A 57,671-nucleotide genomic window follows, 5' to 3' on the forward strand; every position below is an offset into this window, starting at 1 on the left:
GCCGGGCGGCGCCGACGATGGGCTGGAGCGGTGTGCTCAGGAAGTGGTCGGGGGCGGGATCGCCGAGGGCGGTGAACGCCTCCTCGGGCGTGGACCACGTCGGCAGCCCCAGCCCGTGCCAGGCCCGGGCGTCCCCGGCGGCGCAGACCACGAGGGGTGCGCCCGGCCACTCGGCACCCGCCCGGGCGACGTCGCGCAGCACGGTGACCGCCTCGGGCTCGTCCAGGGAGAGTTCACGCACGTCGACGACCAGGGCTTCCGGCTGCCCGCCCAGGATGTCGAGCAGGGCCGACCGTACGGCGGGGGCGGAGCCCGTGTCGAGCACCCCGGTCAGGCGGACGACCGGGTAGGTCAGCCCGCCGTCGACCCGGTGTCGGACCTCGCTCGGCATGATCACTCCATTGTGCATAACGCGTAGGAAGCTCGCATTGTTGCAGGACTAGACTTTGGCGCGGTATGCACTATTTGATGCATAAGCGAAGCATGGTCATGGGGAGGTCTGTACCCCGCCGGCCGCCGCTCATGCACATCTCATCGAGCGGCCGGGCGCAGGGGTGCCCCCTCCGCCCGTCGCCCGCTCGCGGCCCTGGTCGTCGCGTGGTGGTGCTGCGGCTCGGCGTAGCGGGTCATCGCGATGACCGAACCGAGCGTGACCACGAAGCCGACCGCCGCGAGCCACTCACGCCCCGGATGGATCCGGTCGCCGAGCAGCAGCAGCCCCACGATCGCCGCGGGCACCGCCCCGGCGGCGTCCATCGCGGCGACCGCGGACGTGGTCGAGCCGCGCTGCATGGCCAGGCCCAGCTGGAGCTGACCGACCACCGAATGCGCGATCAGGAGGTAGAGCAGCGGGTTCGTCAGGAAGCCGGAGGCGGAGTGCTCGTTCGCCAGCGGGCGCGCGGCGATGGCCGCCGCCGAGAAGGCGATGCCGGCCAGCGAACCCAGCACGACCGAGCCGGTGGCGCCGTGCAGGCGCACCGCGAAGAAACCGAGCAGGCCGATCACCGCGAGCGCGACCGTCAGCCCGACCACGCCGGTCATGCCCAGCGGCCGTGACGGCGCCGGCTGCGCCGACACCACCAGCGCGGTGATGCCGACCAGCAGCAGCGTGAGCAGCGCCAGCTCGGCGACGGGCAGCGCCCACTTCAGCACGATGACGCCCAGCAGGGCGGTGACGCCGAGCCCCGCCGCTACGCTGGCCTGCACCAGGAACAACGGCAGATCCTTGCGGGCGAGGAACGCCAGCACGAAGCCCAGGACCTGACAGACGACCCCGAACAGATACGTACGGTGACAGGCCAGGCGCACCAGCAGCTGCGGATCGAAGGTGTGGTGCACGCTCGTCCGCGCCGCCGCCACCGACTGCAGCAGGTTCGCCACCCCGTACGCGCCGATCATGGCTGCCAGGTAGACCCAGCCCGCGGACATCACTCGGCGAGGATAGACCAGCCGCGGAGTACCCCGGAGGACGAACGGTGCGTCAGGCCCGCCCGCGCGCCAGCCGACCGAGGATCTCCTCGTGGAGGTGACCGTTGGTAGCGATGGCGCTGCCGTCGCCCGGCGCGCGCTGCCCCGCCAGGTCGGTGAAGGAGCCCCCCGCCTCGAGCACGATCGGGATCAGCGCCGCCACGTCCCAGAGCGAGAGGTTGGGGTAGACCATCGCGTCCACCGCGCCCTCGGCGAGCAGCATGTAGCCGTAGAAGTCGCCGTAGCCCCGGGACCGCCAGGTGTCACGCATCAGATCCAGCATCGGCTCGAGGTAGCCGGCCTTCTCCCAGTCGGGCAGGCTCGCGTACGCCAGGCTCGCGTCGGACAGCCGCCGGACCCCGGACACGGAGATCTTGGTGGCGGCCCGCTGGTGCTTGCCCGCGTACGCGCCGTGCCCCAGCGCACCCCACCAGCGGCGGCCCAGCGCGGGCGCGGACACCAGCCCGGCGACCGGCCGCTCGCCCTCCATGAGCGCGATCAGCGTGCCCCAGATCGGCACGCCGCGGATGAAGTTCTTCGTGCCGTCGATCGGGTCGATCACCCAGTGCCGGTTACCCTGCCCGGCCGGCGCGGTCGAACTGCCGAACTCCTCGCCGATCACGCCGTCGCGGGGCCGGGCCCGCGCCAGCGTCGAGCGGATCGCCTGCTCGACGGCGGTGTCGGCGTCGGAGACCGGGGTCAGGTCGGGCTTGGACTGCACGTGCAGGTCCAGCGCCCGGAACCGCGCCATGGAGATCGAGTCGGCGGTGTCGGCCAGCAGGTGGGCGAGCGCGAGGTCGTCGGCGTACGAAGCCATGCGGGCACGCTAGCCGATCGCTCGCAACGGGGTCGGGCGCACCGCCCGCCCCGCGCGGGGTCACTCGATGTGGTCGCGCGGGTCCAGGTCGCCGGCGCGGCTGCTCAGGAGCCGGCGGTACGAGGCCAGCCGGCGCTGATCCGCCTTGCCGGACGCCACCCACGCGTCCAGGGCGCAGTTCACGTCGGCGGCCGTGTGACCGCAGTTGGGCGGGCAGTCCACCGTGCCCTCGACCAGGTCGGGGAAGCCGTGCAGCAGGCTCTCCGCGCTCACATGGGCGAGCCCGAAGCTGCGGATGCCCGGCGTGTCGACGATCCAGCCCGGATCGCCCTTCCTGCGGACCCGGGGCAGCCGCAGCGCCACCGCGCTGGTCGAGGTGTGCCGCCCCTTGCCCACGGCGCTGACCACGCCGACCGCCCGCAGCGCGTCCGGCACGAGCCGGTTGACCAGCGTGGATTTGCCGACGCCGGAGTGCCCGACCAGCACCGAGATGCGCCCTGCGAGGTGCTCGCGCAGCTCGGCGAGGTCGCTCTCCGGCTGCACCAGCACGTACGGCAGGTCCAGCTCGGCGTAGTAGTCGAGCACCTGCTCGGGGCCGGCCAGGTCGGCCTTGGTGAGGCAGAGCAGCGGCTCGACGTCGGCGTCGTACGCGGCCACCAGGCACCGGTCGATGAAGCCCGTGCGCGGCGGCGGGTCGGCCAGCGCGCTGACGATCACGAGCTGGTCGGCGTTGGCCACGACGACCCGCTCGAGGCGCCCCTCCGGCGTGGTGTCGTCGTCGTCGGCCGTACGGCGCAGCACCGACGTGCGCTCGGAGATGCGCACGATGCGGGCGAGCGCGCCCGCGTCCCCGGAGACGTCGCCGACCAGCGCCACCCGGTCGCCCACGACGACGGACTTGCGGCCGAGCTCACGGGCGCGCATCGCGGTGATGATCTCGTCCTCGCTGTCCGCGTCCTCCCGGACACAGCCGTAGCGGCCGCGGTCAACGGTGATCACGAGCGCGTCGACGGCGTCCTCGTGCTTGGGGCGGGTGCGGGTACGCGGGCGCGACGACCGGCCCGGACGGATCCGGACGTCGTCCTCGTCGTACTCCCGTTTGCGCGGCGGCAGCTTCAGCTCCCTGTCACGAGGCCGGCCCAGAGCTCGGGGAACTCGGGCAGCGTCTTCGACGTACACGCTACGTCGGTCAGCTCCGTACCCCGGGAGGCCAGGCCGATCACCGCCGCGGCGTGGGCCATCCGATGGTCCGCATAGGTCTCGAAGGTGGCCGGCCGCAGCGGGCCGGGGGTGATGTCCAGCCCGTCGGGGTGCTCGACGATGCCGGCGCCGGCCTTGCCGAGCTCGTGGGCGAGCGCGGCGATGCGGTCGGTCTCGTGCCCCCGGATGTGCGCGACGCCGCGCAGCGACGACGGCGAGCCGGCCAGCGCGGCGAGCGCGGCGACGACCGGGGTGAGCTCGCTGACCTCGGACAGGTCGGCGTCGATGCCGCACAGCTCGCCGGTGCCCCGCACGGTCAGCCCTTCCTCGCCCTGGCTCACCTGCGCGCCCAGCGCGGTGAGCAGCTCGGTCAGGGTGCCGACCGGCTGCCAACTGTCGCGCGGCCACCCGGCGAGCGTGACGGCGCCGCCGGTGACCATGGCGGCCGCGAAGAACGGCGCGGCGCCGGACAGGTCCGGCTCGATCTCCCAGGTGTGCCCGCGCAGCGGGCCGGGCTCGACGGCCCACACGTCCGGCACGCTCTCGTCCACCACCGCTCCGGCGGCGCGCAGCATGTGAGTGGTCATCCGCAGGTGCGGCGCGGACGGCACGGGCGGGCCCTCGTGCCGCAGCACCAGCCCTTTGCCGAAGCGCGGCGCGGACAGCAGCAGACCCGAGACGAACTGGCTCGAGCCGGAGGCGTCGATGACTGCCTCGCCGCCCTCCACCATGCCGGTGCCGTGCACGACAAGGGGCAGCCCGCCGGAGGGCGAGGAGTCGACGACGACCCCGAGGGCGCGCAGCGCGTCGACGATCGGCCGCAGCGGGCGGTTGCGCGCGTGCGGGTCGCCGTCGAACGTCACCGTGCCGTCGGCCAGCGCCGCGACCGGGGGCGCGAACCGCATGATCGTGCCGGCCAGGCCGACGTCCACCGTGGCCGGCCCGCGCAACGGACCCGGCTCGACCGTCCACGTGTCGTCGGACGACGTGTCGATCGCGACCCCCAGCGCCCGCAGCCCGGCCGCCATCAGCGTGGTGTCGCGGGCGCGCAGCGGGAGGCGGATCTCGGACGGCCCGTCGGCGAGTGCGCTGAGCACCAGGGCGCGCGCGGTCATCGACTTCGACCCGGGCAGCCGCACGGTGGCGGTCACGGGACCCGAGGCGACCGGCGCTGTCCAGGGGCGGGCTTCTGCTGTCACGGCGCCCATTCTGCCGTCCGGGTACGACAACGCTCGAAGGGCGTGCCGCATCCGCCGCGGGTCAGCGGGCGGACGGCGCGCGGCGTAGGGTCTGGCGCATGTGCGGGCGCTACGCGACGACGAAGAGCGAGGCCGATCTCGGCGAGCTCTTCGACGCTGTCGCGATCGCCGAGGCGCCGGCCGCGAGCTGGAATGTCGCACCGACCGATCCGGTGCCGCTGATCCGCATGTCCGAGCGCCACGACGCGCGGGTCGTCGACACCGCCCGCTGGGGCCTGGTGCCGCCGTGGGCCAAGGACCTGCGCGCCGGGTCCCGCATGATCAACGCCCGGGCCGAGACCGTCGCGCAGTCGCCGGCGTTCGCGCCCTCCTTCCAGCGCCGCCGCTGCCTGGTCCCGGCGGACGGCTGGTACGAGTGGGTCCGCACGGGCAAGCAGCGACAGGCGTATTACATGACCCCGCTCGACTCCTCCGTGCTCGCGTTCGCGGGCATCTGGACGATGTGGCGGGGCGAGGCGCTGACCTGCAGCGTGCTGACCACCGCCGCGCTGGGCGGCCTGCGGGCCGTGCACGACCGGATGCCGCTGATCCTGCCGGCCGAGCGCTGGCCGGCCTGGCTCGCGGGCGGGGGCGACGCCGACGAGCTGCTGCGCCCGTTGCCCGAGCGCGAGCTGGCCGCGATCGAGGTGCGCCCGGTGGGGCCCGGGGTGGGCAACGTGCGCAACGACGGACCGGAGCTGGTCACGCCCGCCGCGGCCCCCGCAGAGCTGGAGGGAACGCTGTTCTGACCGGTTCCGGATCCCGCAATGCGGCCGGAAGCGGTGTCCGAATTGCCGTGTCACCGGATATTGGCGTGCCGCTTTGCCCGCATAGGTTCGGCTTTTCCACTGCCAACTTTGTTGCGAGATAGATAAGACCCTTGTTCTGATCTTCCTCCGTGCGATAGAAACCAGCGCCGGTGTGGTGACGGTACGCACGGTGCGGACTGCGTCGCCACGGCTCTACCGGTACCCACGGGGGAGGTGGGCTGATGACACGCGCTCGTATGCCGCGTCCACACGAAGTTGCCATTGCACGGCGTGACCCGAGGCTCCTGGAAGCCATCGCGGAACGCCGGTCCGACGAAGCCTGGCGCACCCGCGGCGCCTGCCGCACGGTCGATCCGGAAACCTTTTTCCCGGCTCCGAACGAGCCCTCCGAGAGCGCTGTCGCGCTCTGCGGAGCCTGCGACGTCCAGGGGCCGTGCCTGGCCTGGGCGCTGCAGGTCGGCGACTGCCACGGGGTCTGGGGCGGCACCACGCCCCGCGAGCGCCGCGCGATGCTGATCGCCTGGCGCGAGCGGGTCCAGCCCAACGGCGATCCGGTCGACGACGGGCCTGACGAGGAGGACCGCCGCCTGTTGACCCTCGAGCCGGCCAGCCGGTAGGCCGCAGCACCCGAGCCGGTCGGCGCACCCGCGCCGGCCGGCTCATCCGTGCCCGGAAGACCCGCGGGCCGGTCATCATGGGTCCGTGCCCAGCCACGAGATCGACACGCCGCGCGGCCCCGCCCGCATGCAGGTCACCGAGCCCTCCACCGCCCCCGCAGCCCTGCTCGTGCTGGGCCACGGCGCCGGCGGGGACGTCGACGCGCCCGACCTGACCGCCGTGCACGACGCCGCCGTCGCCGCGGGCGTACGGGTGGCGCTGGTCACCCAGCCCTACCGGGTGGCGGGCCGCCGCGCCCCCGCACCCGCCGGACACCTCGACGAGGCGTGGACCACCGTGGTCGCCGGGATCCGTGAAGAAGGGCTCCCGCTGATCGTGGGCGGGCGCTCCAGCGGGGCCCGCGTCGCCTGCCGGACGGCGCACGCGCTCGGCGCCGCGGGGGTGCTCGCGCTGGCGTTCCCGCTGCACCCGCCGGGCAAGCCCGACCGCAGCCGCGCCGACGAGCTGCCCGCGGACCTGCCGGTGCTGGTCGTCAACGGCGACCGCGACCCGTTCGGGGTGCCCGAGGCGCGCGGAAGCGTCGAGGTTGCCGTACGCCCCGGAGCCGTCCACGACCTACGTCGCGACCTGCCGGGGACCGCGGAGATCGCCGTCGGCTGGTTGCGCCGCCACGGCTGGACCCGGTAAGTCGGAATGCGGACATGTGCCAATCCGTTACACCACCTGCGAAGGCTGTACATCGGAAGGGGCACTTGAGGTGCAAGCCGGAATCGGATTCGTCGAACGCGACGGCACGCAGGCCAGGAAGATGCAGGAGCTCCTGCACTCCCCGGAATGGCCCGCGGTGTCGCCGGCGGCCCTCACACCATCGGTGAGTGTCAGCACACCCGCGGTTTTTGAATCTGCGGACGGGGCACTACCCGTATCCTCGGCGGGGCGGTCGAGGGGAGACGTGCGGGTGACGCCAACAGAGCGGCCAACGGAACGACTGGAACGAACCGGACGCAGCGAGCGGACCGACGAGCGCCGTGCGCGCTTCGAGCGGGACGCGCTGCCGTTCGTCGATCAGCTGTACGCGGCGGGACTGCGGATGACGCGGAACCCGGCCGACGCCGAGGACCTGGTGCAGGAGACGTTCCTCAAGGCGTTCTCCGCGTTCCACCAGTTCGAGGAGGGCACCAACCTCAAGGCCTGGCTGTACCGCATCCTGACGAACACGTACATCAACTCGTACCGGCGTAAGCAGCGGCAGCCCGTGCAGGCGCCGACCGAGGAGATCTCGGACTGGCAGCTCGCGGCGAGCGAGTCGCACACGTCCGCCGGCCTGCGCTCGGCCGAGACCGAGGCGCTGGACCGGCTGCCCGACAGCGACGTCAAGGACGCGCTGCAGCAGCTCCCGGAGGAATTCCGGCTGGCCGTCTACCTCGCCGATGTCGAGGGTTTCTCGTACAAGGAGATCGCCGACATCATGGGTACGCCGATCGGCACCGTCATGTCCCGCCTGCACCGCGGCCGGCGCAACCTGCGCAAGCTGCTCGAGCAGTACGCGGTGGACCGGGGCATCACGCGCACGTCCGGCGCTCCGGCCGCACAGGAGGCGTGAGCGACGTGAGCGACGATGACCACAAGACCGACTGCTCCGTCGTGATCAGCGAGGTGTACCTGTACCTCGACCTGGAGTGCAGCGACGAGCGGCGCACGCTGATCAAGCAGCACCTCGACGACTGCTCGCACTGCCTGCGCGAGTACGGCATCGAGCACGAGGTGAAGGCGCTCGTGGCCCGCTGCTGCGGCGACGAGACCGCCCCCCAGGAGCTGCGCGAGCGGCTCCGGACCAAGCTCAGCGAGTACGCCGTCGACGCCGAGAGCCGGGAGTACCTGGCTTAGGTCGTCCGGCACGACGAAGAAAGGCCCGCAGCTCACGCTGCGGGCCTTTCGTCTGCCACGGCTCAGGAGTTGGGGCGCTTGCCGTGGTTCGCGCTGCTCTTCTTCCGGGCCTTCTTCTTGCGGGCCTTCTTGGCCATGTCGTTCTCCTCGTCCTCCGGCCGCGCGGGGCGGGCGGTGCGGTCTCCCGGCGGCGACGGCCGCGGGTACGTCCAACCCGCCGATCGTAGACGGCCCGGCGGCACGTCCCGTATGCCCCCGTGGGCGACCCGTGATTGGATACCGTCACCTGAGAACCTCGATGAGGAGGAGCACCATGGCCGACGAGATCCGTGCCGAGATGGTGGCCAACGTGTGGAAGGTCGTGGCCGCAGCCGGCGCCGACGTCACCGAGGGCGACACGCTGGTGATCCTCGAGTCGATGAAGATGGAGATCCCGGTGCTGGCCGAGACCGACGGGGTCCTCGCTCAGCTCGCGGTCAACGAGGGCGACGTCGTCCAGGAGGGCGACCTGATCGCCGTCATCGAGTAGGTCAGCGTCCCGGCAGCCACCGGCGCAGGCGCCCGCCGCGGCGGCGTACCCGCTGGTGGGGGACGAGCGGGACGTCGTACGTCTCCTCGGCCCGGACGATCGCGGCGGCGCGGTCGCGCACCTCGGGGGCGAGCTCCGGCGTCGACAGGGCCAGGTGCGCCACGGACCACGCCACCGCCGTGCTCGCCGCCTCGTCCAGGCGGCGGGTCACCAGCTCCGCCACGTCCCGGCGCGCCGCCGGATCCACCCACGCGTACGTGACCAGCGCGAACAGCGCCGCCTCGGTGATGCGATCCAGGCCGCCGGTGGCCAGCTCGGTCAGCAGCCGGCGGCGGTCCGACCCGGCCCAGGGCTCGTCGGTGCGATGGTGCAGCAGGCCGAGGCAGGCCCACACCGTCGCGCAGCGGTGCCACAGCGCCGGGTCGTGGGCGGCCAGGGCGCGGCCCGTTTCGTCGTCCGGCGCCGACGGCGGGGTGGCGATCAGCGCCAGCAGGTCCTCCACCTCGACCAGGACGAGCCCGAGCGCGGCGTCGTACGCGGCCGGCGGATGCGGCCAGAGCGGGTGCGCCACCCGGTGCAGCCGTTCGACCGCGGCGGGCGTGGGGCGGCCGGCGACGAACGGCTCCCGGGCGGGGTCCGGTGGCGTGCCGGGCGCCGGCGGGACCCGGCTGAGCCACGGCTGGTCGGCGCAGCACTCGGCGAGGTCGCCGTGCTCGTGCGAGTCGTCCGGGTGGTCGCGCTGGAAGTCGGCGAGGCGGACGAGGTGCGCCAGGTCGCCGTCCGCCCGGTAGCGCAGGCGGTGCGCCGTGTGCACCGCGCAGTCATACTCGGGGTTCTTCAGCAGGGCGCGGTCGATCCAGGCGAGGGCGTCGTCCAGGCGGCCGTGGTCGGCGAGGGTGCCGGCGATGTCGGCGTACACCGACAGGTCGTCGGGGTCGTACATCACCGCGCGGCGCAGGGCGGCGAGGCTCTCCGGGATGCGGCCGGCGCTGCGGTACGCGTACCCGAGCCAGATCTCCGCGAGCTTCGAGGGGCGCATCCGGGCTCCGAGCGCCGCCCATTCGACCGCCTGCCCCACCTCGCCGAGCCGGCGCGCCAGCGCGGAGCCGGCGCCCAGCAACATCGCGTGTTCGGCGTGCGCGGCGACGGCGTTGCGCACGAGCGTCAGGTACGGCTGCAGCGCCGGGCGCCCGTCCTCGGGGGCGGGGTCGCCGATCGCGGTGCACAGCTGCATGACGATCCGGGCGAGCAGCCCCGGCTCGAGCCGCTCGGCGAGCTCCGGGTCGCTGACCCACGGCACCCCGGCCCAGTCCACGCCCGGTGTGTGCCCGCTCGCTGCGGCTAGCAGGGGCAGCCCGTCCTCGGGGCGTCCGGCGGCGGCGAGCAGGTGCGCACGGGCCACGACCGTACCCACGAAGGCGTGTTGTTCCAGCGGGAACAGCTCGAGGCCGCCGTCGGCGCGCGCGGCGAGCCGGCCGAGCAGCTCGTGCGTCTCGGGCAGGGTGGGCGCGTGCGCGATCGCGCCGGCCAGGTGGTCGGCGGCGTGGTGCATCTCGCCGCGTTCGAGGGCCGCGCGGGCCTGCTCGAGGTCGCGGTCCGCGGAGCGCCGGGAGTCGTCCATGGCCACGCCTTCCTCGCCGCGCGGGCCCGGCCGACGACACCGTTCCCCACGCGAGTGGTGGCACGCCGTGTGCCACCGCACGCGAGCCTAGGCGACGATCCTCGATATGTCAGTCCTGTCCGGCTGCGCAGTAGTGCTCAATGCGTTGCGATTGCGCGCTCAAACGTGCAAGACTGCGCACCGTACGAGCGGTAGTGCGCAGAGGGGGAAGGTCCAGTGACGCAGCGAGGCCAGGGCATGGCGGCCGACATCGCGGAGCAGCCGGCGGGATACGCGCGGCTGCTCGAGGGTGAACCCGCGGCGGCCATCGCGGCCGTGGCGTCCCGGGTCGCCGAGCAGCGCCCCAGGCACGTCGTCTTCGTCGGGCGGGGCACCTCGGACCACGCCGCGCTCTACGGCGCGTACCTCACGGAGATCCGCCTCGGCATCCCGGTCGGTCTCGCGTCGCCCAGCGCCATCACCCTCTACGGCGCCCGGCCCGACCTCGCCGGCGCGCTCGTCGTCGGCGTCAGCCAGAGCGGCGGCTCGCCCGACCTCACCGAGGTGCTGAAAGTCGCCCGGGAGAGTGGCGCCCTCACCCTGGCGGTGACCAACAACCCCGCTTCGCCGCTCGCCCAGAGCGCCGAGCTGTCCGTCGACGTGTCCGCCGGTCACGAGCGCGCGGTCGCCGCGACGAAGACGTACACCGCCGAGCTGCTCGCGCTGCTGCTGCTCGTCGAGGGAGTCCGCAACGGGGACGGCACGCTGCCGGCCGACGAACGGGCCGCGCTGGACAAGCTTCCGCAGCTCGCCGAGGACACCCTCGCCGAGCGCGGGGCGGAGGAGCTGGCGCAGCGCTACCGCTTCGCCTCGCGCATGGTCACGACCGGCCGGGGGTACGCGTACCCGACCGCGCGCGAGACCGCGCTCAAGCTCATGGAGACCTCGTACCTGCCGGCGCTCGCGTTCTCCGGGGCCGACCTGCTGCACGGGCCGCTCGCGATGACCGACCCGGACGTGCCGGTGCTGGCCGTGGTGGGCAGCGGGCCCGGCGGCGGCTCGATGGCCGACGTGGTCACCCGGCTGGGCGAGCGGCGCGCGGACGTGGTCACGGTCGGCGCCCACGACATCCCCGGCGCCTCCGGGCGGCTCGCCGTCCCCGAGGTCGACGAGCGGTACGCGCCCCTGCTCGACATCCTGCCGCTGCAGAAGCTGGCGCTGTCCCTGGCGCTGGCCCGCGGCGAGGACCCCGACGCGCCACGCGGCTTGAAAAAGGTCACAGCGACGCTCTGACAACGCATGGCAGGCTTGTTCCGTGTCCACCCTGCGTGATCTCGCCGAAGAGCACACCGGCCTCGGCCCCGTCGACATCGACCACCTCACCCGGCTCGCCGGCGACTGGCAGCTGCTGTCCGACCTGTCCTTCGCCGACCTGCTGCTGTGGGTGCCGGTGCGGTCCGAGCCCGGCGTGCCGCGCTCGTTCCTGTGCGTCGCGCAGGTGCGCCCGACCACCGCGCCGACGGCGTACCAGGACGACCAGGTGGGCCGGATCGTCGGTGGTCCCGAGGTGGCGCACCTGGACATCGCGTACACGCAGGGGCGCATCTGGCGTGAGGGCGACCCGGTCTGGTACGGCGACACCCCGGCCCGCCACGAGGCCATCCCCGTCCGGCTGCGCGGCGAGGACGAGAACATCGAGGTCATCGGGGTCATCGGGCGCGACACCAACCTGTCCACCGCCCGGACGCCCAGCCAGCTCGAGCTCAACTACCTCACCACCGCCGACGACCTGGCGCAGATGGTCTCCGACGGCACGTTCCCGCCCCCGCGGCACCCCGGCGAGACCACGTCCGCACCGCGCGTCGGGGACGGGCTGATCCGGCTGGACGCGAGCGGCAAGGTCACGTACGCGAGCCCGAACGCGCAGTCCGCGTACCGCCGCCTCGGTTTCAACGCCCACCTCGTCGGCGAGGAGCTGTCGGTGCTGTCGAGCCGGCTCGCCGCCGACCCGCTGGAGGGTACGGACGCCGCCGAGCGCATCCTCTCCTCCCTGCGCGGCGAGTCCCCGCCCCGCAAGGAGGTCGAGGCGCGCGGCGCGACCGTGCTCATGCGCGCCCTGCCGCTGATGCCCGCCGGGGTGCCGATCGGCGCGCTCGTGCTGGTCCGCGACGTCACCGAGGTCCGCCGACGGGACCGCGCGCTGATGACCAAGGACGCGACGATCCGCGAGATCCACCACCGGGTCAAGAACAACCTGCAGACCGTGGCCGCGCTGCTGCGGCTGCAGGCCCGCCGGGTGGACATCCCCGAGGCGAGGAACGCGCTGCAGGAGTCCGTACGCCGGGTCGCGTCCATCGCGCTGGTGCACGAGACCCTCTCCATGTCCAGCGACGAGGCCGTCGAGTTCGACGGGATCGTGGACCGGGTGGCGACCGCCGCGGCCGAGGTGGCGGCCACCGAGATCACCGTGAAGATGCGGCGCGAGGGCACCTTCGGCGTCCTGCCCGCGGAGATCGCCACCTCGCTCGTGATGGTCCTCAACGAGCTGCTCATCAACGCCGTCGAGCATGGCTTCCCGGCGCCGCCCGAGGACGCCGCCCCGGTCGAGCCCACGATGACCCCGCCGGCGCCGGCGGGCGAGGTCGTGGTCTCGGCCCACCGCTTCCGCAAGCAGCTGCACGTCACGGTCGCCGACAACGGCCGGGGCCTGCCGGAGAACTTCAAGGCGGACGCGAGCGGCCGCCTCGGCCTGCAGATCGTCCGCGCGCTCGCGACCGGCGAGCTGCGCGGCAGCATCGAGCTGCGCAACCGCTCCGGCGGCGGCACGGAGGCCGTGCTCGTGGTCCCGCTCGGGAAGCGCTGACCCCCACCCCCCTGAACCGCCCCTGAACCGCTCCTGACCCGCTGTCCAGACCGGCTTCCAACGCCGAGTCCAGCGGGCAGTCCAGCACGCGCTCCAGCCGCCTCCCGACGATGGAAAGCAGGGGGCCACCGCGTCGACGAGGCGGGCTGAGCCCGTCGGGGCGATTCTCAGGGGGAGACTTTTCGTGTACGACGTCTTATGTGTCGGATTCGGTCCGGCCAACATCGCGCTCGCTGTCGCACTCGACGAGCTGTGGCCCGCCGCGCGGGTCAAGTTCGTGGAGCGTGAGCCCGCGCCGGCCTGGCAGCCGGCGATGATGCTCGACGGCGCCGACATCCAGAACCACCCGGTGCGTGACCTGGTCACGCCGCGCAACCCGCGCAGCCGCTACACCTTCGTCAACTACCTGCACGAGCAGGGCCGGCTGTTCAAGCACCTGAACCTGCCCGGCCACCACCCGCTGCGCAAGGAGTACGCCCGCTACGTCAAGTGGGTCGCGGAGACCGTGCCGGCCGACGTGGACTACGGGCAGAACGTCACCGCGATCCGGCTCGCCGGGGCCGACGCCGGCACCGGCGCCCGCCCGGTCGAGGTGGTCACCGCCGAGGGCCGCCGCTACCTGGGCCGGTCCGTCGTGGTCGCGCCGGGGCGCAGCCCGTACCTGCCCGCGGTGTTCGAGACCGTGCCGTTCCCGCAGGCCGCGCACACGTCCCGGTTCCTGCCGGCCGTCGCGGACCTGGACCGCGACTGGGCGGGGACGCTCGCGGTCGTCGGCGCCAGCCAGAGCGCGATCGAGGTGATCCTCGACCTCACCAACCGGTTCCCGGCCGCCCGGATCGTCAACGTCATGTCGGGCTACGGCTACCGGCTCAAGGACACCAGCCCGTTCTCCGAGGAGGTCTACTTCCCGGAGTTCGTCGACTACTACTACCGGGCCTCCGAGGAGGGCAAGCGGCGCCTGCGGGACCAGCTCCGCCCGACCAACTACTCCGCCGCCGACCGCGACGTCATCGACGCGCTCTACATGCGGATGTACGAGGACGAGCTCGACGGCCGGAGCCGGGTGACGCTGCGCGGCAACCGGCTGATCACCGGCGTACGCCACGACCAGGCCGGGGTGACCCTCGACCTGACCGAGCGCATCACCGGCGAGTGCGAGCAGCTCGCGGCGGACCGGGTGGTGCTCGCCACCGGCTACCGCGACCTGGGCACGTCCGGGCGCGCCGAACAGCTGCCGCCGCTGCTGCGGGAGATCGCCGACGTGCTCGCCGTCGACCCGGACGCCGGGCTCGCGGTCGGCCTCGACTACCGCGTGGAGAACAGCACGGCCGGCCGGGACGCCCCGCCGATCTACATCAACGGGCTCTGCGAGACCACCCACGGCCTCGGCGACGCCGGCTCGTTCAGCCTGCTCGCCCTGCGGTCGCAGGCCATCGTGGACAGCCTCCGCCGGCGCCTGACCGCACCCGAGCCCGCGACGGCCGCCGCCGACCTGGTGGGCGCGGCAGCCGTCGCCGCGACCCGATAGAGGAGATCCGACATGCAGACCTTGGAAGCGACCGCCGAGGCGGTCATCGACCTGGCCGAACCCGGACCGCTCGGCCGTGAACTGCTGGACCACCAGTCGCGTACGGAGTCCAGCGCCCGTACCTATCCGCGCCGGCTGCCGGTCGCGATCGGTGAGGCGGAGGGCTCGTACATCACCGACGTCGACGGGCGTCGCTACATCGACTTCCTCAGCGGGGCGGGGGTGCTGGCGCTCGGCCACAACCACCCCCACCTGATCGCCGCGGTGCAGTCCCAGCTGGGCAAGCTGACCCACGGCCTGGACCTGCCCACCCCGGTACGGGAGGAGTTCAAGCGCCGCCAGCTCGGCATGCTGCCGGAGTCCATGCGCGGCTCGATGAAGATGCACTTCTGCGGCCCGACCGGCGCGGACGGCGTCGAGGCGGCGGTGAAACTCTGCAAGAAGGCCACCGGCCGGGGCACCGTCGTCGCGTTCCAGGGCTCGTACCACGGGTCCACGCACGCGGCGATGTCGCTGACCTCGGAGGTCCAGCCGAAGGCCGGCCTGCACAACCTGCTGCCCGGCATCCACTTCGCGCCGTACGGCTACTGCCACCGCTGCCCGCTGAGCCTGACCCCGGACACCTGCGCCACGAACTGCGCGGAGTTCCTGGCGAACGCGCTGAACGACACGCACGGCGGGATCCAGCCGCCGGCCGCGATCATCCTCGAGCTGGTCCAGGGCGAGGGCGGGTCGATCCCGGCGCCGGTGGCGTTCGTCCGCCGGATCGCGGAGCTGGCCCGCGCGCTCGACATCCCGCTGATCGTCGACGAGGTGCAGACCGGCTGCGGCCGTACGGGCACATGGTTCGCGTTCGAGCAGTACGGCATCGAACCGGACGTGATCGTGGCCTCCAAGGGCCTGTCCGGGATGGGCCTGCCGGTCTCGGTGATCATGTTCAACGAGCGGCTCGACGGGTGGTCGCCGGGCAGCCACATCGGCACGTTCCGCGGCAACAACCTGGCCTTCGCCAGCGCCAACGCGTACCTCGACGTGGTGGCCCGCGACAACCTGCTGGCTCACGTCCGCGAGCGGGGCGCGCAGCTGATGGCCGGGCTGCGGCAGCTGCAGGTCGACACCGCGCTGATCAGCGACGTGCGGGGTCGCGGCCTCATGCTCGGCATGGAGATGTCCGCGTGCGGCACGGTCGCGGCCTCCGAGGTGGCGTCCCGGTTCCAGCGCGAGGCGCTACGGCGGGGGCTGATCGTCGAGATCGGCGGCCGCGAGGACTGCGTGGTCCGGCTGCTGCCCGCGCTCAACCTGCCCGCCGAGACGGCCGACGAGGCGCTCGCCATCATGCGCGCGGCGGCCCGGGCGGTCGAGCACGACCTCGTGGCGGTGGCGTGATGACCGCGACCGTGGCCGACCGGGTCGCCGGCCTGCTCACCGCCCCGCCGGAGCGCCTCCCGCGCATCGGCATCGTCAACCTGATGCCGCACGCCGAGCAGTACGAGCGGTGGCTGATGCCCCAGCTGGCGGCGGCGCGTGCGTTCGAGCCGGTGTGGATCCGGCTCGGCGAGCGCAAGTTCTCGCTCGACGACCCCGCGTACATCGCCGGGCAGTACGTCCGGTACGCCGACGCGGTCGCCGACGCCCCGCTGGACGCGCTGATCGTCACCGGCGCGGCGGTCGAGCATCTGCCGTACGAGCAGGTGCGCTTCCTGCCCGAGCTGGGCCCGGTCGTGCAGCGCACCGCCGACGAGGGCACGCCCGTGCTCGGCCTCTGCTGGGGTGCGCTGGCCGTGGCCCACCTGCTGTACGGAGTGCCGAAAGAGGTCTACCCGACGAAGGTCTCCGGGATGTACGAGACCGACCGGCTGGTGGACGACGGGCCGATCGCCTCCGTCCTCGACGACCGGTTCTGGTCGACCCACAGCCGGTACGCCGGCTTCGACGACGACGCCCTGGACCGCAGTCCGCACGTGCGGGCGGTGGCCCGGTCCACGGAAGCCGGCACGGTCATCGCCGAGTCCGCCGACCACCAGGTCGTCATGCACATCGGCCACCCGGAGTACGCGGGCGGGCGGCTGGCCGAGGAGTACCGCCGGGACGTCGGCGCGGGACTGACCGACGTCCTGCCTCCGGCCAATGTGGACCTCGAGCAGCCGGTGAACCGCTGGCGCAGCCACAGCCTGATCTTCTTCGCCAGCTGGGTGGGGCTCGTCCACGACCGGATGGTGGCCCGGTGAGCACACTGCTGGCGCCGGCGCCCGTCGCACCGGCTGTCGCGCCGGCCGTACCCGAGCGGGTCGTGTGGAAATTCGGCGGCTCCTCGGTGGCCGACCCGGAGAAGCTGCGGGCGGTGGCCCGGCGCCTGGTCGCCTCGAAGCGGCGCGGTACGCAGACCGTCGCGGTGCTGTCGGCCATGGGGGACACCACCGACGACCTGGTACGGCTCGCGTACGAGATGACCGGCCGGCCCCCGTCGCGCGAGCTGGACGCGCTGCTGTCGATCGGCGAGGTGGTGTCCTGCGCGCTGACCGCGATGGCGGTGCACGAGCTGGGGGAGCGGGCGATCTCGTTCAACGGCGCGCAGGCGGGGTTCCGCACCGACGACGCGTACGGCAACGCCCGGCTGTGGCAGATGGACCCGGCCCGGGTGGTGCAGGCGCTCGACGACGGCCTGATCGTGCTGGTCACCGGCTATCAGGGCACGTCGGCCACCGGTGACGTCACCACCCTGGGCCGCGGTGGCTCGGACGCCTCCGCGATCGCGCTGGCCGCCGCGCTGGGGCTGCGGCAGTGCGACATCTTCACCGACGTCACCGGCGTCTTCACCGCGGATCCCCGGGTGGTGCCGGGGGCGCGGCAGCTGGACTGCCTCGGGCACGAGGAGATGCTCCAGCTCGCCGACGCGGGCGCCCAGGTTCTGCAGACACGGGCGGTGGAACTCGCCGCCGCCCACGAGGTCGACATTCACGTGCGTTCCACGTTCACCGCGGCGGAAGGCACCTGGATCCGAAGGGGAGCGACAGTGTTCGAGCAGGCGAGGATCACCGGCGTGGCGCACCGGCGCCGGGATCCGGTCTACACCGTGCGGGACATGACCCCGGCCACGGTGTCCGGGGCGCTGGCGCGGCGCGGGGCCGCCGTCGGCTCGATCATCCCGGACCTCGGCCGGCTGCGGTTCACGGCGCCCGGCTCGGAGGTCCCGGACGTCGTCGCCGCGCTGGCGGACGCGGGCGTGGCCGTCGACGTGCGCGACGACCTCGGCAGCGTCAGCGTCGTCTGCCCGGCGGTCGGCAACCGGCCGGAGATCGGCTCCCGGATGCTCGCCGCGCTCGAGGGGGGTGGCATCAGGCCCCAGCTGGTCACGAGTACGCCCGGACGGTTCTCCTGCCACGTCGAGGTGGACCAGGTGGACCGTGCCGCCGCCGTGCTGCACGAGGAGTTCGGGCTGCACGCCGTACCGGCCGAGCTGGCCGGCGTGGGTGCCGCGGACGCGGACCGGGGCTGATTCCCGGTGGGCACCGACAGCTCCGCGCCGGCGACGGTCTGGCGCAATCCGGATTTCGTCAAGGTCTGGGGCGGCGAGACCGTCTCGCTGATGGGTTCCCAGGTCACCGATCTGGCCCTGCCGCTGGTGGCGATCCTGACGCTGCACGCGGGCGCGTTCGAGGTGGGCCTGCTGAACGTGGCCCGGTACGCGCCGTACGTACTGCTGACGCTCTTCGCCGGGGTGTGGTTCGACCGGCGCCGGCGGCGGCCCACGCTGATCGCGGCCAACCTGGGCCGGGCCGTCCTGGTCGGCCTGGTCCCGGTGGCGAGCCTGCTGCACGTGCTGTCGATGCCCTGGCTGTACGCGGTCGCGTTCGGCGCCGGGCTGCTGACCGTGCTGTTCGACGTCGGCATCCTGTCGTACGTGCCGGGGCTGGTGGAGCGCCGGCACCTCGGCGACGCGAACAGCAAGATCGCCGCCAGCTACTCGGTCGCCGGGATCGGCGGGCCGGGGCTGGCCGGCTTCCTGGTCGGCGTGCTGACGGCGCCGATCGCCCTGGCCGTCGACGCGGTGTCGTACCTGGTCTCGGCGCTGGCGCTGAGCCGGATCCGCACGAAGGAGACGACGCCCGCCGAGCCCGGCGAGCGGACCTCGATGCGCTCGCAGATCGCCGAGGGGCTGCGGGCGGTCTTCGGCAACCCCGTGCTGCGGCACCTGGCCACCCAGTCGGCGACGTTCAACCTGTTCCAGAACGTCGTGCTGACCGTGCTGCTGGTGTACCTGGTGCGGGTCCTCGGCATCGGGCCCACCCCGCTGGGCCTGGTGGTGAGCGCCGGCTCGGTGGGGGCCCTCGCCGGTGCGCTCGCGGCGAACCGGCTCCGGGCGAAACTCGGGATCGGTGGAGCGCTGCGCTGGTCCACTGTGCTCGCCTGCGTGGCACCGCTGTTCCTGCTGCTGCCGCGCGACTCCGGAACGGTCTCGCTGGTGGTGCTCGGCGCCGCGCTGGCGGTGCTCGGCGCCAACCTGGCCGTCTTCAACGTCAACGCGCTGACCCTGCGCCAGTCGGTGACCCCCGACCGGCTGCTCGGCCGGATGAACGCCAGCTACCGCCTGCTGCTGTTCGGCACTGTGCCGCTGGGCGCGTTCACCGGCGGGTCCCTCGCCGGGCTGTCCGGCGCGCGTACCGCCCTGATGGTCGGCGTGCTCGGGGTCGCGACCCCGCTGGCCTGGCTGCTGTTCTCGCCGGTCTTCCGGCTCACCGAGATCCCCGACCGCCCCGCCGACCCGCAGGCCCCGGCACTCGCCGGGTCGGCCGCCACCGACTGACAGCCACGACGTCGGCCGTCAACGACTGACAACCACGACAAGGAACTGGGTGACACGGCATGTTGTCTGATACTCAGCGGGCCCTCCTGGCGGCCCGCCTGCGCCGAGGCCGAGCCGACCAGGCGGTCGCGGGCATTCCCCGGCGCGCACCGGGGCTCGTGGACGTCCCGCTGTCGTTCGGGCAGGAGCAGCTGTGGTTCATCGACCAGCTGGCTCCGGGCCTGGCGACGTACAACATCGCGGGGGCGGTACGGCTCACCGGGCCGCTCGACCCGGCCGCGCTGCAGGCCGCCGTCACGGCCCTCGTCGGGCGGCACGAGTCGTTGCGGACCCGCCTGGTCGCGCGCGACGGCCGGGCGGTGCAGGTGATCGACGAGCCGGCCGAGGTCAAGCTCCCGGTCACCGACCTGAGCGGGCTGGCGGAACCGGAGCGTGAGCAGCGCTACCGGCAGGAGATCGGGCAGGAGGCCGCCCGGCCCTTCACCCTCGAGCATGGCCCGCTGCTGCGGTTGCTGCTCGTCAAGCTCGCCGAGGAACAGCAGGTCCTGGTCATCACCGTGCACCACACGGTCTTCGACGGCTGGTCGTTCGGCGTGCTGGTGGGCGAGCTGAGCGCCCTCTACGAGGCCCGGGTCGCGGGCCGCCCGGCGCAGCTGCCCGAGCTGGCGATCCAGTTCGCGGACTACGCCGTGTGGGAGCGGGAACGCCTGCGCGGGCAGGCTCTGGAGGAACTCCAGGAGTACTGGCGCAGCACGCTCGCCGGTGCACCCGTGCTGCAGCTGCCGACCGACCGGCCGCGGCCGCTGGTGCAGACGTACGACGGCGCGGCCGAGTCCATCGAGGTCTCCGGGGAGGTGCTGGACGGGCTCAAGGCGCTCAGCCGGCGCGAGGGCACGACGCTGTTCGTCACGCTGATGTCCGCGTTCCACGTGCTGCTGCACCGCTACAGCGGCCAGGACGACATCGTCGTCGGCACGGTCAGCGCCAACCGCACCCGGCCCGAGCTGGCGCCGCTCATCGGGTACCTGGTGAACACCCTGCCGGTGCGGGGTGACCTTTCCGGCGATCCCACGTTCGGCGAGCTCCTGCAGCGGATCCGGACCGCCACCGTCGGCGCGTACGGCCACCAGGACCTGCCGTTCGCGGCCATCGTGGAGGCCGTACGGGCACCCCGCGACGCCAGCCGCCACCCGCTCTTCCAGGTGGGCTTCATGCTCGCCGAGAACCAGCGCCGGGACCTCGATGTGGCCGGCGTGCAGTGGGAGACCGAGGAGCTGCCGAGCACCGCGGCGAAGTTCGACGTGCTCGTGTCCACCGTGGAGGATGAGGGGCGCCTGGTCGTCGGTGCCTCGTACGCCACCGCCCTGTTCGACCCCGCGACCGTACGCCGGATGCTGGGCCATTTCCGTACCTTGCTCGAGGGGCTCGTGGCGGACCCGGCCCGCCCGCTGTCCCGGCTGCCCCTGCTCACGCCGGAGGAGCTGCGGCAGGAGATCCACGACTGGAACGCCACGCGGGCGGACTACCCGTCGTGGTGCCTGCACGACAAGTTCGAGGCCCAGGCGGCGGCCACCCCCGACGGCATCGCGGTGCGGCTCGACGACGAGACGGTCACGTACGCGGAGCTCGACGCCCAGGCCAACCGCGTCGCCCGGCGGCTGCGCGAGCTGGGCGTCGGCCCGGAGGTGCTGGTCGGCGTGTGCACCCAGCGCTCGGTGCGCCGCCTCGCCGGCATCCTCGGCATCCTGAAGGCCGGCGGCGGCTACGTGCCGCTGGACCCGCAGTACCCGGCGGACCGACTCGCCTTCATGGTCGAGGACGCCCACATGCCGGTGGTCGTCACCGACGACGAGAGCGAGGCGTCGCTGCCCGTCCAGGGCACGGCCGTGGTCTCGCTCGACCGGGACTGGGCGGAGCTGTCGGCCCTCGACGGCGGACCCCTCGAGCCGTTGGCCGGCCCGGCGAACGCGGCGTACGTCATCTACACCTCCGGATCGACCGGCCGTCCCAAGGGCGTGGTGGTCGAGCACCGGCAGGCGGTCAACTTCGCCACCGGCGAGATCGAGCACTGGCCGCTCGGGCCGGGCGACAAGGTGCTGCAGTTCGCCTCGCTGAACTTCGACGTGTCCGTGCTCGACATGTTCGGTGCCCTGCTCTCGGGGGCCACCCTGGTGCTGGGCCGCAGCGAGACCCTGCTGTCCCCGCCGCGGCTCGCCGAGCTGATCCGCGGGGCGGGCATCACGTTCATGTGCCTGCCGCCCGCGGTGCTCAACCTGCTCGCCGACGAGGACTTCCCGGCGCTGCGGGTGGTCATCGCCGGCGGGGAGGCGTTCTCCTCGGCGCTGGTCCGCAAGTGGGCCCGGCCGGGCATGCGGTTCATCAACGGGTACGGCCCCACCGAGACCACGGTCGGCTCGACGATGGCCGAGTGCCACGCCGATTCGCCGCTCGACCCGCCGCCGATCGGGCTGCCGTTGCCGAACTACACCGCGTACGTGCTCGACAAGCACCTCAATCCCGTACCGGTCGGGGTCCCCGGTGAGCTGCACCTGGGCGGCGCCGGGGTGGCGCGCGGCTACCTGAACCGGCCGGAGCTGACCGCGGAGAAGTTCATCCGGGACCCGTTCGGCACCCAGCCCGGGGCACGGCTGTACAAGACCGGGGACGTGGCCCGGCGCCTGCCCGACGGCAACCTGCAGTACCTGGGCCGCTCGGACGACCAGGTGAAGATCCGCGGCCTGCGGGTGGAGCTCGGGGAGATCGAGGCGGTCCTGGCCGAGCACCCGTCCGTCGCCCAGGCGCTGGTGCTGGTCCGCGAGGACGCCGCCGGCCAGAAGCAGCTGGTCGGCTACGTCCGCGGCGATGCGCAGCGGCCCGGGATCGACCCGACCGACCTGCGCGTGCACATGGCCGCTCGGATGCCGGCCTTCATGGTGCCCGCCCACCTGGTGGTGCTGGACGCGTTCCCGCTCAACGCCAACGGCAAGGTGGACCGCGCCGCACTGCCCGCGCCGGAGGACTCCGGCCACGACGCCGGATACGTCGCCCCGCGCACGCTGATCGAGGCGGTGCTCGCGGACATGTTCGCGGCGCTGCTGCGGCGCGACCGGGTCGGCGTCGAGGACAGCTTCTTCGACCTCGGCGGCAACTCGCTGCAGGCCATGCAGCTCATCGCCCAGCTGCGCAAGGAGCTCGCCGTCGACTCGGACGTCTCGGCGATCTTCCTGGCCCCGACCCCCGCCCAGCTCACCGAGATGCTGCGGGACCGGCACGGCCTCGAGGACACCCGGCTCGACGAGATCGACCTCGACGCGCTGGAGGAGGCGCCCGCCGCCGGCGCGGAAACGGTCGCGTCGGACCCGGTCGCCTCGGCGAGCACGGTCGTGGCGATGAACGCCGGCCCGGCGGACCGGTCGCTCTTCCTGGTCCACGCGGTCGGCGGCACGGTCTTCGCGTACGCCGGCCTGGCCGGTCGGCTCGACGACACGCTGCGGGTGTACGGCATCAGCGCGGCCGGCCCCGGGGAGTTCGCGGCGGACCTCGGCGAGATGGTCACCCGGTACGTCGCGCAGGTCCGCGCCGAGCAGCCGGAGGGGCCGTACCGGTTGGGCGGGTGGTCACTGGGCGGTCTGGTGGCCCTCGAGATGGCCCGCCGGCTGGAGAGCGAGGGCGCCGAGGTGGAGCTGGTGGCGCTGCTCGACTCCCCGAGCGAGCCGGCCGACCTGACCGGCCTGTCCGAGGACGCCGCCGCGCGCCAGTTCGTCGTGGACGCTGCGCGGGCGCTCGGCCCGGCGGCCACCGAACTGCCCGAGGGCGACGCCGCCGAGCAGCTGACCTGGCTGGCGGACCGGCTCACCCACGGCACCGGCGACGCGGAGGCGGCACGGGCGGAGATCGAGCGGCGGTTCGCGGTGTTCCGCGAGCAGACCCGGATGATCGCGGGGCACCGGCCCCGGGCCGCGGCCGCCCGCACGGTGGTCGTCACGGCGGAGCAGTCGTACGACTTCACCCCGCACTGGCGGGGCGTGCTCGGGCCGGACACCGACTACCGGACGGTGGCGGGCGACCACTACTCGTTCCTGCAGTCGCCCGGCGCCGACGAGGTGGCCGCGATCCTGCGCGAGCTCGTGTCGTGAGCTGCGGCCGCTGACGGTGATTGACATGGCTACGGCCGCCCCGGCCAGGTGCCGGGGCGGCCCCGCGGGAGGAACGGGATCGATGGGCGGCGAGGCGCAACGGGCGGCGCTGACGGCCCGGCTGGGCGTGCCTCGCGGGGGCGCGGTGCGGGCGGGCGGCCCGGTCGTGTCGTTCGGCACGACCGGGCGGGTGTCCGCGTTCGCCCTGCCCGCGGTGGGCGGGACGGTGCACGAGTACGCCGCCCTCGCCCGCGGCCTCGACGGCGCCGTCCGCCTCCACGGGATCGAGGCGGACGGTCTGTACGCCGGGGCCGCCCCGCCGGGCTCCCTCGACGCCGTGGTCGCCCGCACCGTGGAGCTCGTCCGGCGCAGCCAGCCGGACGGGCCGTACCGGTTGATCGGCTGGGCCGGGGGCGGGATCGTCGCGTACGAGACCGCCCGGCGGCTGGAGGCGGAGGGCGGCACGGTCGCGCAGGTGGTGCTGATCGACTCGCCGTACCGCACGGACCGGTGGCGGCCGGATCCGGCGGACGACCTCGCGGCCCTGTTCGCCGGGGAGGTCCTGCGGGGCCTGGGCCGCCCGGCGCCCGTCCTGCCCCGGTTGTCGGCGGCGCAGCACCTCGCCGTTCTCGCGGACCATCTGGCCGATCGCCCGGCCCCGCCCGGAACCCTGCTGAGCGACCTCGAACGCTGGTACGCCGTCTTCGTGTCCCGGACCGCCGCGTTGTCCGGATACCGGGCGGCCGGCCACCTCGCCGCGGCGGCACTTCTGGTGTCCGCGCACGGTTCGCAGGACTGGGCGCCGTACTGGCGTGGCCGGTTCCACGGGGGTGTCCGGGAGCTCTCCACCACCGCCGGCCACTACGGCATCCTGCATCCGCCCGCCGTGGCCTCGACCGCGGCGGCGATCCGGGCGGCGCTGTCATGAACCATTCGTCGGACACCGGACGGTTAGGGGACCTTTACGGTCCGACATGGGAGAGTTTCACCTTGACGGGAAATCGACCGGTTCGCTCGATGGGGAGCGCCCCGGGTCTCTCCGTCTACACTCGACATTCGTGTTCGTTTCGGGGGCGACACCACCGTGTTCACGATCGGAATGGGCATGCCGATGCCGGACGAGGGTCTGTGGTGAGTAACCCGCTCGATGGTCCGGTCCGCCTCGACATCCTCGGTCAGCTGCAGGCGTGGCACGGGACGACGGCGGTGCCGCTCGGGTCGGTCAAACAGCGGGTCGTCCTCGGCGCGCTGGCGCTGCACGCCAACCGTCCCATCGGCCGCGAGCAGCTCATCGACGCGGTGTGGGGCGACGACGCACCCACGTACGCGGTGAACCTCCTGCAGAAGCACGTGTCCGGGCTGCGGCAGGTGCTGGACCCGGTCCGCTCCGCCCGTACCCGCTCCGAGGTGCTGTCCTGGACCGACGCCGGATACCTGCTGTCCGTGCCCCCGGACCACCTCGACCTCGAGCGCTTCGACCGGGGCCTCACCGGGGCGCGCGCCGCCCGGGCGGCCGGTGACCTCGCGACGGCGTCCGAGCGCCTGCACGCCGCGCTGGCCCTCTGGCGCGGCCCGGTGCTCGACGGGCTGAGCAGCCCGCTGCTGGACGCCGAACGTGACCGGCTCGCCGAGCGTCACATCCTGGCCCTCGAGGAACGCATCGACATCGACCTGGCCCTCGGCAACGACCAGGACCTCGTGGCCGAGCTGCGCCGGCTGGTGGCCGCGCACCCGCTGCGGGAACGGCTGCGCGGGCTGCTGATGCGCGCGCTGTACCGCGACGGGCGGCAGGGCGAGGCCCTCGCCGCCTTCCGCGAGGCCCGCGACCACCTCCTGGCGGAACTGGGCATCGACCCCGACCCGGAACTGCAGATGCTGCACCAGCGCATCCTCAACGGCGAGGCCGAGCTCTCCCGCCGCGCCCCGGCGGCCCACCCGCCCGCGCCGCCGGCCCCGGCGACCCGCGAGGCCCCGGCGGCGTCCGGGCCGGCCCAGCTGCCGCACGCCCTGGCGCACTTCACCGGGCGTACGGCCGAGATGGACCGGCTGACCGCGCTGGCCGGCACCGACCACAGCGTGATGATCGTGGCCATCACCGGCACCGCCGGCGTCGGCAAGACCTCGCTGGCGCTGCAGTGGGCGCACCGCGTGGCCCCCGACTACCCCGACGGCCAGCTGTACGTGAACCTGCGCGGCTTCGACCCCCAGGGCGGCCCGATGGACCCGGGCGTGGTGCTGCGCGGTTTCCTCGAGGCGTTCGGGGTGCCGGCCCAGCAGATCCCCGCCACCGTGCCGGACCGGGCGGCCCGCTTCCGCAGCCTCCTGGCCGGTCGCCGGGTGCTCGTGGTGCTCGACAACGCGCGCGACACTGACCAGGTGCTGCCGCTGCTGCCCGGCACGCACGGGAGCGCCGCCGTGGTCACCAGCCGCCGCCGGCTCTCCGCGCTGGTCGCCGCCGGGGCGGTCCCGGTGACCCTGGACCTGCTGGCCGACGACGAAGCCGCGCTGCTGCTGGCCCGCCGGTTCGGCGCCGAGCGCGCCGCCGCCGAGCCGGAAGCCGTGGCCGGCCTGGTCACCATGTGCGCCGGGCTGCCGCTGGCGCTGGCCATCGTCGCCGCCCGGGCCGCCGCGTTCCCGCACCACCGGCTGTCCGCGCTGGCCGCCGAACTGCGCGAGGCGACCGGACGGCTGGACGCGTTCATGGGCGAGACCGAGAGCAGCGATGCCCGGGCCGTGCTGTCGTGGTCGTACCACCAGCTCAGCGATGACGCGGCGCGCCTGTTCCGGCTGCTCGGGCTGCACCCCGGGCCCGAGATCACCTATCCGGCCGCGGCCAGCCTGGCCGGGGTGCCCGTACGGCAGGTGCGGCGGCTGCTCGGCGAGCTGTCCGGGGCACACCTGCTCGAGGAACGGGCGCCGGGACGGTTCGCGTTCCACGATCTGCTGCGGGCGTACGCGGCCGAGCAGGCGCACGACATCGACCCCGAACCGGACCGGCACGCCGCGACCCGCCGGGTGCTCGACCACTACCTGCACACCTCGCACGGCGCCGACCGGCTGCTGTACGCGTACCGGGAACCCATCGCGGTGGATCCCGCCGACCCGGCGGCGACCGTCCTGACCTTCACCGGCGCCGAGGCCGCCCTCGCCTGGTTCCTGACCGAGCAGTCCGTCCTGGTCGAGGCGATCATGCACGCCACCGGCGCCGGCTTCCCGGCGCACGCGAGCCAGCTCACCTGGACCATCACCGCGTTCCTCAACTACCAGGGCAAGTGGCACGCGTGGGCCGGCTGCCTGCGCGCCGCCCTGGAGGCCTGCGAGCGGACCGGCGACGTGAACGGCGCCGCGCTCGCCCACCGGCTGCTCAGCATCGCCCTGCTCCAGCTGGACCTCCTCGACAAGGCCGCGGACCACGCCCGGCAGGCGCTCGAGCTGTACGGCAAGTCCGGCGAGAAGGCCCGCAGCGCCCGCCTGCACCTGGACCTCGGCCGGATCCTGGAACGCCAGAGCGACCACGCCGCCGCGCTGGACCGGGCCAGGCTGGCCCGGGACCTGTTCCAGGAGGCGGGCGACCGGTCCGGCGAGGCGGACGCGCTGAACTGGATCGGCTGGTATTCCGCCAACCTCGGCCAGCACACCGACGCCCTGCGGTTCTGCCGGGAGTCGCTGGAGCTGCACCGCGAGGTCGGCGACTATCCCGGTCAGGCCGACACCTGGGACACCCTCGGCTTCGCCACCCACCAGCTCGGTGACTACGCCGAGGCCACGGTGTGCTTCGAGCACGCCCTGGAGCTCTGGCGCCGGCTCGGCGACCGGTACGAGGTGGCCACCACCCTGCTCCGCCTGGGTGACACCCGGCAGGCTGCCGGCGACCCCGCCGCGGCCGGCGCCCTGTGGCGCGAAGCCGGCGACATCCTCGACGACCTCGGCCACCCCCAGGCCGACCAGCCGCGGGCCCGGCTCGCGGGAGAAAAGCTCGTCCATCCATTGAGGAAAGGTGAATGACAATGTCCGACACCACAAAACGCACAACCGGACGGCGATCCACGGTCGTCCTGCTCGGCGGTCTGGCCGCCGGCGCGGTGCTCGGTGCGGCGCTGGGGGTGACGACCGGCGACGCCCCGCGGGACGCGTCGGTGCAGGAGCAGTTCCGCTCCGCCTTCACACCGGGCGCGGCGCAGACGGAGAGCCTCCCCATCAACCGCATCGTCGTGACCGAGCCCTGACATGCCCCTCGCGCCTCTGCCGAACCCGGCACGGGTCGATCCGGCCGATCGTGCCGGGTGGCCCGTGGTCCTGGTGTCGATGCCGTTCATGGACATCGACTGGCCGTCCATCCAGCTCGGCCTGCTCGGCGAGATCCTGCGGGGGCACGGCTTCCCGGTCCGCACGCTGCACGCCAACCTGGACTTCGCCGCCCGCATCGGTGCCGATTACTACCGGCAGCTCGCCGGTCGCCAGGCGCGCCTGATCGCGGAATGGTTGTTCTCGGTGGAGGCGTTCGGGCCGGAGGCACCCGACCCCGACGGCCGGCTGCTCGACGACTTCGCCACGGAGCTCGCCGACCTCGGGGACGACTCGCGGGACTGGCGGGCGCGGCTGCTGGAAACCCGCCGCGTCGAGGTGCCCGCGTACCTCGACCGGCTCGCCGCGGACCCGGTGTGGGACGGCGTCAAGGTTGCGGGGTTCACCTCGACGTTCCAGCAGAACGCCGCGTCGTTCGCGCTCGCCCGCCGCCTGAAGCGGGACCGCCCGGAGCTGATCACCGTCTTCGGCGGTGCGAACTTCGACGGCGAGATGGGGCCGGAATGGGTCCGCGCGGTGGAGAGCGTGGACCTGGCCGTCGTGGGGGAGGCGGACACCGCCTTCCCCCGGCTGCTCGACCGCCTCGTCGCCGGCGTCCCGCCCACGGGCGAGCCCGGCGTGGCCTGCCGCCTCGACGGGGAGGTGGTGACCACGCCACCGGCTCCGCCGCTGCGGCAGCTCGACGACCTGCCCGCGCCGGACTACGCCGAGTACTTCGAGCGGGCGGGACGGCTGGGGCTGCTTCCGCGTACGGGGCCCGGCGCGGTGCCGATCCCGTTCGAGTCGTCGCGCGGCTGCTGGTGGGGCGAGAAGCACCACTGCACGTTCTGCGGGCTGAACGGCTCGACGATGATGTTCCGCGCCAAGTCGCCGCAGCGGATGGCCGACGAGTTCGTCACCCAGGCCCGCCGCTACCACAGCTTCCGCTTCCACGGCGTCGACAACATCGTGGACATGGGCTACCTCAAGGACCTGTTCCCGGTGCTCGCCGCCGAGGGCGTCACGTATCAGATCTTCTACGAGGTCAAGGCCAACCTGACCCGCGCGCAGGTCCGCACGCTGGCTCAGGCCGGGATCACGCAGATCCAGCCGGGCATCGAGTCGCTGAGCTCGCGGGTGCTGCGGCTGATGCGCAAGGGCTCCCGGGCCGCGCAGAACATCAACCTGCTGCGCTGGGCGGCGTACTACGGCGTCGAGGTCGGCTGGAACCTGCTGTACGGATTCCCCGGCGAGACCGAGCAGGACTACGCGCAGCAGGCCGCCGTGCTGCCGCACCTGGTGCATCTCCAGCCGCCGACCGGCGCCGGCCGGGTGTGGATCGAGCGGTTCAGCCCGCTGTTCGGCCAGTCGCCGTCGCGGACCCCGGAGGCCACCTACCGGTACGTGTACCCGGACACGGTCGACCTCGGCAAGGCGGCCTACTTCTTCGAGTACGACCTGCCCGGCGCGCTGCCGCCCGACGCGTACACCGCGCTGGTGAAGGAGACCGCGGCCTGGTCCGACGCGTGGTCCGCGGCCCGCCGCCCCACCCTGACGTACTGGTCGTCGCCGGGCCTGGTGCAGATCTACGACGGCCGGCACCCGGGCGCGGAGGGGACGTACACGTTCGAGGGCCCGCTCGCCGACCTGTACGCCGCCTGCAGCGACCGCCCGATCACGGCCGCGGCGGTGCACGACCGGCTGGGCGGGAGCCTGACGCCGGCGCAGATCCGCGAGGCCCTCGACGAGTTCGCCGGCCGGGGGCTGATGGTGCTCGACGAGTCGCTCGCGCTGTCCCTCGCGCTGCCCGCCGGCCCGCCCCGGTGACATCCTGATCCTCCGCGGCCCGGCCGCCCGTCCTTCGAGGTGTGCATGCACGACTCCCCGGCCCTGCGCCCCTTCGTCGAGGGCGACCTGCCCTTCCTGGAACGCCTGGACACGGATCCCGACGCGCTGGGCCCGTACGAATGGGCGGGCTTCACCGACGCGCGGGCCCGCCGCCGCCGCTGGGAGACCGACGGCTACATCGGCACCCGCTCGACGGCGCTCGCGGTCGTACGTCCCGACGACCTGGTGATCGGCATCGCCAGCTGGGAGGCGCGCACCCGCGGCGGCCCGATCGGCGGCTGCTACGAGATCGGCCTCGCCCTGCTCCCCGAGCACCGCGGCCGCGGCTACGGCACGGCGGCGCAGAGCATGCTGGTGCAGTACCTGCTGCGCTACACGACGGCCAACCGGCTCGAGGCACAGACCGACGCCGAGAACGTCGCCGAGCAGACGGCCCTGGAGAAGATCGGCTTCCGGCGCGAGGGCCTGCTCCGCGGGGTCCGCTTCCGCCACGGCATCTGGCGCGACATGGTCATCTACGGCCTCCTCCGCGACGAGGTCGAGATCCCCCTGGAATGAACGGTCAACGGACGAACAGCGCGATGGTGAAGCCGTCGACGCGCACCTGCGACACCTGACGGAACGAGCCGTTCAGCGCCGCTTGCTGCGCCGGCGTGAGCTGGTCGGTGGGGCCCGCCCGGCGCCCGGTCTCCAGGTCGTCGCCGCTGAGCGTCCACACCCGGTCCGTGCCCGCCAGGCAGGCCGCGGGCTCGGCGCACTCGGTCGCCCACAGCGACGCGTTCGCCACCTCGTCCGACCGCAGCAGCACATCCTTCGGTACGTCGTCGCCCAGGTAGTACCGCAGCGCGAGGTCCGCGAAGTGCCAGCCGCCGCGCGGCGCGTAGATGATCCCGTCGCCGGGGCGGGCCTGGTCATGGATGATCGCCGCCGCCCGCTGGTAGTCGGAGCCCGAGTGCGTACGCCGGAGGTCCTCCTGCAGAGGCAACCCGATCGCCCCGAGCACCAGGACGACGGCCAGGCCCAGCGGCAGTCGGAGATCCGCGAGGGCCCGGCCGGCGAGCGCGCACAGCAGCGGGACGACGAACGTCAGGTACCGGCCCACGAACATCGGCGTGACGAGCTGGTCGATCGCGTACAGGGCCAGCACCGGTAGCAGGGCCGACAGGAAGAGCAGCGGCGCCCAGCGGCCGCGGAGCGCCATGACCGCGAGGGCGCAGACCGCGCCGCCGATCACGCCCGACAGGAAGACGGTTTCGGCGATGCCGGCCAGGTCCGACGGTTCGGCCGCGGACAGCCAGCCGAGCTGGGCGGCGTGCTGGCCCACACCGAGCAGGGTGAACGGCAGGATGCCCGCCGCCGCGACGGCGACACCGGCGAGCCACGCGAGCAGGGCCCGCCGCTTGATCACCGTGACGGCCACCGCGTGGCCGAGGAGCAGGAGCAGCGCGAGCTGGTGCGACCACCCCAGGAACAGGGCGCTTGTCGCGTACGCGAGCCAGTCCCACCATCGAGCCGAGTCGAGCGCGCGCAGCAGGCACAGCGTCGCCGTCACCGCGAACAGGGCGGCCAGGGCGTACCCGCGGGCCTCCTGCCCGTACCGCGACATCACCGGCATCGCCGCCACGAGCAGCCCGGCCGCCAGCGCGGCGCGCGTACCCCACAGCCGCCGGGCCAGCAGCGCCGTAACCCCGGCCGTGGCCGTGGCGGCGAGCATCGAGGGCGTGCGCAGCACCAGGATCGAGTCGCCGTAGCCGGCCATGACGTGGGCGAGCAGGTAGTACGGCACGGTCACGCCGTCGATGTGCCGGCCCAGCTCCACGATCTGCGGCACCGTACGGTGAGCCGCGCTCCACGTCGCCAGCTCGTCCCGCCACGGCCCCGGCGTACCGGCCCGGTAGCCGACGACCGCGCCGGCTACCACGGTGGGGACGAGCCAGCACAGCCATCGGGCCCACAACTCGTCACGGACGGTTGTTCCCGCCGCCGGTTCGGGCCGCGGGGGAGCGAGGGGTGCGAGTGTCTGCACACCCTCAGCGTCGCAGCTCAGCCTGTGCGTCGCTGGTACAGCGCGATAGTTCCCAGCGGTAGCAGCCAGTAGCCGGTCCGGCGGTATTCGGCCTCGAACTTCGCCCGCAGCGCATCGCCGGCGTCGGCCATCGGGTCGCCGGGGTGGCGCGCGCCGACGTACCAGACCCGCTGCGCGTCGAAGCACGTCAGCTCCGGGCACTCGACCGCCTCCAGTGCGCCTGCGTCGGCCGCGGTCCGGCGCAGCAGCAGGTCGGTCGGCTTCGGGCCGTGGCGCAGCTCGTAGTCGAGGCCCGCGCGCAGGGACCACGTACCGATGCGGCCGTAGACCACCCCGTCACCCGGCTGCTGACCGGCGCGGACGATCGCCGCGGCCCGGCGGAAGTCCATGCCGCCGTGCGCCGCGGGCCCGCGCACCACCTGCTGGGACTCGAATCCCACGGCCACGACCATGACGAGCGCGACGACGGTACGGCCGGGCAGCCCGCGCAACGCCACGGCGGCCAGCAGGGCCAGCGGCACGACGACGACCAGCACGTAGCGCGGCACCCACAGCGGCGAGGTGACGAACGAGACCGCGATGAGCAGCGCGGGTGGGAGCGCGGCCAGCGCGGCCAGCTCGCCCAGCACCCGCGGGCGTGCCCAGCGGGCGGTCAGGGCGAGGCCGACGACGAGCAGGCCGGCGACCGGCGTCCCGAAGATCACGCCGGGAGCGATGAGGACCTGGTGCAGGTCCATCGGCGGGATCCACTCGAGCTGGGTGCCGCGCTGGGCCAGCCCGAGCCGGACCAGCGGCGAGACCAGCAGCAGCGTGGCGGTGACCATGGCCGCCCAGCGGATCAGCACCCGCCGGTCGCGCCGCAGCAGCACCGCGACGACGTGACCGCTGAGCACCAGCAGACCCATCAGGTGCGTGTAGCCGAGCAGGGTGAGCGCTATGCCGTACGCGATCCATCGAAGCCACGTCGGCCGGCCCAGCGCCACGTGCAGCAGGAGCGTGGCGAGGACTGCGAAGAAGAAGGCCATCCCGTACGCGCGAGCTTCCTGCGCATACCGCGACAGCTGCGGTACGGCGGCCACGATGAGCCCCGCCGTCAGCCCGACGCCCGGGGTGAACAGGCGCCGCCCGAGCTCGCCGACCAGCCCCGCACCCAGCACCACGGCGATCAGCGACGGCGCCCGGATCGCGGCCACCGAGTCCCCGAACACGCCCGTCCAGACGTGCACGAACAGGTAGTACGGCGCGATGACCCCGTCCATGGTCCGCGCCAGCTCGAGAATCTCCCCCGGCGTACGCGCCGCCGCCGACCACGTCGCGTGCTCGTCCCAGCCCAGCGCCGGCCGGGTCAGCCCGATCGCCCCGGCGATGAGCATCGCGAGGGCGGGCAGCGCCGCGGGGTAGACGAGAGGCCCGATCCGCCCGCCCGGCGACGCCTCGGCGGGTGTCTCTTCTGTCCGGGTGAGGGTCGCGGCGGTCACGCCGTCCGGTTCTAGCGGTGCCCGGTGAATCGCGGACGGTGGATGGGCTACCACGAGATGAACGTCGAAGCAGGTGTGCGCCGACACACTCCCGAAATCTGGACCGCACTGGCCGAGAATGGCCGCCCGTGAGAGGCTTACCGGCATGACCGCTGCTGTTGACCGCCGCTTCGTGGCCCGTCGCCACGTCGACTACGGCCGCGTCCGCAGCGCGATGTGTCCGGCTTCCTGACGCCGCCCGACTGATTTTCTCGGGCGCGCCCGACGCGCCGGCTTCCTCCAGACACTGATGTCGCGGGACCTGCCGTGAGCGTCGCAGCGTGCCCACGATCTCCGGAGGACCGCCGCCATGGCGCCCAGCAACACCCCCGCAACTCCCGCAGCCCGCCCCCGCAAGGCGCGCGGCGAGGGTCAGTGGGCGCTCGGACACCGTGAACCCCTGAACCCGAACGAGCGGATGAAGAAGGACGACAACCCGCTCAACGTCCGGGCCCGGATCGAGAACATCTACGCCCACACCGGCTTCGCGGGCATCGACCCGCAGGACCTGCGTGGGCGTTTCCGCTGGTGGGGCCTCTACACCCAGCGCAAGGCCGGCATCGACGGCGGGCGTACGGCGGTGCTCGAACCGCACGAGCTCGAGGACGAGTACTTCATGCTCCGCGTGCGCATCGACGGCGGCGCGCTGAGCCTCGCGCAGCTGCGCACCATCGGCCAGATCTCCACCGAGTTCGCCCGCGACAGCGCCGACATCACCGACCGGCAGAACATCCAGCTGCACTGGATCCGCGTCGAGGACATGCCGGAGATCTGGCGCCGGCTCGAGGCGGTCGGCCTGGAGACCACCGAGGCGTGCGGTGACTGTCCCCGCGTCGTGCTGGGCAGCCCGGTCGCCGGCGTCTCGACCGAGGAGGTCGTGGACCCCACCCCGGCGATCGACACGATCGTCGAGCGCTACCTCGGCGACCCGCGCTACTCCAACCTGCCCCGCAAGTTCAAGACGTCGATCTCCTGGCTGGCCGACACGCCGCACGAGGTCAACGACATCGCGATGCTCGGCGTGGTGCACCCGCAGCACGGCCCCGGCTTCGACCTGTGGGTCGGCGGCGGCTTGTCCACCAACCCGCGGCTCGCCGAGCGGCTGGGCGTCTGGGTGCCGCTCGAGGAGATCCCCGACGTCTGGGAGGGCGTGGTCGGGATCTTCCGCGACTACGGGTACCGGCGCCTGCGCAACCGGGCCCGGCTGAAGTTCCTGCTGGCCGACTGGGGTGTGGCGAAGTTCCGCGAGGTGCTCGAGAAGGAGTACCTGGGCCGGGCCCTGATCGACGGTCCGCCGCCGGCGCTGCCCGACAAGCCGATCGACCACATCGGCGTGCACAAGCAGCGCGACGGGCGCAACTACGTCGGTGCCGCCCCGGTCGTCGGCCGCTCCTCGGGTACCCAGCTCACCCGGCTGGCCGACGTGGTGGCGGCGCACGGATCAGACCGCGTGCGCCTGACCCCGTACCAGAAGCTTCTCGTTCTTGATATTGCCGACGACCAGGTGGAACCGCTCATCGCGGGCCTGCGCGGCATCGGGCTGGAGGCCCGTCCGTCGGCGTGGCGGCGCGGCACCATGGCCTGCACCGGCATCGAGTACTGCAAGCTCGCGATCGTCGAGACCAAGGCGCGCGGCGAGGAGCTGGTGGCCCGCCTCGAGGAGCGGATCAAGGACTTCGACGCGGACATCTCGATCCACATCAACGGCTGCCCGAACGCCTGCGCCCGCACCCAGGTCGCCGACATCGGGCTCAAGGGCCAGTTGGTCATGAACGCCCACGGCGAGCAGGTCGAGGGCTTCCAGATCCACCTCGGCGGTGGGCTGGGCATGGCGCAGGGCCAGACCGCCGGCTTCGGCCGCAAGGTGCGTGGCCTCAAGGCCACCGCCGAAGAACTTCCCGACTACGTCGAGCGGCTCGCCCGTCGATACCTGGAGGGGCGCACCAGCGGCGAGGCCTTCGCCGACTGGGTCGTCCGGGCCGACGAGGAGTTGCTGAAATGAGCGACGCCAGAAGCACCCCGCTGTACTGCCCCTACTGCGGCGAAGAGGACCTCTACCCGAATGAGGCCTCGCATGGAGCGTGGGAGTGCCACTCCTGCGCCCGAGTCTTCACGGTCAAGTTCAACGGGCTGCTTTCCAAGGGAGTGAACCGATGACTGTCGTGACAGCCGCCAACCTCGGCCTGGTGTCCCTCGGGGCTCCGGCCACCCCGGCCGACCCCGCGCGCCGCTCGCGCGCTGAACTGTCGTCTCTGGCCGCGGAGGGCGCCGCGCTGCTTGCCGATGCGCCGGCCGAGGAGATCGCGCGCTGGGCCGCCTCGACGTTCGGCGAGCGGTTCTGCGTGACCAGCTCGATGGCCGACGCCGTCGTCGCGCACCTGTTCTCGCGGGTCGCCCCCGGCGTCGACGTCGTGTTCCTCGACACCGGCCTGCACTTCCCGGAGACGCTGAAGATCCGCGACACCGTCGCCCGCACGATGAACGTCAACGTGCGCTCGATCCGCCCGCGGATGACCGTCGGCCAGCAGGACGGCGAGTTCGGCCCCCGGCTGTTCGCCCGCAACCCCGACGAGTGCTGCTTCCTGCGCAAGGTCGAGCCGCTCGAGCGCGCCCTCGCCGACTACGACTCCTGGGCCACGGGCCTGCGCCGCGACGAGTCCCCGACCCGCGCGAACACCCCGGTGGTGGCGTTCGACGCGAAGAAGGGCAAGGTCAAGGTCAACCCGATCGCGGCCTGGACCCAGTCCGACGTGGACCGCTACATCGCCCGCTGGAACGTCCCGGTCAACGAGCTCTTCAAGAAGGGGTACGGCTCGATCGGCTGCTGGCCGTGCACCCGCCGCACCAAGGCCGGCGAGGATCCGCGCGCGGGCCGCTGGGCGATGTTCGAGAAGACCGAATGCGGCCTGCACATCTAGCCGTCGCGCTGGTCGCCCACGGCAGCCGCGACCCGCGAGCCGCGCAGGCCACCGAAGCGCTGGCGGCCGTGGTGCGCGCCAGGCACCCCGAGTGGGACGTCCGAGCGTCGTACCTCGACCACAGCGTTCCCCGGCCCCGCCAGGTGCTCGCGTCGTTCGACGCGGCCGGCCACCGGCGCGCGGTGCTGGTGCCGCTGCTGCTCACGGCGGCTTACCACGGCCGCGTCGACGTTCCGGGCGAGATCACCGCTGCGCGGGCGGACGGGGTACGGCTGGACGTCGCGCTGGCCGAGGTGCTGGGGCCGGTCGGCGGGCGGGTGCCGGAGCTTCTGCTGGACGGGCTGGAGTCGAGGCTGCGGTCCGCGGGTGCTGGTCGCTCATCCGGCGGCGTGCGGGCTGCGGGTGCTGATGGTCTGGTGGACGGGGTGGTGCTTGCGGCGGCCGGGACCCGGGATGCCGCGGCGCGGGGGACCGTGGAGGAGGCGGCAGCGGCCCTGAGCGCTCGCTTGGGCGTTCCCTGCCGCGTCGCCTATGCCTCGGCCGCCCCGCCGCTCGCCGGGGACGCCGTACGCGATCTTGTCGGGTCGGGGTGCCGGCGGGTGGGGTTGGCGTCGTACTTCCTCGCGCCCGGGCTGCTGTGGGATTCCGCGGTGGCGTCGGCCCGGGAGGCCGGGGTGCGGGTGGTGGCTGAGCCGCTCACCGATGTTCCTGCCGTGGCGGAGCTGGTGGCTGCGCGCGTGACGGCTGCCGCCCGGGCCGAGGCCGCGTACGCCGCCTGAGCGGCTGTCGCTCCACGGTGGGCAACTTGCCCGTTCGCCGCCCCTGAGGTGCCCGCGGTGCTTCCTGGTTACGCCAGGTGGGTGACTGTGCGTTTCCGGGTGATCGCCTTCGGTCCCGCGGCTGCGCGGGATTCGTCCACAACGGAGCGTGTGGGGGCGGGAACCAATGGTGTCAACGACTGCGACGATTTCGAGATCATTTCGCGAAGATCCGTGATCTCATTCATGCCCTGCGTCACCATTGCTTGCCGTAATCGCGTGGAAACGGTCGATGATTCCCCGGACAGCACGACGCCCCGGCGCCGTCATGGGCCCGGGGCGTGAATGCTGTGAGGGATTAGTCAGGCAGTCGGAGCGCCGACCCGAAGGCCGCCGCGACGCTTCACGGCGCGCCGCTCGTCCTCGCTCATACCGCCCCATACGCCGGCGTCCTGACCGGACTCGAGTGCCCACTGCAGGCAGGACTCGGTCACGGGGCACCGGCGGCACACGGCCTTGGCCTGCTCGACCTGCAGGAGCGCGGGGCCGGACGTCCCGATCGGGAAGAACAGCTCCGGGTCCTCGTCGCGGCAGATCGCATCGTGGCGCCAGTCCATGGCGGCAACACTCCTTGTTTCGGATGGGGTAACGAAATGGTGCGGACTAACTACTTACTTTTATCTGCATACGCGGTGGCGGCCGACGGACAGCGTTCGTCCGGTCACCAGTGCGTGAGCAAGCTTTTGTTCAGGACGCCGTTCCGCGTCTTCTGGATTAGGAACGCGGGCGGGCGGCATCCGGTTACTTCATATCGCTTGTGAATGCTTTCACGAACTCCCGCGATGTCAAGGGTAGCGCTCGGAAAATCTCCGAGCGGGTGAGCTAGCTCACGACCCCTTTGTCCGGTTCCGGGGCTTCTCCCGGTGCCGGCGGATGAACGCTCCCATCAATGTAGTACGGTGCGGGCCGCATTGCCGACCTTTTGGCCGTGTTTCTGTAACGGATCGTGAGCGGCGACCTGTCCCGACCTACCCAGTCCTCAGCAGATCACACGTAGCGCCTGGGGGACGGACAGAAAGTGCACCTTCTGACGCTCACCCAGGTAATCCCCGTCGAGCTGGAACGCCTGCGGGCGGCTGGCGACCACGGTGAACTCCGCCTGGTCGTGCAGCCGGAGCACGTGGCGCCCCCGCGGATCCGGATTCCGAACCGTCATCTGCGTCACTGTGCGTGTTGTTGTCGCCACGCCTAGGCTACGAAGGGCCAGTACGTCAAGTCCCCGGTCGAACGAGGCGTCCGGGTTCGGGTTGATCGGCCGGTCGCCCACGTACGTCCACGGGGCCGTGTTCTGGATGATGACGGTCCCCAGCCCCGAATCCGGTTCCTCGCCCGGGCGCTCGATCGTCAGGGGCGGCGCTTTGCGGTCCTCGCCCGACAACACCTGGCCGATGAGCGACCGTACATAAAGCCCCGGGGTGGACGTCCGTCCGCGCAGCCGCGCCTGCTCGACCCGGCGGGTCACCGCGGCGTCGAGCCCCATGCCGGCGGTGAAGGTGAAATAGCGGTCGTCCGCGCGGCCCAGCCCGATCACCCGGTGCCGTCCCGAGCGCAACCCGTCCAAGATCACGCCGGTGCCCTCGACCCAGTCCCGGGGCAGCCCGAGCGCGCGGGCGAAGACATTGGTGGAGCCGCCGGGAACCACCGCGAGCGCCGGCAGCCGGAACGCCGGAGAGGTGCCCCGCGAGGTGAGACCCGGCTCGGCGGTCATCAGCCCGTTGACCGCCTCGTTCACCGTACCGTCGCCGCCCAGCGTCACCACGACATCGACGCCGCTCTCGGCCGCGGCCCGGGCCAGCGACGTGGCGTGCCCGCGCTTCAGCGTGTACTCCACCGTCAGCTCGACCTCGCTGCGCAGGGCTCGGACCAGCACGTCTCGGCTGCGCTCACTCGTCGTGGTGGCCTTGGGGTTAACCACCAGTAACGCTCGCATGCGCGGCACTGTACCCCTCAAGACCCCGCTGAGCTGGCCGGTATCGTACAGCGGTGACTTCCCCCGCGACCCTGGTCTGGGCGGTACGCCTGCTGCTCGCCGAGGCGGTGGGGCTGATCGTGCTCACGGCGTACCTGATGGTGCTGGACGTGACCGCCGACGCCGGCAGCCTCGCGGTGGCGATCTCCCTCACCGTGTTCGCGGCCCTCGGCGCCGCGGCGGTCTTCCTGGTCGGCCGCGCGCTGGCGCGACGATCACCCCGGGCGCGCGGGCCTGCGATCGTGGTGCAGCTTTTCATCATCGCGTCGGGCGGGTTCCTGCTGCAGACGGGACCGGCCTGGGCGGGCGCGCTGATGATGGTCCTCGGTGCGGGGGTGGCGCTGCTGTGCCTGCTGCCGCCGACGACCCGGGCGCTCGGCCTCGACTGACGTCTGCTCCTTGCTTCCTTCCGGCTCGGCCGGCTGGCCTCTCTTCGCACGGCTCGCCTTGCTGTCCTTCCTTGCGCGCCTCGCCCTTCCTGCCCGTCCTCGCCCGCCCTGCCCTTCTCTTGCCTGTCCTTCCTTGCTCGGCTCGTGTGACGGGCGGCCCTTACTTAGCGTGCGGGCGCGTTCCCTCGGGATTTCGGCCGCCGTCCTACTCACCTCCCGGTGGCTTTCTCCCGCCTGCCTACTCAGGCTCGTGGCCTGGGGTGGGAGGGCTCCCGGGTGTCGTCCATCAGCACTTCCCACCTGCGGCTGAGGGCCTACTCTGAGAGTCGGATCACAAGGGGGTGAGGGGCTTGACCGGATCGACGGTGCGTCCGCCGGCATATCAGCTTCTGGCGGACGAGCTGCGGGCGGAGATCACATCCGGGCGCCTGCAGCCCGGCGAGCGTCTGCCACCCGAACCCGAGCTGTGCGTACGTTCCGGCGTCAGCCGCAGCACCGTCCGCGAAGCCCTCCGGCTCCTCGCCAGCCAGTACCTGATCGTGACGACCCGCGGCGTCACCGGCGGCAGCTTCGTCGCCCACCCCGACGCCGAACAGCTCTCCGAAGGCCTGTCCACCGGCCTCACCCTGCTCACCAACTCGGCCGAGGTGGGCTTCGCCGACCTGCTCGAACTCCGCCGGGCGCTCGAGGTCCCCGCGGCCGGGCTCGCGGCGCAACGGCGCACCGACGCCCACCTCATCGAGCTGCGCGGCGCCATGTTCGACCCCGACCTCGACGAACTCGACACGATGCTGGCAGCCCACGCGGCCTTCCACGCGGCGATCGCATCGGCGACCGGCAACCCGCTGTTCGAGCTGGTCACCCGGCCGCTCTACCACGTGACGTACGGGGAAGAGGTCGTGGAGGCGCTGCCGGACGGGTACTGGACGCGGATCGACGCGGACCACCGGGAGCTGCTGGCCTGCGTGAAGAACCGGGATCCGGCGGCTGCGATGGAGGTCGGGCGGCGGCACCTGGACTACATCGCGGAGGCGAACAAGCAGTAGGGGTGTCGGCGCTCGCTTGCTTGCGGACTGTTCGGGCGTCTCGCTTTGTGCTGCCGCTCCGATGCGCGGTGCTTACCGCTTCGCGGTGTTTACCGCTTCGCGGTGCTTCCGCTTGTGGCGTGCTTGCCGGTTCGCGTCGCTTGAGTGGGTGTCAGTTCTCGGTGCGGCGGGTGAGGAGGCGGATCGTCGCGTACCGGCCGGTCGCTTCCGCCGACGCCGACGTGGTCAGCGCCGTCAGCACCTTCCACGCGAAGGAGGACTCGGACGGCAGGCGTGCCCCGCGTACCGTCGCCACGGTGACCTCGACGGTGAGCGCGTCGTCGGTCACGGCGAAGCGGCATTCGAGCTCGGCGCCGCGGGTCGCGATGGCGAGCAGCATCGCGCACGCCTCGTCGACCGCGATACGCAGGTCCTCGATCTCGTCGAGGGCGAAGTGCAGGCGTGCCGCCAGGCCTGCCGTCGCGGTGCGCAGCACCCCGAGGTAGCCGCCGTCGGCGGGCACGGTGAGCAGCACGACGTCGTCTCCGAACGCCGGCTCCGAATGTGTGGTCTGCAGCTGAGTCACCGGCCCCATCCTCCCGATGGACGAGACTCTAGCGCCTGACGGCTGGTGCGCGCTGGGCGAGTCGCTCCAGAGCGGGGCCGGTCAGCCGGTAGGGGAGCCAGTTCTCGGTGACCGAAGCGCCGATGGCGGCGTAGAAGTCCGCCGCCGGGTTCCAGTCGAGCATCACCCACTCGAGGCGGCGGTACCCCCGTTCGACGCAGATCCGGGCGAGCTCGGCGAGCAGCGCGGCGCCGGCGCCCGTACCGCGGTGGCCCGGGCGGACGTAGAGATCCTCCAGGTAGATCCCGTGTACGCCCTCCCACGTGGAGAAGTTCAGGAACCACAGGGCGAAGCCGTGAGGAGTGTCGTCCTCGCCGACCGCGACGTGCCCGTACAGGGCCGGACGATCGCCGAAGAGCGCGGCGGTCAGCTGGTCGTCGGTCAGGTGGCATGACTCGGGTTCGCGCTCGAACTCGGCCAGTTCGTGCACCATCGCAACGACGGCCGGCACGTCCTGGGGACGTACCGGCCGTATCGTCGCCGGGCTCACGCCTGCTTGGTCTCCCAGAAGATCTTGGAGATCTCCTCGATCTTCGCGAGCAGCTGGTCGCCGACGGCCGGGTCCATCGAGCCCTTGGCACCGGAGGCGCCGGCCAGCTTGGTGGCCTCATTGAACAGCTGGTTGAGCTGCGGGTACTTCTCGAAGTGCGGAGCCTTGAAGTAGTCGGTCCACAGCACCCACAGGTGGTGCTTGACCAGGTCGGCCCGCTGCTCCTTGATCAGGATGGCGCGGGTGCGGAACTCGGGGTCGGTGTTCGCCTGGTACTTCTCGGCGATGGCCTTCACCGACTCCGCCTCGATGCGGGCCTGCGCGGGGTCGTAAACCCCACACGGCAGGTCGCAGTGCGCGCTGACAACAGTGCGCGGCGTGAAGATACGCGGAAGTCGCATCAGGACCCCTCCATGAGTTTGCGATGATCCGGTCCTGACACTACCCCTTACATCCGAACGCATACTCGACCCGGGATTGATGCCATGAGGTTGCAACTGCCGCTCTTCGCCGTCCTGGTGCAGGGCCCCTCCATGGCGCCGACGCTCCGCTCCGGAGACGCCCTGGTCGTACGCCGGACCCAGCGCGTCCGGGTGGGCGACGTCGTGGTCGCCCGCTTCCGCTCGCGGCCCGACCTGCTCGTCGTCAAGCGTGCGGTCAGGGCCCAGGACCAGGGCTGGTGGATACACGGCGACAACGAGTTCGTCACCGACGACTCGCGGGCGTACGGGGTGGCGGATGTCATCGGACGCGTCGTGTTTCGCTACTGGCCCCGGCCCGGTCGGCTAAGTTAATGTCCGGTAACCGCAGCACACCGAAGTCTTGCGGTTGCTTCACCGGGTGACCCCCGCATCGCACGTCGGTCCGCGCAGACTCGCGCATCACGACCGGCTGGCCCTCCGACGTCCGCCCGCGCGCCCTGCGCCGCGGCACCCCGACGTCGACGCTCTCCTCCGATGCGTGTCTGGAGCCCTTGTGTCCTTCTTCAGTTTTGAGCTCGACCCTGCCCTGGCCGCGGACCCCGTCTTCGACCTGCACAAGCACGGCAAGATGGCGATCGCCCCCACGGTTCCCCTGGCCAGCCGCGACGACCTGTCGCTGGCCTACACCCCGGGCGTCGCCCGGGTCTGCACCGAGATCGCCTCCTCGCCGTCGCTCTACTACGACTACACCTGGACCGGCAACACGGTCGCGGTGGTCACCGACGGTTCGGCCGTGCTGGGCCTCGGCAACATCGGCCCCCGCGCGGCGATGCCCGTCATGGAGGGCAAGGCGGTGCTGTTCAAGCAGTTCGGCGGCGTCGACGCGGTGCCGATCTGCCTCGACACGCAGGACGTCGAGGGCATCGTCGCCGTGGTCAAGGCGCTCGGCCCGTCCTTCGGCGGCATCAACCTCGAGGACATCAGCGCTCCCCGCTGCTTCGAGATCGAGCGCCGCCTCGACGAGGCCCTCGACATCCCCGTCTTCCACGACGACCAGCACGGCACGGCCATCGTCGTGCTCGCCGCGCTGCGCAACGCGGTGAAGCTGCTGGGCCGCCGCCTCCCCGACCTCCGCGTCGTCGTGAGCGGCGCAGGGGCGGCAGGAGTCGCCATCACCGACACGCTCATCGCCGCGGGCGTGCAGGGCGCCAACATGATCGTCTGTGACTCCCAGGGCATCATCCACGCCGATCGCCCCGGACTTACCGGAGTGAAGGCCGCGCTCGCCGAGCAGACCAACTACTCCGGCCGTACGGGAGGAATCAAGGAGGCGCTCATCGGCGCCGACGTCCTCGTCGGTGTGTCGGGCGGCTCCATCCCGGAGACCGCGCTCGCGGGCATGGCGCCGGGCGCGATCATCTTCGCGCTCGCCAACCCCACCCCCGAGGTCCCGCCGGTGATCGCCCACAAGTACGCGGCGATCGTGGCCACCGGCCGCAGCGACTTCCCCAACCAGATCAACAATGTGCTGGCGTTCCCGGGGATCTTCCGCGGGGCGCTGGACGCCCGGGCGACCCGCATCACGGCCGGCATGAAGGTCGCCGCGGCCGAGGCGATCGCCGAGGTGGCGGCCGGCGAGCTGCGCGCCGACGCCATCGTGCCGTCGGCGTTGGACCCGCGGGTCGCACCCGCGGTGGCGGCAGCCGTCGCACGGGCAGCCGAGCGGGATGGGGTCGCCCGGATGGCTGTCCCTGCCGAGGTGCCGGTGATTCCGGCGCCGGCTGCGGTCAGCTCGCCCGGGGCGGTGTTCTCCGCGAGCGGGACCGTGGCCTCCAGCTGAGCTTGCCGTTGCCGAGGCCGACACCGGCCTGCCCGCCGCTGTTTCGTCGTCCGGCCCGGCTGTAGCCGGGCCGGACGCGTTTCCGTCGCATCCGGCCCTGTTCGTTGTCGTCGCTTCCACGCCGTTCGTGCTCGTCGCTTTCATGCCGGGCTCGCTCCTTTCTCCGCTGCTTAGGCCCGCCCAGCATGCCGCGTATCGGCCGCGACCTCGGCACTTATCCACAGAGCGAGGATTGCCCGTCTCCCCGCTCGTGGTTCTCCACAGGGGCGCCCGCCGGTCTTCCGCTGCCGGCCCTGGTCAGAGCGTCGCCGTTGTCCACAGGACCGCGTCCGGTCTGCCTCGGCGGCTGCCTTGTCCACAGGGTCGGCCGAGTGGGTGGCGTGCACCCCGGGCGGTGACTAGCGTTCCTGGCATGCGCGCCGCCTACGCCAGTGCCACGAAACCGGACGAACCGCTCGCTGCCCTCACGGTCGGCGACCTGCCCGAGCCTTCACCGCCCGAGGGCTGGGTGACGGTCGACGTCCGAGCCAGTTCGCTCAATCACCACGAGCTGTGGTCGCTGCGCGGCGTAGGGCTCCCCGCCGACCGGCTGCCCATGATTCTCGGCTGCGACGCGTCCGGTGTGGACAGCGACGGTAACGAGGTCGTCGTCCACCCGGTGATCGAGGACAAGGAAGACCCGCGCGGCTTCTCGTTGCTCTCCGAGCGCTGGCCGGGCACCCTCGCGGAGCGCGTGGCCGTGCCGGCGGGCAACCTCGTGCCCAAGCCTGCCGGCATCTCGTTCCTCGACGCGGCGTGCCTGCCGACCGCGTGGCTCACGGCGTACCACATGCTCACCACACGCGGCCGCGTCGACGAGGCGGACGCGGTCCTGGTCCAGGGAGCCGGCGGGGGCGTCGCGACCGCCGCGGTGATCCTGGCCGGAGCGCTCGGCAAACGGGTGTACGCCACCAGCCGCGACGCAGCCAAGCGGGAAAGAATCGCCGAGCTGGGCGCGACGGCCGTCGAACCGGGCGCCCGCCTGCCGGAGCGCGTCGATGTGGTCATCGAATCCGTCGGAGCCCCCACCTTCGAGCACTCGCTGAAGTGCTCCGCCCCGGGCGCCCGCATCGTGGTGTGCGGCGCGACGGGCGGCCCGTTCCCGAAGGTGGACCTGCGGCGGGTCTTCATGATGCAGCTCGAAATCCTGGGCAGTGCCATGGGCACGGCGGACGAGCTCACCAAGCTGCTGGACCTCTGCGTTGCCCAAGGCATCCGGCCGGTCATCGACTCGACGTACGGATTCTCGGCGGTGGCGGACGCTTTCGCCCGGTTGAACTCGGGGGAGGTGTTCGGGAAGGTCGCGGTGGACCACCTGCACTGAGGGCCCGCCGCCGCTCCGGCAAGAGGTCCATGCGCTCCGCGCGAGTCACTGCGCGCTAGCGAGGTGCTCTGCCACGCGATGGCTTGGTTTGTGGCGGGGACGACGTCAGAGGTTGTCCCGGAGGTTGTCCGTGGCTGCGAGCCGTTTTCGTGCCGACGCGTCGCCGTAGAGGGACCAGCGCAAGAAGTCGGTCGTGGTTGTTGCGACGCGGACGAAGTCGGGGCCGCTCGTGGTGACGTGGCCGCCCCGGGGCAGGGTCAGCAGAGCCTTGCGCCAGGGCACCGCGTTGAAGGCTGCGAGGCCGTCGGCGTACTGGACGGTCCTGTCCAGCTTGCCGTGGACGAACAGCACCGGGATCTGTGGGCCCGTGAAGGGTGCGGGCAGCAGCTGGCGCCCGGCGAGCACCAGGGCGGCGGTCAGCCTCTTGTCGCGGGTGCCGGACAGCATGCCCAGCGTGGTGATGCCGCCGCCCGAATGGCCGGCCGCGGCGACATGCTTCTCGTCGAGGCGGTTCTCGAGCGGGTCGCCCCTCTTGCGGTTGAGGGCGAGCACTTCGGTGAGCACGTACGAGGCGTCCGCGGGCTGATCGAGCAGGTCGAGCACGGTGAAGTCGGCGACGCCTCGGGAGGTGTGCGGGTACGCAGCGCCGGCCACCACGAAACCGGCCCGCGCCCAGCGCGTCAGCAGGGAGGCGTAGTCCTCGGGGCGGCCCGTCAGGCCATGACTGAAGACGACCACCGGGTACGGGCCGTCGCCGGTTGCGGGGTACCAGATCGTCGTGGGGAGCGGCCGGTTCTTGCCTCTGCTGAGGTGCAGTTTGCGTACGCGTACGGGAAAGGCCTGGTCCGGTGCCGTACCGACCGGAACCGGCGCCTCGGAGGTGGTGGTCTTCGGTGCGGTTGAGGAGGCGGATGACTGCCGGGCGGAAGGCGTCGCGCCGGCGCTGGGCGAGGTTGCCGGGTGGCCGCCGTCCTTCGCCGAGCAGGAGGTGAGCGCCAAGGCGACCGCTGTCATCAGTGCGGCGGTACGGCGGCTCATGACCATCATTGTGCCCGGCAAGGTTGCCCCGCGACGGACCGTCAAGATCATGCGGCTTACACGGTGTGGGGGTCGTGTGAGCGAGAAGGGTAGGCGAATCGTCATCAACGGGGTAGGTCGGTCGCGCGGACACTCCCACGGACGGGTGAAAATCTTCGGGCGTTCGGGAACGCCCTGGTAGGTGCCGGGCACGGCCTGGCTGCACGGGTACGGCTTCGCTATGGTCGTGCGCATGTCTGACAACAGCGTCGATCCGAGCGGCAACACCGAGGCCTTCCGCGCCTTCACGCAGAGTAGTCCCCAGGAGCCCGCGCCGGCCTCGAAGACCCCGCTGATCATCGGGGCGGCCGTGGTCGCCGTCGTGCTCATCGCCGTCATCGCCTGGCTCGCGATCGGCTGACACGCCACCCGGACGACGGCGCCGGACTCAGCTCGTGAGCCGGGTGCCCCCTCGCAGCGGTGCGCTCTGAAGGCTGCGTCTCGCGGCGGTGCGTCTCGCGGAAATGAGCCCGCGCAGCGGTGCGCGCTGCGGCGGTCAGCCCGCGCAGCGGTGCGCCCGGGGCAACTGCGTCCCGCGGAAGTGCGCCGCACGGAGATGAGCCCAGGCAGCGGCGCGGCGCCGAATCGAAGGGCGCGCGAGGCCGTGCCGCCGCGGTCGGTGGCGTCGGCCCGGCTGGTGGCGTCGGCCCGGCTGGCGGCATGGCCCGGCCGGCGGCACGGCTCGGCTGGCGGCATGGCTCGGCTGGTGGCACGGCACGGCCCGGCTGGCGGCACGGTTCGGCGGGTGGCACCGCCCGGACTGGCTATCCGGCCGAGGCGGGGCCGTCGCCGGCCGAGGCGGAGCTGTCACGATGCATCCCGCGGGCGCCCTTGCCGTAGGGGCAGACCTGGTAGGCGGCCTGGCGCCGGTAGCGCCAACTTCGGCTCGGGACGCCCTCAGCTGTCGCCGAGTGCGTGCCGGGTCTGCTGGGCGATCTCGAGCTCCTCGTCGGTCGGCACCACGCAGACCGTCACCCTTGACCCGTCCGGCGAGATGATGCCGTCGCCTTTCTCGTTGCGGGCCGGGTCGACTTCGATGCCGAGCGACGACAAGCCTTCCAGGGATGCCGCTCGTACCAGCGGGGAGTGTTCGCCCACGCCGGCCGTGAAGGCGATCGCGTCCGTCCGGCCGAGGAGCGCCAGGTACGCGCCGACGTACTCCTTGATGCGGCGGCAGTAGACGTCGAAGGCGAGGGTGGCTGCGGGGTCTCCTTCTTCCCGGCGGCGTTCGACCGTGCGCATGTCGTTGTCGCCGATGAGGCCCTGGAGGCCCGCTTGGCGGGTGAGGGAGCGTTCGATCTCGTCCACCGGCATGCCCGCGACCCGGTGCAGGTGGAAGATCACCGTGGGGTCGATGTCGCCGCTGCGGGTGCCCATGACGAGGCCGGCCTGGGGTGACATGCCCATCGAGGTGGCGATGCTGCGGCCACCCTGGACGGCGGTGGCGCTGGCGCCGTTGCCCAGGTGCAGGGTGATGATGTTGGCCTCCTCGGGGGGCAGGCCGAGGAGCGCCGCGGTCTGGCGGGCCACGTACGCGTGTGACGTGCCGTGGAAGCCGTAGCGGCGGATCTGCCAGCGCTCCGCGAGGGTGGCGTCGATCGCGTACGAGACGCCGGCCGGCGGGATGGTCTGGTGGAACGCGGTGTCGAAGATCGCGACCTGCGGTACGTCAGGCATCAGTTTGCGGGCCACCGCGATGCCGCTGAGCGCCGCGGGGTTGTGCAGGGGTGCGAGCGGGACGAGGCTCTCGACGGCTTCGACCAGCTCGTCGTCGATGACCGAGGCGGCGCTGAACAGCGGGCCGCCGTGGACGACGCGGTGGCCGACGGCGCCCAGGCCGGTGAGGTCCACGGACTCCATCACGCGCTGCAGGGCCGCCGTGTGGTCGGCCGCGTCGCCGTCCGGCTCGCCGATCCGCTCGATGAGGCCCTTCGCGAGCGTGCGGGGACCGCCCGAGGAACCCGACCCAGAGCCGGTGGAGGGCCCGGCAGAGCCGGTGGAGGGCCCGGCAGAGCCGGTGGAGGGCCCGGCAGAGCCGGTGGAGGGCCCGGCAGAGCCGGAAGAGGAGGAGGGGGACGGGTCGTCGAAGAGCCGGTACTTGACCGACGAGGACCCGCAGTTCAGGACGAGGATTTTCATGAGTGCGCCTGGATCGCCGTGATCGCCACCGTGTTGACGATGTCCTTGATGGTCGCGCCGCGGGAGAGGTCGTTGACCGGGCGGCGCAGGCCCTGCATGACCGGGCCCACCGCGACCGCGTTGGCCGAGCGCTGGACCGCCTTGTACGTGTTGTTGCCCGTGTTCAGGTCGGGGAAGACGAACACCGTCGCCTTGCCCGCCACCTGGCTGTCGGGGAGCTTGGTGGCCGCCACGGCCGGGTCGATGGCTGCGTCGTACTGGATGGGGCCCTCCACGGGTAGGTCGGGGCGGCGTTCGCGCACCAGGGCCGTCGCCGCAGCCACCTTCTCCACGTCGGCGCCCGCGCCTGAGCTGCCCGTGGAGTAGGAGAGCATCGCGACGCGGGGTTCGATGCCGAAGGCGGCCGCTGTGGTGGCTGACGACAGGGCGATGTCCGCGAGCTGGGCGGCGTCCGGGTCCGGGTTGACGGCGCAGTCGCCGTACACGAGGACGCGGTCGGCCAGCAGCATGAAGAAGACGCTCGAGGCGACCGAGACCTCCGGGACCGTCTTGATGATCTCGAAGGCGGGGCGGATGGTGGCGGCGGTGGTGTGAGTGGCGCCGGAGACCATGCCGTCGGCGAGGCCCGCGGCGACCATCATCGTGCCGAAGTAGTTGACGTCGCGGACCACGTCGTACGCCAGGTCCAGGGTGACGGCCTTGTGCTTGCGGAGCTCCGCGTACTGCTTGGCGAAGTCGTCGCGCCACTCGCTCGTGGCCGGGTCGACGAGCTGGGCGGCGCCGATGTCGACGCCGACCTCGCGGGCCCGGCGGGTGATCTCCGCCGGGTCGCCGAGCAGGGTGAGGCCGGCGACCCCCCGGCGCAGCAGCGTCTCGGTGGCGCGCAGGATGCGCTCGTCGGTGCCCTCCGGCAGCACGAGGCGACGGCGGTCCGCGCGGGCCCGGTCGATCAGGTCGTTCTCGAACATCAGCGGCGTCACCCGGCTGGACCGGGTGACGTCGAGCCGGCGGTTGAGCTCGGCGGTGTCGACGTGCTTCTCGAACGCCCCGAGCGCGGCCTCCACCTTGCGCGGTGTGGCGGGACTGAGCGTGGCCTCGATACGGCTGGCGGCATTGATCGTGTGATAGCTGTCGGACGGCACCACCAGCATGGCGAGTCCCGTGTAGAGCCGTTCGATGACGCGGACGGCCCGCGGGTCGGGGAGCTCGCCGATGGTGAGCACCAGGCCGGCCAGGGTGACGTTGCCCGCGGCGTGCGCGGCGCTCGCCGCGACCAGCAGGTCGGCGCGGTCGCCGGGGGTGATCAGCAGGGCCCCGTCGGTGAGGTGGTCGAGCACGGCCGGGACGTGCGCCGCCCCGACGACGAAGTCGAGGACGTCGCGGTCGAGCGCGGCCTCGCCGCCGGTCACGACGGTCGCGTCGAGGGCCGCGGCCACCTCGGCGACGGTCGGCGCCGCCACTGCGGGCACCTCGGGGATCGCCCACACCGGCACGGGCAGGCCGCCGGGCGCGGCGACGCCCTCCGGGACCCGGTTGGCGATCACGGCGAGGACGGTCGCGCTCAGATCGACGAGCGAGTGGTACGCCGAGCGCACCGCCGCCCCCAGATCCCCGCGCCCCTGGCCGCTGACCACGGGCACGACCACGCTGCCGAACTCGTTGGCGAGGCGCGCGTTGAACGCCAGCTCCCGGGGCAGCTCGTCGCCGTGCTCGTCCTGGGAGTCGGCGAAGTCGCTGCCGATCACGATCACGGACGCGCACCGGCGCTCGACCTCGCGGTAGCGCTCGACGATGCGGGTGATCAGCTCCTCGCGCCGCCCGTCGGCGACCATGGCGGAGGCCTCGGCGGCGGTCACCCCGTAGGAGTCGTCGTAGCCGGCGACGAGCGGGTATCGGCTGGTCAGCAGCGTCAGCAGCGGATCGTCGCCGGTGCCGGCCACCAGCGGCCGGAACACGCCGATGCGGGCGACCTGACGGGACAGGAGCTCGACCAGCCCGAGGGCGACGGTTCCCTTGCCGACGCCGGGTCCGAGCCCGGCAACGTAGACGCTGCTTGCCACAAGGCTCAACCTACCGGCCCGGCGTTGATCGCGCCGGGGGTCGCGCGACCCTGTGGACAAGGGCGAAAGACCCCAGTGGGCACGCCGGCCGCGACTCAGGTGAGGGCACGCAGATACCCCTGCGGATGTGCCAGGAAGCGCCGCCAGTGGCCGACGATCTCGAGCTCGTCCCAGGTGGTGCGGCGGATGCCGGCCGAACTCAGCTCCAGGATGGTCGCGCCGGGCAGGGCGGTCAGGATCGGGGAGTGGGTGGCGACCACGACCTGGGCACCGTCGGCCCGCAGCGCCTCGAGCCGCGCCAGCAGGCCCAGCGTCGACGTGAAGGACAGCGGCGCCTCGGGCTCGTCCATCAGGTAGAAGCCGTAGCCGTTGAACTTGCGGGCGAGCAGTTCGAGGAAGCCCTCGCCGTGGCTGCGGTCGTGCAGGTCGCCGTCCGGCGACCCGGGCAGGTTCTCCAGGTACGTGTACAGCCCGTGCATCGTCTCGGCGCGCAGGAAGTACGCGTTCGCGCGCCGTCCGGGCGTACGGACCACCTTGAGCGCCGCACCCAGCGGGGACTCGCTGGCCCGGCTGCTGTGCCGGGCGTTGCGCGACCCGCCCTCCGGGTTGAGCCCGTGCGCGGCGGCCAGCGCCTCGATCAGCGTGGACTTGCCGGAGCCGTTCTCGCCGACCAGGAACGTCACGCCGGCCGGGATGTTCAGCCCTTGCTCCAGGACGGCCGCCACCGCGGGGATCGTCGCCCACCAGGCGCCCCGGTCGACCTCGGCCGCCGGGTCGAGCTCGATCCGGCGGACGGGACGGTCGGGGCTACTCCTCATCGTCCTCGTCGGCGCGGGCCAGCCAGGTGGCGAACCGCTCGATCGGGGTCTCGAACTCCGGGTTGACGTCGACGAACGTCCGCAGCTGCTCGGCGACCCACTCCAGCGTCACCGACTCCTCGCCACGCCGCGCGACCAGTTCCTCGATACCGCGATCGGTGAAGTACATGCGCTGAATAGTAAGCAGCAGCGCCCCGCCGCGAACGACGGGGCGCTGCCGGAGAGATGCGGGTCAGGGGCGGGGGAGCGCCGCCTCGACCAGCGCGGACTGCTCGGCCTCGTGCATCTTGGCCGAGCCGACCGCCGGGGCGGCGGCGGCCGGGCGCGAGATGCGGCGCAGCCGTACGCCCTCGAGGTGCTCGAGCAGGTTCAGCGCGACGAACGACCAGGCGCCCTGGTTGGCCGGCTCCTCCTGCACCCAGGCGAAGTCCTCCGCGTGGGGGAACTGGTTGAGCACCGCCTTGAGCTCGTCGACCGGCAGCGGGTAGATCTGCTCCATCCGGATGATCGCCGTGTCGGTGATGCCCCGCTCGGCGCGCGCCTGGAACAGGTCGTAGTAGACCTTGCCGCTGCAGAACAGGACCCGCTTGACCGCGTTCGCGTCCAGCGGCGTGCCGTTGATCCCGGCGTCGCCGATGACCGGCTGGAACGTGCCGGTGGTGAAGTCGGCGACCGACGACACCGCGAGGCGGTGGCGCAGCAGCGACTTCGGGGAGAACACCACGAGCGGCTTGCGCTTGCTGGACAGGGCCTGGCGGCGCAGCAGGTGGAAGTAGTTGCCCGGGGTGGTCGGGTTGGCCACCCGCATGTTGTCCTGCGCGCACAGCTGCAGGAAACGCTCCATGCGGCCGGACGAGTGGTCCGGGCCCTGGCCCTCCATGCCGTGCGGCAGCAGCAGCACCAGCGACGACTGCTGGCCCCACTTCGCCTCGCCGGAGGAGAGGAACTCGTCCACGATGGTCTGGGCGCCGTTGACGAAGTCACCGAACTGGGCCTCCCAGAGGACCAGCGCGTCCGGGTTCTCCACCGAGTAGCCGTACTCGAAGCCCATCGCCGCGTACTCGCTGAGCAGCGAGTCGTGCACGAAGAAGCGGGCGTTGGAGGTGGCCAGCGTCGAGATCGGCAGGAAGTCCTCGCCGGTCTTCGCATCGATGATCGCCGCGTGCCGCGAGGTGAACGTGCCGCGGCGCGAGTCCTGGCCGGCGAGCCGGACGGTGACGCCCTGGGCCAGCAGCGAGCCGAACGCGATCAGCTCACCGAACCCCCAGTCGATGCCGCCCTCGGTGGACATCTTGGCGCGCCGGTCGAGCAGCTGCTGGACCCGCTTGTGCGGGGTGAAGCCCTCGGGCAGGTCGACGTGCGCCTGGCCGACCGCCTTGACCGTCGCGGCCTCGACGGCCGTCTCCACCTGCGGCTCCGGCTCCTCGCCCGGGGCCTGGCGGACCCTCGGCGGCGACCCGGCCGCGTCCCGGGTGCGCTTGAAGACCTGCTCCAGCTGGGCCTGGTAGTCGCGGAGCTGTTCCTGGGCGTCGTCCACGGTGATGTCACCGCGTCCGATCAGCTCCTCGGTGTAGAGCTTGCGGACCGACCGCTTGGTGTCGATCATCTCGTACATCTTGGGGTTGGTCATCGACGGGTCGTCGCCCTCGTTGTGACCGCGGCGGCGGTAGCAGACCAGGTCGATGACGACGTCCTTGTTGAACGCCTGCCGGTATTCGAAGGCGAGCTTCGCGACCCGGACGACGGCCTCGGGGTCGTCGCCGTTGACGTGGAAGATCGGCGCCTGGATCATCCGCGCGACGTCGGTCGAATACAGCGAGGAGCGGCTGTACTCCGGCGCCGTCGTGAAGCCGACCTGGTTGTTGACCACGATGTGCACCGTGCCGCCGGTGCGGTACCCGCGCAGCTGCGACAGGTTGAGCGTCTCGGCGACCACGCCCTGACCGGCGAACGCGGCGTCGCCGTGCACCAGCACCGGCAGCACCGTGTAGCCGTGCAGGCCCAGGTCGAGGCGGTCCTGCTTGGCCCGCACGATGCCCTCGAGGACCGGGTCGACGGCCTCCAGGTGCGACGGGTTGGCGACCACGCTGACCGTCGTGGAGGTGTCGCCGTCGGGCGTCGTGTACTTGCCCGTCTGGCCGAGGTGGTACTTGACGTCGCCCGAGCCGTGCGCCGACTTCGGGTCCATCTGACCCTCGAACTCGTTGAAGATCTTCTCGTACGGCTTGCCGACGATGTTCGCGAGCACGTTGAGCCGGCCGCGGTGGGCCATGCCGATGACCATCTCGTCCAGCCCGGCCTCGGCCGACGACTGCAGGACGGCGTCGAGCAGCGGGATCAGCGACTCGCCGCCCTCGAGCGAGAAGCGCTTCTGGCCGACGTACTTGGTCTGCAGGAACGTCTCGAAGGCCTCGGCCGCGTTGAGCCGGTTGAGCACGTGCTTCTGCTCGTCCTGGTCCGGCTTCGTGTACTTGATCTCGATGCGGTCCTGGATCCAGCGCCGCTCCTCGGGGCCCTGGATGTGCATGTACTCGATGCCCACGCGGCGGCAGTAGGTGTCGCGCAGCACGCCGAGGACGTCGCGGAGCTTCATCTTCTGCTTGCCGGCGAAGCCGCCGACCGGGAACGTGCGGTCCAGGTCCCAGAGGGTCAGGCCGTGCTGGAGCACGTCCAGGTCCGGGTGCCGGCGGATCTTGAACTCCAGCGGGTCGGTGTCGGCCATGAGGTGGCCGCGCACCCGGTACGCGTGGATGAGCTCGACGACCCGGGCGGCCTTGTCGATCTGCCCCTCGGAGGTCCGGGCGACGTCGCGCACCCAGCGCACCGGCTCGTACGGGATCCGCAGCGAGGTGAAGATGTCGTCGTAGAACGAGTGCTCGCCGAGCAGGTACTCGTGCATGGCCTTCAGGAACTCGCCGGACTGCGCGCCCTGGATGACCCGGTGGTCGTACGTGCTGGTCAGCGTGGTGACCTTGCTGACGCCGTGGTCGGTCAGCATCTCGTCGGACATGCCGGAGTACGGCGCCGGGTACTCCATCGCGCCGACGCCGATGATCGCGCTCTGCCCCGCCATGAGGCGCGGGATGGAGTGGACCGTGCCGATGCCGCCCGGGTTGGTCAGCGAGATCGTCGTCCCGGCGTAGTCGTCCATGGTCAGCTCGTTGCGGCGGGCGCGGCGCACCACGTCCTCGTACGCCTGCCAGAACTGCCGGAAGTCCATCTGCTCGCAGTTCTTGATGGACGGCACGACGAGGGTGCGCGTGCCGTCCTTCTTGGCGAGGTCGATGGCGATGCCGAGGTTGATGTGCTCCGGCTGCACGAGGGCGGGCTTGCCGTCCACCTCGGCGAAGGAGTTGTTCATCTCGGGGTGCGCCATGACGGACCGGACCAGCGCCCACCCGATCAGGTGGGTGAAGCTGACCTTGCCGCCGCGCCCGCGGGCGAGGTGGTTGTTGATCACGATGCGGTTGTCGACCAGCAGCTTGGCCGGCACGGCGCGCACCGAGGTGGCGGTCGGCACCTCGAGCGAGGCGTCCATGTTCTGCACGATGCGGGCGGCGACGCCGCGCAGCGTGCTGACCTTCGCGCCGGCGGGGGCGCCGCCGTTGGCAGCGACCTTGGCGGGTGCCGGGGCGGGGGCCGTCTTGGGTGCGGCCGCGGCGGGCGCGGGAGCCGGCTTGGTCGCGGGCGCCGGCGCCGGAGCCGGGGCGGGTGCTTCGGCCGGCTTGGCCGGCGCGACGGTGGCCGCTGCGGGAGCGTCTGTGCCGGCCTTGGCGGCCGTGGCCTTCGCGGTGGCGGCCTTGGCCTGGTCGGGCGTCGCGATCGAGCCCGCGGCCGTGGCCGGCTTGTAGTCGGCGAAGAAATCGTGCCAGGCGGGGTCGACGCTGGACGGGTCGGCCAGGTAGCGCTGGTACATCTCGTCGACGATCCACTCGTTCGGACCGAAGTCCGCGAGCGGATTCTCATGCGAAGTCTGCTGGGTCGACACTTCCGTGTTCGCCTCTTTCACCATGTTGTCAGCACGCGACGTTCGTCACAGGGACGAAGGACGAAGGATTCGGCGTCAAGGCTACGCCGTGACAATCGCGTAGCCATGCGCACGTCCGGACTGTGACCAACGGCTGAGGCGGGAGAGGGACATGGGCCCTGCCCGATACGTCAGGTGATGTCCCGTTTCTTCGTGAGCCAGGTGCCGAGCAGGCCGGCGACCGCCGCATAGCCCACCAGCACCAGCGCGCCGACCCAGCGGGGTGGGTTCCCGGGCAGCTCGGTGCCGGAGATCATGAGCTGGGAGGCGAGCGGCGGCACGAGCACCTGCAGCTTGCCGAACCAGTCGCCGATCCGCGGCGTGAGCAGCGCGAAGATCGTCGCGGCGCCCAGGTAGCCGATCACGTACACGGTGCTGAGCGTGATGGTCGCACCGAGCTGGCTGCGGATGAGCACGCCCGCGCCGACGCCCAGGACCGCCCACAGCGCGTACGCGAGCGCGTTGAGCCCGACGGCCCGCCACACCGCCGGCTCGCCGAGCTGCACGCCGACGTCGAGCGCGTTGAGGATGAACGGCACGAGCACCAGGTTGAGCACCGTGGTGATCAGCCAGAAGACCAGCCCGAGGAGCACCGAGGCGACCAGCTTGGCCACGATCACCGACTCGCGGCGCGGCGTCACCAGGAACGTGGTGGTCGCGGTCTGGTGGAAGAACTCGTTGGTCACCACGATCGCGGCGAGCAGCATGACCACCAGGACGCCGAAGAACTGCCCGCTGGTGTAGAGGTTGCTGGCGACGTTGACCGACTCGGAGGCCACCCGCACCTGCTCGGCCTGGTCGGCGTCGAGCCCGGCCTCGGCCGGGTCCAGGTTCAGCGTGGCGTTGGCGCTGACCCAGTTGACCAGCAGCGTCAGCGCCCACAGCGGCAGCGCGATGAGGCCGAAGACCCACCACGTGCTGGTCGTACGGATCTTGAGCAGCTCGGCCCGGACCAGGTTCATCGGATGCCCGCCTTTCCGGCCGTCAGCTGCAGGAACACCTGTTCGAGGTCGGCTCGCTCGCCGGTGAGCTCGTGCAGCTCGATGCCGGCGGTGAAGGCGATGTGCCCGATCCGCGCCGCGTCGAGGCCGGTCACCATCAGCGCCTCGTCGGGCAGCGTGGCCACGGTCGCCTGCTCGGCGGCCAGGGCGGCCGAGAGCTCGGCGGGCTTCGGCGTGCGGACCCGGACGTGGCTGACGCCGGACATGGAGCCGAGCACCTCCTCCACCGGGCCCTGCCGGATCAGCTGCCCGGCCGCGATGATCACCACGTCGTCGGCGAGCTGCTGCATCTCACCCAGCAGGTGGCTGGAGACGAGGACCGTGCGGCCCTCGGCGGCCAGCGACTTGAGCAGGTCGCGCATCCACCGGATGCCCTCGGGGTCGAGGCCGTTGGCGGGCTCGTCGAGGATCAGCACCCGCGGGTCGCCGAGCAGCGCGGCGGCGATGCCGAGGCGCTGCTTCATGCCCAGGGAGTAACCCTTGAACTTGCGCTTGGCCGCCGGGCTCAGCCCGACCCGGGCGAGCGCCTCGTCCGCCGCCTGCCGCGGCAGGCCGGCCGACGCGCAGATCACCCGGAGGTGGTTGATGCCGCTGCGGCCCTTGTGCGCGCTGGACGCCTCGAGCACCGCGCCGACGTGCCGGATCGGCTGATCGAGATCGGTGTACGCCACGCCGGAGAAGGTGGCCGTGCCCGACGTGGGCCGGACCAGGCCGAGCATCATCCGCAGCGTCGTCGTCTTGCCGGCGCCGTTGGGGCCGAGGAAGCCGGTGACCCGCCCGGGCCGCACGGTGAACGAGAGGTTGTCGACGGCGCGCAGCTGCCGGTAATGCTTCGTGAGGTGGGAGACGACGATCTCCTCGGACGCGGCCGTCAACGCTCACTCCTGTCCTTCGGTGGGGCCTCAACCTACCTGTTCAGCGCCACCCGTGTGGCCCCGGCGCGCGCCGGGGCCACACGGGTGGCGGTGCAGGACACAAAGGCGTTCACCCACCGGACATCCGGGTTCACCCGCGACGCCACGCCGTCGGCAATCGCGAGCCTTACACAGTTCTCATGACGGTATTGATGACCGCCGCCGCACCCACCGGGACCAGCGGCTACTCGCTCCTCATCGCCGACGACAGCTCCCAGGTCGCGGCCGCGCAACGTCTGCGCCACGACGTCTTCGCCGGCGAGCTCGGGGCCACCCTGCGCGGGGCCACGCCCGACGGGCGGGACGTGGACGAGTTCGACGACTTCTGCGACCACCTGATCGTCCGGGACGACACCACCGGCGACGTGGTCGGGACCTACCGCATGATGACGCCCAAGGGCGCCGAGCGGGCCGGCCGGCGCTACGGCGACGGGGAGTTCAACCTCAGCGGCCTGCGCCCACTGCGGGACCAGCTGGTCGAGACCGGCCGCTCCTGCGTGCACCCGGACCACCGTACGGGCGCCGTGGTCAACCTCATGTGGGCCGGCATCGCCCGCTATCTGCACCTGAACAACCTGCGGTGGCTCGGCGGGTGCGCCTCCGTGTCGCTGGAGGACGGTGGGCACACCGCCGCCGGGGTGTGG

Annotated in this window: 51 protein-coding genes (2 of these 51 cut by a window edge); 29 read left to right on the forward strand and 22 right to left on the reverse strand. The window is 72.3% G+C overall.

The features are described from left to right. The 5 genes from IT780_RS11890 to aroA form a co-directional block, all read right to left on the reverse strand. On the reverse strand, positions 1–391 hold the 5' portion of the coding sequence (locus IT780_RS11890; protein WP_233412708.1) for an ATP-binding protein. 383 nt of this gene lie to the left of the window's left edge; 391 of the gene's 774 nt are visible here — the first part of the coding sequence; it begins with the start codon at positions 389–391; its stop codon lies off the left edge, out of view. A gap of 140 nt (positions 392–531) precedes the next feature. Continuing rightward, complete coding sequence (locus IT780_RS11895) at positions 532–1,398, reverse strand: hypothetical protein (protein WP_199511922.1); 867 nt, start codon at positions 1,396–1,398, stop codon at positions 532–534. 82 nt (positions 1,399–1,480) lie between these two features. Continuing rightward, the gene (gene hisN / locus IT780_RS11900) at positions 1,481–2,284 is read right to left on the reverse strand and encodes a histidinol-phosphatase (RefSeq protein ID WP_199511561.1); all 804 of its coding nucleotides are present in this window, start codon (positions 2,282–2,284) and stop codon (positions 1,481–1,483) included. A 60-nt stretch (positions 2,285–2,344) separates the two neighbouring features. Next, positions 2,345–3,397, reverse strand: a complete 1,053-nt coding sequence (gene rsgA, locus IT780_RS11905; protein WP_372443690.1) for a ribosome small subunit-dependent GTPase A — start codon at positions 3,395–3,397, stop codon at positions 2,345–2,347. A gap of 2 nt (positions 3,398–3,399) precedes the next feature. Further along, positions 3,400–4,692, reverse strand: a complete 1,293-nt coding sequence (aroA, locus tag IT780_RS11910; protein WP_199511562.1) for a 3-phosphoshikimate 1-carboxyvinyltransferase — start codon at positions 4,690–4,692, stop codon at positions 3,400–3,402. Between the two features lie 89 nt (positions 4,693–4,781). Between aroA and IT780_RS11915 the strand changes: the two genes are divergently transcribed. The 5 genes from IT780_RS11915 (at position 4,782) to rsrA (ending at position 7,997) form a co-directional block, all read left to right on the forward strand. Continuing rightward, entirely contained in the window at positions 4,782–5,471 is a 690-nt protein-coding gene (locus IT780_RS11915; protein ID WP_199511563.1) for an SOS response-associated peptidase, read from the forward strand. A gap of 242 nt (positions 5,472–5,713) precedes the next feature. Next, a complete protein-coding gene (locus tag IT780_RS11920; protein ID WP_199511564.1) occupies positions 5,714–6,109 on the forward strand; it encodes a WhiB family transcriptional regulator in 396 nt (131 codons plus the stop codon). A gap of 127 nt (positions 6,110–6,236) precedes the next feature. Continuing rightward, on the forward strand, positions 6,237–6,797 hold the full coding sequence (locus IT780_RS11925; RefSeq protein ID WP_199511924.1) for an alpha/beta hydrolase family protein: 561 nt from the start codon (positions 6,237–6,239) through the stop codon (positions 6,795–6,797). A 121-nt stretch (positions 6,798–6,918) separates the two neighbouring features. Beyond that, positions 6,919–7,713, forward strand: coding sequence for a sigma-70 family RNA polymerase sigma factor (locus IT780_RS11930; RefSeq protein ID WP_307831175.1), 795 nt, complete (start codon positions 6,919–6,921; stop codon positions 7,711–7,713). A gap of 5 nt (positions 7,714–7,718) precedes the next feature. Then, positions 7,719–7,997, forward strand: a complete 279-nt coding sequence (gene rsrA / locus IT780_RS11935) for a mycothiol system anti-sigma-R factor (RefSeq protein ID WP_199511565.1) — start codon at positions 7,719–7,721, stop codon at positions 7,995–7,997. Positions 7,998–8,059: 62 nt separating this feature from the next. On the opposite strand, the gene IT780_RS43440 is transcribed toward rsrA, so the two are convergent. Then, positions 8,060–8,134 (reverse strand): 50S ribosomal protein bL37, encoded by a 75-nt coding sequence (locus tag IT780_RS43440; protein WP_369752275.1) that lies wholly within the window; start codon positions 8,132–8,134, stop codon positions 8,060–8,062. Between the two features lie 176 nt (positions 8,135–8,310). Here IT780_RS43440 and IT780_RS11945 point away from each other — a divergent pair, with 176 nt between their 5' ends. Next, positions 8,311–8,526 (forward strand): biotin/lipoyl-binding carrier protein, encoded by a 216-nt coding sequence (locus IT780_RS11945; protein WP_199511567.1) that lies wholly within the window; start codon positions 8,311–8,313, stop codon positions 8,524–8,526. Between the two features lies 1 nt (position 8,527). On the opposite strand, the gene IT780_RS11950 is transcribed toward IT780_RS11945, so the two are convergent. Continuing rightward, positions 8,528–10,153: a tetratricopeptide repeat protein gene (locus tag IT780_RS11950; protein ID WP_423438897.1), complete on the reverse strand. Its 1,626-nt coding sequence runs from the start codon at positions 10,151–10,153 to the stop codon at positions 8,528–8,530. Positions 10,154–10,384: 231 nt separating this feature from the next. On the opposite strand from IT780_RS11950, the gene IT780_RS11955 reads away from it, so the two are divergent. From IT780_RS11955 to IT780_RS12015, 13 genes are all read left to right on the forward strand, one after another. Continuing rightward, on the forward strand, positions 10,385–11,419 hold the full coding sequence (locus IT780_RS11955) for an SIS domain-containing protein (protein WP_199511926.1): 1,035 nt from the start codon (positions 10,385–10,387) through the stop codon (positions 11,417–11,419). A gap of 22 nt (positions 11,420–11,441) precedes the next feature. Continuing rightward, positions 11,442–12,989: a sensor histidine kinase gene (locus IT780_RS11960; RefSeq protein WP_199511569.1), complete on the forward strand. Its 1,548-nt coding sequence runs from the start codon at positions 11,442–11,444 to the stop codon at positions 12,987–12,989. A gap of 184 nt (positions 12,990–13,173) precedes the next feature. Then, the gene (locus IT780_RS11965) at positions 13,174–14,517 is read left to right on the forward strand and encodes a lysine N(6)-hydroxylase/L-ornithine N(5)-oxygenase family protein (protein ID WP_199511570.1); all 1,344 of its coding nucleotides are present in this window, start codon (positions 13,174–13,176) and stop codon (positions 14,515–14,517) included. A 12-nt stretch (positions 14,518–14,529) separates the two neighbouring features. Next, the gene (locus IT780_RS11970) at positions 14,530–15,903 is read left to right on the forward strand and encodes an aspartate aminotransferase family protein (RefSeq protein ID WP_199511571.1); all 1,374 of its coding nucleotides are present in this window, start codon (positions 14,530–14,532) and stop codon (positions 15,901–15,903) included. Then, on the forward strand, positions 15,903–16,745 hold the full coding sequence (locus IT780_RS11975; RefSeq protein ID WP_199511572.1) for a homoserine O-acetyltransferase/O-succinyltransferase family protein: 843 nt from the start codon (positions 15,903–15,905) through the stop codon (positions 16,743–16,745). The genes IT780_RS11970 and IT780_RS11975 overlap by 1 nt, the downstream gene beginning before the upstream one ends. Beyond that, the gene (locus IT780_RS11980; protein WP_199511573.1) at positions 16,742–18,013 is read left to right on the forward strand and encodes an aspartate kinase; all 1,272 of its coding nucleotides are present in this window, start codon (positions 16,742–16,744) and stop codon (positions 18,011–18,013) included. The genes IT780_RS11975 and IT780_RS11980 overlap by 4 nt, the downstream gene beginning before the upstream one ends. Before the next feature lie 6 nt (positions 18,014–18,019). Further along, positions 18,020–19,321 carry an MFS transporter gene (locus IT780_RS11985; RefSeq protein ID WP_199511574.1) on the forward strand — a complete coding sequence of 434 codons (1,302 nt, stop codon included), beginning with the start codon at positions 18,020–18,022 and terminating at the stop codon, positions 19,319–19,321. 59 nt (positions 19,322–19,380) lie between these two features. Next, positions 19,381–23,457, forward strand: a complete 4,077-nt coding sequence (locus tag IT780_RS11990; RefSeq protein WP_199511575.1) for a non-ribosomal peptide synthetase — start codon at positions 19,381–19,383, stop codon at positions 23,455–23,457. A 25-nt stretch (positions 23,458–23,482) separates the two neighbouring features. Further along, positions 23,483–24,385, forward strand: coding sequence for a thioesterase domain-containing protein (locus IT780_RS11995; RefSeq protein ID WP_199511576.1), 903 nt, complete (start codon positions 23,483–23,485; stop codon positions 24,383–24,385). Positions 24,386–24,588: 203 nt separating this feature from the next. Then, positions 24,589–27,462, forward strand: a complete 2,874-nt coding sequence (locus tag IT780_RS12000; RefSeq protein WP_199511577.1) for an AfsR/SARP family transcriptional regulator — start codon at positions 24,589–24,591, stop codon at positions 27,460–27,462. Between the two features lie 2 nt (positions 27,463–27,464). Beyond that, positions 27,465–27,683, forward strand: a complete 219-nt coding sequence (locus tag IT780_RS12005; RefSeq protein WP_199511578.1) for a hypothetical protein — start codon at positions 27,465–27,467, stop codon at positions 27,681–27,683. Between the two features lies 1 nt (position 27,684). Beyond that, positions 27,685–29,568: a RiPP maturation radical SAM C-methyltransferase gene (locus tag IT780_RS12010; protein ID WP_199511579.1), complete on the forward strand. Its 1,884-nt coding sequence runs from the start codon at positions 27,685–27,687 to the stop codon at positions 29,566–29,568. A 45-nt stretch (positions 29,569–29,613) separates the two neighbouring features. Next, positions 29,614–30,147: a GNAT family N-acetyltransferase gene (locus IT780_RS12015; protein WP_199511580.1), complete on the forward strand. Its 534-nt coding sequence runs from the start codon at positions 29,614–29,616 to the stop codon at positions 30,145–30,147. 4 nt (positions 30,148–30,151) lie between these two features. Here IT780_RS12015 and IT780_RS12020 read toward each other — a convergent pair whose 3' ends face one another. Continuing rightward, positions 30,152–31,615 carry a glycosyltransferase family 39 protein gene (locus tag IT780_RS12020; protein ID WP_307831157.1) on the reverse strand — a complete coding sequence of 488 codons (1,464 nt, stop codon included), beginning with the start codon at positions 31,613–31,615 and terminating at the stop codon, positions 30,152–30,154. A 17-nt stretch (positions 31,616–31,632) separates the two neighbouring features. After that, positions 31,633–33,093: a glycosyltransferase family 39 protein gene (locus tag IT780_RS12025; protein ID WP_199511581.1), complete on the reverse strand. Its 1,461-nt coding sequence runs from the start codon at positions 33,091–33,093 to the stop codon at positions 31,633–31,635. Between the two features lie 349 nt (positions 33,094–33,442). Here IT780_RS12025 and IT780_RS12030 point away from each other — a divergent pair, with 349 nt between their 5' ends. From IT780_RS12030 to IT780_RS12045, 3 genes are all read left to right on the forward strand, one after another. Beyond that, entirely contained in the window at positions 33,443–35,134 is a 1,692-nt protein-coding gene (locus IT780_RS12030; RefSeq protein ID WP_199511582.1) for a nitrite/sulfite reductase, read from the forward strand. Positions 35,135–35,285: 151 nt separating this feature from the next. Further along, the gene (locus IT780_RS12040; protein WP_199511583.1) at positions 35,286–36,050 is read left to right on the forward strand and encodes a phosphoadenylyl-sulfate reductase; all 765 of its coding nucleotides are present in this window, start codon (positions 35,286–35,288) and stop codon (positions 36,048–36,050) included. Next, a complete protein-coding gene (locus IT780_RS12045; protein WP_199511584.1) occupies positions 36,032–36,829 on the forward strand; it encodes a sirohydrochlorin chelatase in 798 nt (265 codons plus the stop codon). Before IT780_RS12040 ends, IT780_RS12045 begins: the two co-directional genes overlap by 19 nt. 341 nt (positions 36,830–37,170) lie before the next feature. On the opposite strand, the gene IT780_RS12050 is transcribed toward IT780_RS12045, so the two are convergent. Beyond that, positions 37,171–37,425 carry a WhiB family transcriptional regulator gene (locus IT780_RS12050; RefSeq protein ID WP_043524653.1) on the reverse strand — a complete coding sequence of 85 codons (255 nt, stop codon included), beginning with the start codon at positions 37,423–37,425 and terminating at the stop codon, positions 37,171–37,173. Positions 37,426–37,847: 422 nt separating this feature from the next. After that, positions 37,848–38,798, reverse strand: coding sequence for a diacylglycerol/lipid kinase family protein (locus tag IT780_RS12055; protein ID WP_199511585.1), 951 nt, complete (start codon positions 38,796–38,798; stop codon positions 37,848–37,850). A gap of 53 nt (positions 38,799–38,851) precedes the next feature. Here IT780_RS12055 and IT780_RS12060 point away from each other — a divergent pair, with 53 nt between their 5' ends. Continuing rightward, on the forward strand, positions 38,852–39,226 hold the full coding sequence (locus IT780_RS12060; protein WP_199511586.1) for a hypothetical protein: 375 nt from the start codon (positions 38,852–38,854) through the stop codon (positions 39,224–39,226). Between the two features lie 350 nt (positions 39,227–39,576). Further along, positions 39,577–40,272: a FadR/GntR family transcriptional regulator gene (locus IT780_RS12065; RefSeq protein WP_199511587.1), complete on the forward strand. Its 696-nt coding sequence runs from the start codon at positions 39,577–39,579 to the stop codon at positions 40,270–40,272. Positions 40,273–40,423: 151 nt separating this feature from the next. On the opposite strand, the gene IT780_RS12070 is transcribed toward IT780_RS12065, so the two are convergent. From IT780_RS12070 to sodN, 3 genes are read right to left on the reverse strand one after another with little or no spacing between them, the layout of a single operon-like run. Beyond that, positions 40,424–40,837 carry an ATP-binding protein gene (locus tag IT780_RS12070; RefSeq protein ID WP_372443677.1) on the reverse strand — a complete coding sequence of 138 codons (414 nt, stop codon included), beginning with the start codon at positions 40,835–40,837 and terminating at the stop codon, positions 40,424–40,426. 28 nt (positions 40,838–40,865) lie between these two features. Further along, the gene (locus IT780_RS12075) at positions 40,866–41,309 is read right to left on the reverse strand and encodes a GNAT family N-acetyltransferase (protein ID WP_199511928.1); all 444 of its coding nucleotides are present in this window, start codon (positions 41,307–41,309) and stop codon (positions 40,866–40,868) included. 53 nt (positions 41,310–41,362) lie between these two features. Then, positions 41,363–41,767, reverse strand: a complete 405-nt coding sequence (gene sodN / locus IT780_RS12080) for a superoxide dismutase, Ni (protein WP_199511589.1) — start codon at positions 41,765–41,767, stop codon at positions 41,363–41,365. A gap of 84 nt (positions 41,768–41,851) precedes the next feature. On the opposite strand from sodN, the gene IT780_RS12085 reads away from it, so the two are divergent. From IT780_RS12085 to IT780_RS12095, 3 genes are all read left to right on the forward strand, one after another. Further along, positions 41,852–42,160, forward strand: coding sequence for a S26 family signal peptidase (locus IT780_RS12085; protein WP_199511590.1), 309 nt, complete (start codon positions 41,852–41,854; stop codon positions 42,158–42,160). Between the two features lie 256 nt (positions 42,161–42,416). Beyond that, complete coding sequence (locus tag IT780_RS12090) at positions 42,417–43,628, forward strand: NAD(P)-dependent malic enzyme (protein ID WP_199511929.1); 1,212 nt, start codon at positions 42,417–42,419, stop codon at positions 43,626–43,628. 412 nt (positions 43,629–44,040) lie between these two features. Then, positions 44,041–44,991: a zinc-binding dehydrogenase gene (locus IT780_RS12095; protein ID WP_199511591.1), complete on the forward strand. Its 951-nt coding sequence runs from the start codon at positions 44,041–44,043 to the stop codon at positions 44,989–44,991. A 105-nt stretch (positions 44,992–45,096) separates the two neighbouring features. Here IT780_RS12095 and IT780_RS12100 read toward each other — a convergent pair whose 3' ends face one another. Beyond that, positions 45,097–46,029, reverse strand: a complete 933-nt coding sequence (locus tag IT780_RS12100; RefSeq protein ID WP_199511592.1) for an alpha/beta hydrolase family protein — start codon at positions 46,027–46,029, stop codon at positions 45,097–45,099. 232 nt (positions 46,030–46,261) lie between these two features. On the opposite strand from IT780_RS12100, the gene IT780_RS12105 reads away from it, so the two are divergent. Next, positions 46,262–46,429, forward strand: coding sequence for a hypothetical protein (locus IT780_RS12105; protein ID WP_199511593.1), 168 nt, complete (start codon positions 46,262–46,264; stop codon positions 46,427–46,429). A gap of 536 nt (positions 46,430–46,965) precedes the next feature. On the opposite strand, the gene IT780_RS12110 is transcribed toward IT780_RS12105, so the two are convergent. From IT780_RS12110 to IT780_RS12140, 7 genes are all read right to left on the reverse strand, one after another. Continuing rightward, the gene (locus IT780_RS12110; RefSeq protein WP_233412710.1) at positions 46,966–48,207 is read right to left on the reverse strand and encodes an acetate/propionate family kinase; all 1,242 of its coding nucleotides are present in this window, start codon (positions 48,205–48,207) and stop codon (positions 46,966–46,968) included. Further along, positions 48,204–50,276: a phosphate acetyltransferase gene (pta, locus tag IT780_RS12115; protein ID WP_199511594.1), complete on the reverse strand. Its 2,073-nt coding sequence runs from the start codon at positions 50,274–50,276 to the stop codon at positions 48,204–48,206. Before pta ends, IT780_RS12110 begins: the two co-directional genes overlap by 4 nt. 86 nt (positions 50,277–50,362) lie before the next feature. Next, positions 50,363–51,085, reverse strand: a complete 723-nt coding sequence (locus tag IT780_RS12120; RefSeq protein WP_199511595.1) for an AAA family ATPase — start codon at positions 51,083–51,085, stop codon at positions 50,363–50,365. Continuing rightward, on the reverse strand, positions 51,075–51,254 hold the full coding sequence (locus tag IT780_RS12125; RefSeq protein WP_199511596.1) for a DUF6104 family protein: 180 nt from the start codon (positions 51,252–51,254) through the stop codon (positions 51,075–51,077). The genes IT780_RS12120 and IT780_RS12125 overlap by 11 nt, the downstream gene beginning before the upstream one ends. Before the next feature lie 63 nt (positions 51,255–51,317). Next, positions 51,318–55,097: a multifunctional oxoglutarate decarboxylase/oxoglutarate dehydrogenase thiamine pyrophosphate-binding subunit/dihydrolipoyllysine-residue succinyltransferase subunit gene (locus IT780_RS12130; RefSeq protein ID WP_233412711.1), complete on the reverse strand. Its 3,780-nt coding sequence runs from the start codon at positions 55,095–55,097 to the stop codon at positions 51,318–51,320. Positions 55,098–55,243: 146 nt separating this feature from the next. Next, on the reverse strand, positions 55,244–56,074 hold the full coding sequence (locus IT780_RS12135) for an ABC transporter permease (RefSeq protein ID WP_199511597.1): 831 nt from the start codon (positions 56,072–56,074) through the stop codon (positions 55,244–55,246). After that, positions 56,071–56,988, reverse strand: coding sequence for an ABC transporter ATP-binding protein (locus tag IT780_RS12140; protein WP_199511598.1), 918 nt, complete (start codon positions 56,986–56,988; stop codon positions 56,071–56,073). The genes IT780_RS12135 and IT780_RS12140 overlap by 4 nt, the downstream gene beginning before the upstream one ends. A gap of 179 nt (positions 56,989–57,167) precedes the next feature. Between IT780_RS12140 and IT780_RS12145 the strand changes: the two genes are divergently transcribed. Then, positions 57,168–57,671: the 5' portion of a GNAT family N-acetyltransferase gene (locus tag IT780_RS12145; RefSeq protein WP_199511599.1), read on the forward strand. Its footprint extends 261 nt past the window's final position; the window shows 504 of its 765 coding nt (coding positions 1–504); it begins with the start codon at positions 57,168–57,170; the stop codon falls past the right edge of the window.

Origin of the sequence: Nucisporomicrobium flavum (assembly GCF_016464385.1) — a bacterium.
Lineage (GTDB): Bacteria > Actinomycetota > Actinomycetes > Mycobacteriales > Micromonosporaceae > Actinoplanes > Actinoplanes flavus_A.

Coding starts and splice junctions, on each gene's coding strand:
- IT780_RS11895 (WP_199511922.1), bottom strand. CDS start 1,398: ATGATCGGCGCGTACGGGGTGGCGAACCTGCTGCAGTCGGTGGCGGCG.
- hisN (WP_199511561.1), bottom strand. CDS start 2,284: ATGGCTTCGTACGCCGACGACCTCGCGCTCGCCCACCTGCTGGCCGAC.
- aroA (WP_199511562.1), bottom strand. CDS start 4,692: ATGGGCGCCGTGACAGCAGAAGCCCGCCCCTGGACAGCGCCGGTCGCC.
- IT780_RS11915 (WP_199511563.1), top strand. CDS start 4,782: ATGTGCGGGCGCTACGCGACGACGAAGAGCGAGGCCGATCTCGGCGAG.
- IT780_RS11920 (WP_199511564.1), top strand. CDS start 5,714: ATGACACGCGCTCGTATGCCGCGTCCACACGAAGTTGCCATTGCACGG.
- IT780_RS11925 (WP_199511924.1), top strand. CDS start 6,237: ATGCAGGTCACCGAGCCCTCCACCGCCCCCGCAGCCCTGCTCGTGCTG.
- IT780_RS11930 (WP_307831175.1), top strand. CDS start 6,919: ATGCAGGAGCTCCTGCACTCCCCGGAATGGCCCGCGGTGTCGCCGGCG.
- IT780_RS11945 (WP_199511567.1), top strand. CDS start 8,311: ATGGCCGACGAGATCCGTGCCGAGATGGTGGCCAACGTGTGGAAGGTC.
- IT780_RS11955 (WP_199511926.1), top strand. CDS start 10,385: ATGGCGGCCGACATCGCGGAGCAGCCGGCGGGATACGCGCGGCTGCTC.
- IT780_RS11970 (WP_199511571.1), top strand. CDS start 14,530: ATGCAGACCTTGGAAGCGACCGCCGAGGCGGTCATCGACCTGGCCGAA.
- IT780_RS11975 (WP_199511572.1), top strand. CDS start 15,903: ATGACCGCGACCGTGGCCGACCGGGTCGCCGGCCTGCTCACCGCCCCG.
- IT780_RS11990 (WP_199511575.1), top strand. CDS start 19,381: ATGTTGTCTGATACTCAGCGGGCCCTCCTGGCGGCCCGCCTGCGCCGA.
- IT780_RS11995 (WP_199511576.1), top strand. CDS start 23,483: ATGGCTACGGCCGCCCCGGCCAGGTGCCGGGGCGGCCCCGCGGGAGGA.
- IT780_RS12005 (WP_199511578.1), top strand. CDS start 27,465: ATGTCCGACACCACAAAACGCACAACCGGACGGCGATCCACGGTCGTC.
- IT780_RS12010 (WP_199511579.1), top strand. CDS start 27,685: ATGCCCCTCGCGCCTCTGCCGAACCCGGCACGGGTCGATCCGGCCGAT.
- IT780_RS12015 (WP_199511580.1), top strand. CDS start 29,614: ATGCACGACTCCCCGGCCCTGCGCCCCTTCGTCGAGGGCGACCTGCCC.
- IT780_RS12030 (WP_199511582.1), top strand. CDS start 33,443: ATGGCGCCCAGCAACACCCCCGCAACTCCCGCAGCCCGCCCCCGCAAG.
- IT780_RS12040 (WP_199511583.1), top strand. CDS start 35,286: ATGACTGTCGTGACAGCCGCCAACCTCGGCCTGGTGTCCCTCGGGGCT.
- IT780_RS12045 (WP_199511584.1), top strand. CDS start 36,032: ATGCGGCCTGCACATCTAGCCGTCGCGCTGGTCGCCCACGGCAGCCGC.
- IT780_RS12050 (WP_043524653.1), bottom strand. CDS start 37,425: ATGGACTGGCGCCACGATGCGATCTGCCGCGACGAGGACCCGGAGCTG.
- IT780_RS12055 (WP_199511585.1), bottom strand. CDS start 38,798: ATGCGAGCGTTACTGGTGGTTAACCCCAAGGCCACCACGACGAGTGAG.
- IT780_RS12075 (WP_199511928.1), bottom strand. CDS start 41,309: ATGGTGCACGAACTGGCCGAGTTCGAGCGCGAACCCGAGTCATGCCAC.
- sodN (WP_199511589.1), bottom strand. CDS start 41,767: ATGCGACTTCCGCGTATCTTCACGCCGCGCACTGTTGTCAGCGCGCAC.
- IT780_RS12085 (WP_199511590.1), top strand. CDS start 41,852: ATGAGGTTGCAACTGCCGCTCTTCGCCGTCCTGGTGCAGGGCCCCTCC.
- IT780_RS12090 (WP_199511929.1), top strand. CDS start 42,417: ATGGCGATCGCCCCCACGGTTCCCCTGGCCAGCCGCGACGACCTGTCG.
- IT780_RS12095 (WP_199511591.1), top strand. CDS start 44,041: ATGCGCGCCGCCTACGCCAGTGCCACGAAACCGGACGAACCGCTCGCT.
- IT780_RS12100 (WP_199511592.1), bottom strand. CDS start 46,029: ATGAGCCGCCGTACCGCCGCACTGATGACAGCGGTCGCCTTGGCGCTC.
- IT780_RS12105 (WP_199511593.1), top strand. CDS start 46,262: ATGTCTGACAACAGCGTCGATCCGAGCGGCAACACCGAGGCCTTCCGC.
- IT780_RS12110 (WP_233412710.1), bottom strand. CDS start 48,207: ATGAAAATCCTCGTCCTGAACTGCGGGTCCTCGTCGGTCAAGTACCGG.
- IT780_RS12120 (WP_199511595.1), bottom strand. CDS start 51,085: ATGAGGAGTAGCCCCGACCGTCCCGTCCGCCGGATCGAGCTCGACCCG.
- IT780_RS12125 (WP_199511596.1), bottom strand. CDS start 51,254: ATGTACTTCACCGATCGCGGTATCGAGGAACTGGTCGCGCGGCGTGGC.
- IT780_RS12130 (WP_233412711.1), bottom strand. CDS start 55,097: ATGGTGAAAGAGGCGAACACGGAAGTGTCGACCCAGCAGACTTCGCAT.
- IT780_RS12135 (WP_199511597.1), bottom strand. CDS start 56,074: ATGAACCTGGTCCGGGCCGAGCTGCTCAAGATCCGTACGACCAGCACG.